Here is a 57,671-nt window from a genome sequence, read left to right on the forward strand (position 1 = left end):
GCGACGCGGTACGACAGGTGCCCCAGAGTATTCCTCTCAGCAATCGCTCTCGCCGCTTTGGTCATCTATTGGTTATGAGTCCTGAGCCTAGTTTAATCGCGCTGAAAAAAGGGTTCAGCTAAGCGCTTCTTGCGAAAGCTGTTTTGGTGTTGGGGCAGGCCACGCCCGGGCCGATGCTTTTCAATATTGAGCGAGAGTATGCGTCCGAAGTGACCGCATGGTTGTCGCTCAGGACACGCTTTTCGGTAAAAGGTGAACAACCTGACAAAGCCAATGGAACCTATTCGTGTAGCTTTCCAACACTGTTTCTCGTCACGATGGAGTGTTCCAGAAACACTGAGCCGATCGGATGTTCGTTATTCTCCAGAAGTTCCAATAACATCTCCATCGCGCGTTGCCCTATAAGGTTTCGCGCCTGGTGTACGGTCGTCAGTTCAGGTTGAAAAATTCGGGAAAACGGTATGTCGTCAAAGCCCATCACAGATATCTGGTCGGGCACGGTATATCCATGTTGCTGAAGGCCCCGGATCATCCCCATAGCGGATTCATCGTTGGCGCAGAAAACGGCGGTGGATCGCGGATATTGGATGATCAACTGATCTGCCGCTTGCTCACCATATTCATAGGTGAAGCCACCGGGGATGGTGTGGATGTGGTCTGTCAGGCCGGCGTCTTCCATCGCCTGAACATAACCCGCGCACCGGTCATTGGTCAGCGGATTGCCTTCGGGTCCGGTGACATGCGCAATTCTTCTGTGCCCCTGAGCTAGCAGATATTGCGTGGCATCGAACGCCGCTTTCCGGTTGTCAGTCCCAACATGAGCATAGCTTGCATCATCCAGTCGTTCTGAGATCGAGACGACTGGAGTACCCTCTGGAAGCATCCCATCCGGAGGCGCGGCTCCGTTCAGAATCAAAGCACCATCCGCGCGTCCATTGCGCAGATTTTCGAGGATATTCGCATACCGCGCGTCGTCCCCGTTGGTGTTGCCGATTAAGATCGTCAGATTGGCGCGGGTCGCAACTTCTTCGATGCCTGACAGGATCTTGGAAAAGAAGGGGTTGGAAATATCCGGCAGGATGACCAGCACCGTACCCGACCGATTTCGCCGCAGCATCTGCGCAGCAGTGTTGACACTGTACCCAGTTTCCGAGACAGCCGTGAACACAGCGTCGCGTGTTTTTTTGGAAACGATATCAGGCGATTGCAACGCCCGGCTTACTGTGGCGGTAGAGACACCGGCCACCCGCGCAACGTCCCGAACCGTGGGTCTCTTATTCGAGTTTCTTGTCATGCTGACGATTTATAGCAGCGAAAAACGAAGAATGTAATGGTTTACATAATAAATGAAATCGATTACATAGATTCGCACCGTGGCATCTTCTGAGCTCTGGGGAGGGGACATGAAGCTGGGTGTGAACCTGCTGTGCGTCGGTGGGCTGATCGACAAGGCGCGGCTGGAGTTTTGCCAGCTCGCTGCCGAAGCAGGGTATGACGGTGTTGAAATTCCAGTCCTTGAAGGTTCCGCCGATCACTATGCATGGCTGGGGGCTGAGCTGGATGCGCTGGGGCTGGAACGGACCTGCACAGCGATTGTCCCTGATCCCAACGCAGACCCGACCAGTGCCGACCCAGATATCCGGGCGGGCGGTGTTGCTCATCTGGACTGGATACTGGACTGCGCGACAGCACTGGGTGCCGAAACCATCGGCGGGCCCTTTCATGCGCCGATCGGGCATTTCACCGGCAGCGGGCCAACCGCTGACGAATGGCAGCGCGGTGCCGAAGCGCATCACCGAATGGCTGAAAAAGCGGCTGAGCGGGGGATGCGACTGGCGCTGGAGCCTCTCAACCGGTTTGAAACCCATTTTCTGAATACGGCCGAACAGGCAGCGCGGTATTGTGACTTGGTCGAGCATCCCGCGTTCGGGATCATGTACGACACGTTCCATGCACATATCGAAGAAAAGGATCAGGCGCAGGCGATTGCAGCGCTCTCTGGCCGGATCAACGTTCTGCATATCTCGGAAAATGACCGCGGCACGCCTGGGACTGGGCAGATCGACTTTGGCACGATCTTTACGGAGGTGAAGAAAACCGGGTTCGATGGCTGGGTGGTGATGGAGGCCTTTGGTGCAGGTGTCCCGGAACTCGCTGCGGCCACCCGCATCTGGCGCCCGATGTTCGAAGACCACCCGCAGCTGTTTCACGATAGTGCTGCGTTCATTCGTAAGGGCTGGGCGGAGGCATGAGCAGTGATGTCATCTTTGAGATGAAGGGGATCACCAAGGTATTTCCGGGGGTCAAAGCGCTGGACGCTGTCAGTTTTTCGGCGCGCCCTGGCGAGGTCCATGCCCTGGTCGGAGAAAATGGCGCAGGCAAATCCACGCTGATGAAGGTACTGTCCGGCGTGTATCAGGCAGAAGAAGGCGACATCTTTCTGCGCGGCCAGAAGGTGCGGTTTCAGCACCCGCTGGAATCCCTCGCTCAAGGTGTGAGCGTAATCTATCAGGAGTTCTCGTTACTGCCGGACCGGACCGTGGCCGAGAATATCTTTCTGGGCCGGGAGCCCACGCGCAGTTGGGGCCTGTTGGATATCGACAGGATGCGGAGCGAAACGCAGGAGGTGCTGGCGCTGTTTGGGGATCGCCATCGCTTTGGCCCGGACACCCTGGTCAGCGATCTGGACGTTGCGCAGCAGCAAATGGTCGAGATTGCCAAGGCGCTGTCGCTCAACGCACAGGTGATCGTCATGGACGAGCCGACGGCAGCGTTGAACGATACCGAATGTGATTTGTTGTTCCAACTGATTGACGATCTGCGCGGGCAGGGGCGGTCGATTGTCTATATCACCCACCGCATGCGCGAAATTCGCCGTCTGGCCGATCGCGTCACCGTCATCAAGGATGGCAAGGTCGCGGCCGCATTCGATCATGTGCCGGAAACCGGTCAGATAGTCGAAGCCATGGTCGGGCGTGACATTGGGCATTTCTACCCAGAACCCGCGACGCCGGATGAGGTTGGCGAGGCCGTGCTGAATGTGCGCGGGGGCGGCAATGACCGCCTGTTCGACATTGATCTGGACTTGCGCGCGGGTCAGATCACCGGGTTTGCGGGCGTTCAGGGTGCAGGCCGTACGGCGCTGGCCTTGGCCCTGTTTGGCGTGGAACCGTTCGAAACCGGCGCGGTGACGGTTGAGGGGAAACCGGTCCGGCTGACCAATCCGCGCAGCGCCGCCAAGGCCGGGATCGCCATGCTGCCCGGCGACCGCAAGGCTGAGGGGCTGATGCTGATGCAATCGGTCCGTGACAACGGCATGATCTCGGCGCGGGCGTTTTCCGAGGCTCTGGGCGCGCCGAACAAGTCGCCGATTGCGACTCTTGATCAGATGGATGCGCTGTTTGATGCGTTTGATTTACGTGCGGCGAATTACGAGGTCGAAATTCAGTCTCTGTCCGGCGGCAACCAGCAAAAGGCTATCGTTGCACGTTGGCTGTCGCTGGCCCCGAAGATTCTGATCTTTGTCGAACCCACCCGTGGCATCGACGTCAACACAAAGGCCGGGATCTACGCCCAGATGCGCAAGCTGGCGCAAGAGGGGGCGGCAGTCATGGCGATCTCGTCTGATTTGCCCGAAGTTCTTGGCATTTCGGACCGGGTTCTGGTGATGAGCGACGGCAAGATCGTGGCCGAGTTCGGATATGGCGCCAGCGAGGCCGAGGTCATGCATGCCGCGACCGAGGCGCATCTGGGACTGGAAGCCTCATGAAGATCGGCAAACCCCGGAACCTGGCAGCTCTTGCGCCGTTTCTGCTGCTGCTGGTGGCGGTGGCGATCTACGTCATTGTCGCGGTGGCGACAGGGCAGACGCAATATCTGACTGCCGAAAACCTTCTGGGCCTGCTGGGGCGCTCCATCGCGCTGGGGATTACCGCGATTGGGCAGACCTTTGCCATTCTGATCGCCTCGATCGATCTGAGCGTGGCGAACCTGATCTCGGTGTCTGCGGTGTTGGCCTCGTCCATCATGTCGGGCGATCCGTCGATGATGCTGCCGGCGATTGCCGCCGTCCTGGCGGTGGGCGTTGTGGTTGGCCTGATCAATGGGCTGGTTATCACTCAGTTCGAGGTCAACCCGCTGATCGCCACCCTCGGTATGGCGTTGATCCTGCAGGGGCTGTTGAGTGCTACGTTCAACAATTTTGCCGGGGAAGTTCCGGAAGAGTTTCAGGTCTTCGCCTATGGGCAGGTCGGGGGCGTCTCGATCAGCCTGATCTTTCTGATCGCCCTGGCGGTGGCCGCCTGGGTGTTCTTGCGCTTCACTCGCGTAGGATCAAACATCTATTCGGTTGGTGGCAATCCGGATGCGGCCAAATTGGCCGGTATGCGCACCGCGCGTGTGGTCATCATGGCTCATGTGATCTGCTCGGTGTGCGCCACCATAGCGGGGCTGTATCTAGCCAGCCGCCTACGCTCGGGCGCGCCGTGGATCGGGCGAGACGGGGTCTATGATCTGGAATCCATCGCTGTGGTTGTCATCGGCGGCACCGCCTTGTCCGGCGGGCGTGGGGGTGTCTGGGGTACTCTGATGGGGGTGATGATCTTCTCGCTGATCGACTCGATCTTCAACATCGCGGGCGTCGATGCCTTTGCCAAACAGATCCTGCGCGGGGTTATCATCGTAGCCGCCGTTGCCGTCTATGCCGTGCGCAGCCGGAGGATCGAGGCATGATGGCGCGGCTGAAGCAGATGAACCCTGTCTTTCTGGTGCTGGCGCTGTTGTTTGTGGCGATAGCGATCCTGTCGCCGTATTTCCTGCAGCCGACGGGGTACATGAATTTCCTCAAACGTGCGGCGCCGATTGCGATCCTGGCGGTGGGGCAGTTGTACGTCATCAACTCGGGCGGGTTTGATCTGTCGGCAGGGGCATTGGTGACGCTGACGGTGATCGGCAGTTCGATCCTGCTGGACGGGGATGCCAGCGCGACATGGTGGGTGATCCTTGTCATGCTGGGGTTGGGCGTGATCGTGGGCACGGTGAACGCACTGGTGGTGTCGTGGCTCAAGGTGCCGTCGATCATCGCCACGCTGGGGATGATGATCACGCTCAGCGGTGTGGCCCTGACATGGTCGGGAGGTGCTCCGCGTGGGTATCTGCCAGAGAACTTTCGGTTCTTCGGCCGCTACCTGATCAAGGATCTACCGCTGATCAAAATCCTGCCCGTCGCGGTGATCGTGATGGTCGTAGTCTGCGTTGCCATGTGGTGGCTGATGCACCGCACCAATTATGGCAAGCGCTTGATTGCGATGGGCGACAATCCGAAGGCCGCATTGCTGGCCGGAATCCCACTCACGGAAACGCGGATTGTCGCCTTTATTATGTCCTCGATTTCGGCCGTCATGGCCGGGATCTTGCTGGGCGGCTTCGCGGGCGTATCCACAGATGTGGGCGTCGGGTTGGAGCTTCAGGCGATCACCGCCGCCGTCATCGGCGGCGCACAATTGCTGGGCGGGCGCGGCACCGTAGGGGCCACTATTGCGGGGGCGCTGGTGTTGCAGGCGATGTTCACGCTGCTCAACATCCTGGGCTTTCCCAAACCCATTCGCGACGTGGTGCAGGGATTGATTTTGATCTCGGCGGTGGTGATCGCCGGATACCGACGACGCCGATCCGGGGGATAGGCGCCCGAAACTATTCAGAGGAGGAAACAAGAATGATCAACAAATTCACGGCAACAGCCCTGACTACGCTAGCGTTGGCCTTGCCCGCCCAAGCGCAGAACTTCGACGACCCGGCCGAGTTTGCAAAACAAAAAGACATGCTGGGCGCAACCGCCAATGGTGATGCCGCAACCCCATGGTTGCAACACTATGGCGATGTGATGGCCGATACCTCGGGCTTCAAGAAGGACGGCCCGCATACGATCTGTTTTTCGAACGCAGGCGTGAACAACCCATGGCGCGTGGTCGGCTGGAATACCATGCTGGCCGAGGTCGAACAGCATGACAGCATCGCCGAGTTCGTTGTGACCGATGCCGAAGGCTCGGACGACAAGCAGATCGCCGATATCGAGGATCTGCTGGCCGGTGGCACTTGTGACGCCCTGATCGTGTCCCCCAACACGACCGCAGCCCTGACCCCCGCTGTGGAAAAAGCCTGCGAACAGCTGCCCGTGATCGTGTTCGACCGAGGTGTGAACACCGATTGCCCGGTCACGTTCATCAAACCGGTTGGCGGATATGGCTTTGGCATCCAGTCTGGTGAATTCATCGCCGCCAACGCGCCCGAAGGCTCGGACGTGCTGATGCTGCGCATCCTGCCCGGTGTGGACGTTCTGGAAACCCGGTACTCCGCTGCGAAACGCATTCTGGAAGAGGCCGGTCTGAACATCGTCGGTGCGGAATTCACCGATGGCGACCGCGCCAAGACTAAGGCGATTGTCGAGGACTACATCCAGCGCGGCACCCAGTTGGGCGCGGTCTGGATGGACGCGGGCGCAACTTCGGTCGCGGCGATTGAAGCCTTCGAGGATATGGGTCTGGACGTGCCGATTGTGACCGGCGAAGACCAGCAGGATTTCCTGCAGAAATGGCAAGAGATCGGCTTGAACACCATCGCGCCGACCTACCCGACCTATCAGTGGCGCACGCCTATTCTGGCGGCTCTGAAAATTCTGGATGGCGAAGCGATCCCCGGACCTGAATGGAACCTGCCGCAGCCGGCAATCACCAACGACAATCTGGCCGATTTCGTGAACCCGTCGATGCCGCCGCTGCACTATGCAGCTTGTGGCTGTGAAGGCATGCCGGGCTACCCTGAACGCTGGGGCGGTAAGTAATTGCCAGAACCCGTCAGGCCCCGGTCGGGGCCTGACATACAGGATATTCATGGGAGGCTGATATGCCGGGTGCGATCAAAGGACCGGGGTTGTTTTTGGCACAGTTTGCGGATGACGCGGCTCCGTTCAATTCGTTGGGGTCGATTTCGGAATGGGCAGCGGGTCTGGGGTACAAGGCGGTACAGATCCCGAGTTTCGACCGGCGGCTGTTCGATCTGGACAAGGCCGCCGATAGCCAGACCTATTGCGATGAGATTGTCGGCACCTGCCGCGATGCGGGCGTTGAGGTCAGTGAGCTGTCGACCCATCTGCAGGGCCAGCTTGTTGCCGTCCATCCCGCCTATGACCAGTCTTTCGATGCCTTTGCCCCCGAGACCGTGCACGGCAACCCGCAGGCGCGACAGGATTGGGCCGTCGATCAGGTCAAAAAGGCCGCCATCGCCGCGCGGCGCATGGGGCTGGATACCACGGTCAGCTTCACCGGATCGCTGGCCTTTCCCTATCTCTATCCGTGGCCACAACGGCCTCAGGGCCTGATCGAAGAAGCTTTCGCCGAGCTTGCCCGACGTTGGCGTCCGATTTTCAACGCGTATGCGGAGCAGGGCGTGGCTATTGGCTTCGAAATCCACCCCGGCGAGGATGTGTTCGACGGAGCGACCTTTGAGATGTTTCTCGATGCCGTTGGCGGGCACGAGGCCTGCCGCATCAACTACGACCCTTCGCATTTCTTGCTACAGCAGATGGACTACCTAGAGTTCATCGACCTCTATCACGAGCGCATTTGCGCCTTTCACGTCAAGGATGCCGAGTTCAACTCGACCGGTCGCCAAGGCGTCTATTCTGGCTATCAAGGCTGGACCAACCGGGCAGGGCGGTTCCGCAGCCTTGGCGACGGGCAGGTGGATTTCGGTGCGATTTTCTCGAAGCTGACGCAGTATGGCTATGACAGCTGGGCGGTGTTGGAATGGGAATGCTGCCTGAAATCCCCCGAACAGGGTGCAGCCGAGGGCGCGCCCTTCATCGCGCGCCATATCATTGAAACCACAGATAAGGCCTTTGACGATTTCGCGGGCGGCGAAGTGGATCAGGCAATGATCCGATCCATGCTGGGGCTGGACCAGTGATGCCTTTGAAACTGGGCATGGTTGGTGGCGGGCAGGGCGCATTCATCGGAGGTGTGCATCGTATCGCCGCCCGGCTGGACGGGCAGTGGCAACTGGTTGCGGGGGCGTTGTCGTCGGACCCGAAGCGGGCCGAAGCCTCGGCCAAAGAACTGGGGATCGAACGGTCCTATTCCGACTTCCGCCAGATGGCACAGGCCGAGGCCGCACACGCGGACGGCATCGACGCGGTGGCCATCGTGACCCCGAACCACATGCATGCGGACCCGGCGATTGCGTTTCTTGAAGCTGGGATTCATGTAATCTGCGACAAGCCACTGGCGGCCACGGTCGGGGACGCCGCGCGGATCAAGGCCGCGGTGGAAGCTTCGCCTGCGCATTTCATCCTGACTCATAATTATACTGGCTATCCCATGATCCGGCAGGCGCGTGACATGGTGCGCTCAGGTGATCTGGGCAAGCTGCGGCTGGTACAGGTGGAATACGCGCAGGACTGGCTGACCGAACCCGCCGCGTCCGATAACAAACAGGCCGATTGGCGAACCGACCCGGAGCGGTCTGGGGCCGGAGCCATCGGTGATATCGGCACCCACGCGTTCAATTTGGCGCATTTTGTGACCGGCGAAGTCCCCTCGCACCTTGCCGCCGACCTGTCCAGCATGGTTCCGGGGCGACGAGTGGATGACAACGCCCACATCCTGTTGCGCTATGCCAGCGGCGCGCGCGGTATGCTATGGGCCAGCCAGGTGGCAGTGGGGAATGAAAACGGTCTGCGTTTACGTGTATATGGCGAATGCGGCGGCATTGAATGGACGCAAGAACATCCAAATCACATGACGTTCACGCGATTTGGGCACCCAAGTCAGACTATGACGCGTGGCTCTGCAGCTACGTCCCAAGCATCGAGGGCAGCCACACGCGTACCCCCAGGACACCCTGAAGGCTATCTGGAGGGGTTTGCGACTTTGTATGCGGATGCCGCGGCCCTGATCCGGGGGGATCAGGGGGCGCAAAATCTGTTGCCAGGTTTGAACGATGGACTGCTGGGTATGGCCTTCGTTGCCAGCGCCTTGAAATCTTCAAAACATGACGGGAGATGGATCGATATCCAATGAAAGAACCAATCTCCCACAGTTTCGGGGCTTGGCGTATCGAAGTGGTGCGATAGGAAAGATGCGCATGAATATTATGATGCCGCTGTCGTCAGTATTATTAGAGCCGCAATCGGGCTAAGCCGATGCAAGTGTATGCTGCAGGGGGAATAGGTTTTCTTGAATCTGAATTTCGCTTCGGATTCGTTCCTGTGACTGTTGAATGGCCTGATTGTCGCGATGCGCTCGGAGCAAACGAATCTAGCTTCTGACTGGGTGAGCAGGGTTTTGCGAAGCCACCACAAACGGTATCGCCAAATTTGGGCTTTGACAGGCTGCTAGCTGTGGGGTGTAGTTGTAGCGAAGCGTCATGCTGAATTTATCCGACCTGCACCGCATCGAGGGTTAAGTGACCGATGCTGTAGCATGAACAAATGCTTGGTTTCCATGTTCAGTGACCTGTTGGGTCACTTAGTCCAATGCGCATACTTCCTTTTCGATCAAAGTAATAACAGACGCGATGCGCGCAAATTTGTTCCTGCCACGCCTGAACGCCAGCCAAAGGTCATGGTGATGCTTGAAGGGTAAATCCACGATAGAGACATCACCCCGCCTTGCAAATGCATCGACACCCGATCTGGGTAGTATCGCGAATCCCAGCCCTTCCGCGACAGGGGTAAGGATCTGCCCTATCTGGTTGACGGACGTTCGCGTTTTTAGGTGATCTGAGCCCAGATAATCCTTGGCAAAATTTCGTCCGAGAAGCTCATCTGCATATTCGTGCCCGTCGGGGTGTGCAACAAATCCCAGTTTGTTCAAGTCGGCTAGGTCAATCGCTTGAGATTGCATAGAGCGCGGAACGAGCAAGCAAAGCTCCTCACGCATGATCATCTTCGCTTCAAGCTGCGGGTGATGGGGTTGGCCCGCTAGGATACCCAGATCCAGATCTCCGCGAATAAGACTGCGTATCATGTTGCCCTGCGGTGCAGCAGTCAGGTGGAGCGCAAGATCAGGGGACGATCGCAAACGTTCCAGAAGATGTGGATAGAGCCACATGGCAAAGCTGCCAGAGCATCCGATCCTGACCTCGCCAATGTCTGGGTCATCGCGCTGCATCATTTCCTTGAGATCACATTCCTGTTGGCGGCGGGCCAGCCCTACTTTGAAGAGGGCCTCTCCAGCAGGGGTTGGCGTGAATGATTTCCCATCTTGCACGATCAAGGGTTTGCCGACTTGCGCCTCCAATTTGCGAAGATGTTGCGACACGCCGGGTTGCGTCATCCCCAGCGCTTCAGCCGACTTTGTGAAATGGCCAATCTCACAAAGCGTCGTAAAGGTGTTCAGCCACGTTGCATTCAGCATGATAATAACGCCCCATTATATAAAGTATACATATTGATAATTTAACTAAATGTCACCATCGGCGTATCTACACGGTAACGCGAATGAAAGGGTACGCTACGACACCGACACCACGCACGTTCTCTGACATTGGCCTGTCTGTACCGAATCTGGACAAAGCCGTTGCATTCTACCGCGATGTTCTAGGGTTCTACGTGATCATGGAGCCGACCCAGATCACGTAAGACGCCAGTGACATCGGGCAAATGTGCAGTGATGTCTTTGGTGAAGGTTGGGGGAAAATCCGCATCGCGCACCTCGCGACGGCCGACCGTGTCGGGTTTGAGCTGTTTGAGTTTGAAGGCCATCATGCTCCGGGCAACAACTTGGATTACCGGCAACACGGAACGTTCCACTTCGCCATTCAGAATCCGAATCTCGAAGACCTGCTAGCCAAGATTGTTGCCGCGGGCGGCAAACAACGTATGCCAGTCAGAGAATATTTCCCCGATGAAAAGCCTTATCGCATGGTCTACGTCGAGGACCCATTCGGGATCGTATTCGAGCTATACAGTCACAGCTATGAACTGACCTACTCGGGAGGTGCCTACACTTAGTCCAATGTATTCCACCTGCGAAACCGGACCTTCGGCAAATAACTTGGAAGGTTCGGTTCGTTCCGCAGTGCGTGAGTTTGAAAACCTCTGTATATGGTTGTGTCACAAACCTTAGGTTCAGATTGACTAGGTGGCCTGTTCTGGCATTCTTTCCCGCAATATTGCTTGGACAGGTCTTAGTATTGCCTCCTTGAAAGGCTGACACTTCTCCAAGGATGTGGTTTTCTAGGCCGCTTGCTTTTACCGTCGGTACACGGTGTCCTATCGCGCCGTCGGCAAAGCAGGGAACACCCTTGATTTCATATTGTCTTAGCGCAGGAATGGTCCGGCAGCCACCAAGTTTTTCGCCAACGCCCTGTCCACAAATGGAATTCCAGACAAGATCGTGATCGATAAAAGTGGAGCCAACGCGCCAGGCATTCAGGAAGTAAACAAGAGTGTGTGGCGGTTTGGCTATCCGGCTAAAGTGCAGGTAGTTAGGTCGAAGTTCTTGAATAATACGATTGGACAGGATCATCGGTTCATAAAGCGGCGTGTCCGGCACATGTGTGGGCTCAAATCGTTCAGATACGCTTCGGCCACATTGGATGCCATTAAAGTCGCCAATATGATCCGGAAACAGCAATTCAGAAGCGCTACGACCTCGGGCTATCGGATGTTTCCGAGACCGAAGGATAATCGCGTCCAGCATGATGCTGGCTCTGGTTACCACAGTGTTTTGCGACATAATCGTATCGAGACAATCCGCACCATCAAACGCGACCACGTCTGTCGCAAGCAACGCGGCATCACTGGCGAGCTTAAGTCATTGCTCAGCTGTTCGAAAACGCTGCATGATCCAGTGTGAAATTCGGCGTAGAAGCAGCCCTTCAAAGTTAATGCGACAGTCCTTTCTACACCTATACTCTATGGAGTGTTGGTGCCATTCATCCATCTTGGTTGCCACTGGGAGAAGTCAAAATGAACCCGAGAAACTTTGTTCCAAAGGGTGCGGCCAGCTATCGCATAGACTTCGATGGGTCGGCCAAGGAAATATATTTCCTGCTGTTGCCTAAGCTGACCATGCTTGCCTTTAGCGCTGCAGTGGAACCTTTACGGATCGCCAATCAGGTCACGAACAAAGAACTGTATAAATGGTTTCTGATCACAGAAGACGGAAATCCGGTTTCTTGTTCGAATGGAATTGAGATTACGCCGGATTTTGCCTTGTGTAACCTACCGCGATCCTCGCGGCTGTTTGTCTGCTCGGGTATTGAACCGGCAGAAAGCACCAACCCCAATGTGCTGTCATGGATTCGCCGCCAGAAGGCCTATGGTTGTAACTTGGGTGGTATCTGTACTGGAGCTTTTGCCCTTGCGAAGGCCGGAGTTTTGTCAGGGAAAAGATTCACTTTGCATTGGGAAAACCGCCCTGCTTTTGTCGAACACTTTCATGATTTGGAACCGTCGGCAAACCTGTATGAGATCGATAACGAGCTTATGACATGCGGTGGTGGCAACGCTGCAATTGACATGATGTTGGACATAATCGAATCCGATTTTGGAAACGACCTCGCGGTCATCGTTTCAGACATGTGCATACACTTTCGGTCCAACAACAGCAAAACGCTTCAGAAATCAGCTTTCTCGGTGGCGTTGGGCAGCCGCAACCAATACCTGATCAATGCGATGCAGATCATGCATGAAAATCTGGAAGACCCGCTGGATATCTCTGAAATAGCAGAGGCCGTACAGATATCTCGTCGTCAGTTAGAGCGCCTTTTCCAAAAATACGTCGAAACTTCACCAGTGCAGTTTTACATCGAGTTACGCGTTGAACGGGCTTACGCATTGCTCAGCGAAACCGAGATGCCCGTATCTGAGATCGCAGCCGCTACGGGCTTTGGAAGCGCCACCCAGCTGACGGTGCGGTTCAAGAAGCGTTATGGTGAAGCGCCGACTTCGTTCAGAAGAGGCTGGTCTGAAAGGCGGAGATAATTTGCGATTGGCTTGTGTCAGAAATCGCAACCTCCATGCTGTTAAACATCACGATGAGACCCCGCGTGGCGCAAGCAGCAGAACATGGCGTATAAAACTACGCCTTTGAAGCGGCGCCTTTCAAAGAAGCCATACTGAGACCTGTCCAAGAATTATTTGCGCTAAACAAATGCCAGATCGGGCTGTTATGTCAATCTGAGCCTAGGCTACAAAGCCACGCGGAAGTTGGGGTGACCCGTTGGTATTATTTGCGTGGATTGAAGCCGCCTCTTGTATGAGACGGCCTCAGAAAATTTGGCGCTTTCTTACCCGATGATCCCAACACGCTTTCGTATCGCATCAAAGTTCTGAATAAGAACGATTTTTCCATTCAGGAAAACAGGGCGTAGCGCGTCGTGACCGGTTGGTATGTTGGCTAGCGGGCGACTCACAAACCGGCCGCTGTCGGTTTCCATGACGCCAAGGCGCCCCTTTTTTGAGGTCTTGGAGCCTGATGCAGTCACTGGGTCCTTAAAAATATCTCGCCACATTCCATTCACGCGGATCGCCGAAGTTTTCATGGAATACGAAAATGTATCGCGATCCAGTTTCTGCAACAGGCCCGCACCCATACCAAAAGCGATGTTCCCGATGGCGAGGCCGCGCTCGATCATCTTCTCCATGATCTGAACAATTGAGATCTTGTTGACGCCATCCCCTTGGATGACACGGACTTGCGTAGGCAGGATGCGGAAGCCATTGACGGTTTCTACATAGCCAAATTTCTCTATAAGCGCTTCAATCACCTCGGGCACGATCCATAAAGGATCGCCGCTGTCAGGGCGCACAACCAGCACGCCTTCACGCGCCATGACCGCATCGCGTAGTTCATTCCCCCAATAGTCGCGCACAGCACGCATCAGGTCATAGCTGTCAGATACACAAGCAACTATGCCTTGTGGATTATCCGCCAGAAACTGCCGCATGAAGTCCAATTCACCGTCCGCGCCAAAGGAGGTCACAGTGCTGTGCTCAGTCGCCGGGATTGAGAAGCCCGCCATTTCCGCGCCGTAGGCATTTCGGGCCAGGATCAGCCCGCCGACAGTGTCAGTTCCCATCGAATTGACCAGATGCGCTGCGCCTCCAAGGGCTGCGCTTTCGGCACTGGTCGCACCGCGGGCGCCGAAGTCGTGCAGTTTAAACGCAAGACCCTCGTCACAGCCATCAGTCTGGATCAACCGGTCACGAATTTGGCGCACCACATAGTTCGAGATGGTCGCGACAGTGCTCGGATACCAAACCGCCCGAAGCAGACGGGTTTCGAGAAAGCCGGGCAAGGCCCAGCATTTTGGATCGGTATTGACGATCCGAACCTGCGGGATGGAAACCGGAGCAATTGTCCCTTCGGGCAATGCGTCGATCTGCACTGGCAGACGTCCACCATGCACATCAATGATATGCTGAAACATCTCAACATAAAGCGAAAGCCCGTGCGCCTGGATGAACGGCGCGGCCTCATCCAACATGGCTTGGGTAACGACTTGCCCTTCGAGCTTCATAAGCTCAGCCTGAAGACCAAAGAACAAAACCTCGTCAATCTCACCATCCGCGCGGCGCGGCTCAATGTAGGCAAAGGCGTATTCGGTCCCTTCGGGGAATTGCTTAGGGTGGCTGTACTTGTAGCTGTCAGTGTCCAGCAGAAAATTGCTCGCATCGACGACGTTTGCAAAATGAGATGATTGCATCACCATGTTCCAGTCCTCCTTGGATTGGATATGTTGAGCCACGCCGGACCTCCCGGCGGACTGGGGATCATGGGCCGAATGGGCCCGTGAACTTAATGCATGCGGCTCATCAGAACCGATGAATAGGCAAAGGGCACATTGGGCACCAAGGCCTGAATGATGTCGAAATGGTCTTCGAACATCACATCCGGAGTCAGTTGATTGACCGGCATCCAGAACGCGCGTTTGGCATCATCAGCACCTTTTACCCGTTCCTGCGCCTTGCCGTCGATCAACTCGAACTTGAAAGCTTCGGTGCGCACCCAACCACGTTCTGAACGCTCGGGGTGATCAAACACCTGCCGTGCGGCGATGCGACCTTCCAGCAATTTGCGCGGGATGTTAAGGCGCGTTTCCTCGATCAACTCCCGGATGGCGGCTTCCTGAGCGGCTTCTTTTTGAAGGTGTCCCCCGGGCAGTGCAAAAAGTCCTTTGCCCGGCGCATTTCCCCGTTCGACCAACAAGATATGCCCGTTTTGAACCACAACGGCATCCGCGCAATCGGCGGGGATTTCGTAGCCCAAAGCGGCAACCGCTTTATTGTAATTTGTGCGATAGGCCTGGTTATATGAAGCTTCTGCACGGATTTGCTCTACGGCTTGCGGGTTCTTTTCTATCCATGAGACAACCTGATCGGTTTCGATGGCCCCGAAGGTCTCGCGTAATTTAGCAACAGGTGTTTCGTCGAGGAACAACCCGGTTCGCATATCTGTTGCGTTTAAAACAGTGCTGCCGCTGCGTTCGGCCTCAACCGAAACAGCTTCGAACTCCGGGAACCAACGCAGATAACGGCTGCTTTCGTCCTTGTCGTGCCCTACGAGCACGATTTTGGCGTCGGCCCGCGCAATCCCTTCGGTCCGCAGGTGCAGATCAATCGCTGTGCGCACATTCCCCGCCCAGGTCTTATCGTCGTAAAGCGTGTCGATCAGGGGCAGGCAGGTGATCTCTGAATGGCATCCCGCAGCTTTCATTGCATTCGAGATGAATCCTGCTCGTTCGGTCCACTTGAACGCATTCTTTTCCGTTCTTGGGCGGAAAGCAGACCCAATAAGGACCAGCGTTTTGTCTGAGATGTGAGAAGCATGGTCGAACAGTTTCCGATGCCCTTTGTGAAAAGGTTGAAACCGTCCAATGATCACTGAAAGCGTGACCTTAGTCATAGCGCGACCTCCGCGTTATCAATTTGAGAGCAAGACCTCCTTGCACACCGCTTTCGTACGCCTCCACTGTCCACTAGTCAATCTGCGGTAGACTCAGTTTTTGAAACAGTGTGTTTCTGTCGGCCCATTCCGGACATTCGGCGAAGTGCGGAATTGCTGCGGTTGGAGCCCGCATTGTTGCCATTCGTCGCATGCGCTAGCTCCATACGTCTGCGAAATCACACAGCGGGCAAACCGGACTTTCAGTTGCTGCGTTAAAAATGGGGGCTCCCGTCAAAGGCGCATCCGGAGTGTTTTGTCGGGTATTTTTTGGAGCAGACCTGAGTTTGTGATACGGTGATGGCCAATTGCTTGTTTGGTGCTGGTTTTGTTTAGATACGTCTCAAAATGGCTTACAATGGCCCTTTCCCTCTTCATTGCATCTGACGCGATTGCTAAGGAGAAACGCGTTGCCCTTGTTATTGGCAATTCGGATTACGAAAACGTCGCGAACCTATCCAATCCTGTCAACGACGCTCAGGATATCGCTGCAGCCTTAAAAAGACTTGATTTCGAGGTCACGGTTGGAACCAACTTGGACTACCGTGACATGCGCCTTGCGCTGCGTGACTTTGCCGACGCATCCCTCACGGCTGACAAGGTCATGATCTATTATGCCGGTCATGGCATCGAAATCGAGAATAACAACTATCTCATTCCGATTAACGCCGAATTGCGAAGCGACCTGGATGTTGATTTCGAGGCTATTCGCCTAGATACGGTGGTGAATTCGATTGCCCAGTCTCCCGGGTTGAAAATCGTGCTTGTTGATGCCTGCCGGAACAACCCCTTTGTGACGGACATGATTAGGACAAGCGCGACTCGGAGCGTTGGGCAGGGATTAGCCCGAATTGACCCCGGCGGTGTTCTTGTCGGTTATTCAGCACGAGGCGGGACCTTGGCTCTTGACGGCGATGGCCGCAATAGCCCATACGCATCGGCCTTGCTGACACATCTTGAAGAGCCCGGGCTTGAAATCGGAAAGATGTTCCGCAAAGTGCGGGACCGCGTGTTTGAGGCGACTGAGGGGTATCAGGAGCCTTTCACATATGGCTCATTACCTGGCTCTGACCTTTTTCTGAAGGCTCCGCTGCCTCCAGATCCGATACGGCAGGTGTCAGAAGCAGAAATTGCAATAGTCGCTTCTCAGATCAACCGAGAGCTCGCCTCGGATTACGCCGAGGCTGAGCAGCGCGACGCAATCTACAACTGGGAAAAATTTCTCAAGAAGTATCAGAGTCATCCCGACCACTATCTGATCGCATTGGCTACCCGCAAACTCGATGTGCTGCAGTCCGAAGCCGATGCGAAACGTAGGAAACGAACGCGCGAGCCCTGGCTGAAGGCGAGCTTTCCAGACGGTCAGCAGGAAGCCGAGTTGACCTTGGAACAGCGAAAGCTGGTGCAAGAGGCGCTGAACATGATGGGGCAGAATGTCGGTGGCGTGGACGGTGCATTTGGCCCCCGAACCCGCACGGCAATCTCGACAGTTCGGGTCACTAACGGTCTGTCCCCAGGAACCAGGGTCGACGTCGCGTTACTACGCATCCTGCCGGAGGTACCTGCGATCAAAGCGCTTCAGAGTGACACGGCGCGCATCTACAAGGAAGACGAATTGCCAGAGGCCATGGAAGAGAGGTTGCAGCGGGCCCTTTCAGTTCTTGGGTCGCGTGAAGTCGTCTTTGGATATTTCGAAGGGCATCTATACTTGGTTGCGCTGCGGCACATGCACTTTTTTGAAGCAAACCGCCTTGCCGAGAAAATGGGCGGGCATCTGGCAACCATCGGAAACGCGCGAGAAAATCAATTCATCTATAGCCTTTTCAAAAATGACAAACGCTACTTCCACACCGATAGCCACGGAAACATCCACGGCCCGGCATTTGGGCTATATCAACTACCCGGTAGCAGAGAACCGTCTGGGGGCTGGGTGTGGAGCACAGGTGAGCCGCTGTCGTATACGCGTTGGTCGAGAGGCAATCCTGACAATTATGCCGGTCGGCAGGGATATGGTCATTTTTTTGCCAACCCAAAGCATACACGCGAGCCGCATTTTTGGGATGATGGGAGTGACTACAGCAGGCCCTTCGTTATCGAGATTGAATAGAGTGAGTCATTAGATCCGGTTTGGGCTCTTTCCGGACTTCCGAAGAGTTGCAGCTTCGACGTACGAAAACTCGGGGGTCGAACCATTTGGAGATAGAAAACGCTTTTGCTTCCTCCTCAAGCCGATTGCTTGGCAGTATTGTGACCGTGACGTGCGAACTCAGCTTATGCCTTGAGACCAGTTGTACATTAGAGAACGACTTTGTAGCCCCGTCGCGGGGCAACTCAAACTGTGTTACGATAGCAATAGTTCCATTTGGACGAATCCGCTATGTTGTTAAAACTCGGTATTCATAGTTTTTTGAAACTCCTGAGCCTTCCTTTGATGTTCAGTCCTGTAGTTGTTTTGGCAGATTTATCTGAAACCAAGCGTATGGCACTTGTCGTCGGAAACGCCCAATATGAATATGTTTCGAATATTCCGAATTCGGCAAATGACGCTCGGGACATTGCAGCTGCGCTTGGTCGAATCAACTTTGATGTAACCGAGCTATACGATCTCGACTATCGTCAAATGCGGTTAGCCCTGCGAGACTTTTCTAACAAGGCGGCGGAAGCTGATGTGGTGTTGGTCTATTTTGCAGGTCACGGAATAGAAATCGACAACACCAATTATCTGATCCCTACCAACGCGGAGCTTGAAAGCGACAAGGATGTTGAATTCGAAGCGATCCGACTAGATTCAGTCCTAAATGCTGTATCGACAGCTAATGGTTTGAAGCTTGTCCTTGTAGACGCATGCCGAAATAATCCATTCCTTTCTGATATGCAGCGCACAACTGCGACGCGAGCAATCGGCCAGGGCTTGGGCAGTATTGACCCGGGAGGTGTACTGGTTGGCTATTCTGCCCGTGGTGGAACTCTGGCTTTGGACGGAGAAGGCCGCAACAGCCCTTATGCTAAAGCCCTACTGGAACATATCGAGGTTCCAGGGCTGGAACTTGGAAAACTGTTCCGAAAAGTGCGGGACACAGTCTTTGAGCTTACCGATGGATATCAGGAGCCTTTCACCTATGGTTCTTTGCCCGGACGTGACATATATCTCGTGCCGGCGGTGGCCAGCTTGCCAGTAGCGTCCCAGGCACCCTCGACGGCTGTAGCCGATCCTGTGGATGAACGTCAAAGTTCAGCCGAGCGGGTTTTGCGAGAAGCCCTGATATTGACAGATGAGGCCACAAAACTGAACGCATTGAATCTGATTGTAAAGCTCTACCCGGACACGCGCGCCGGTGAATATGCGCAAGGTGTTTTGGATGCTGAAAATCAGGCAAAGAATCATCAAACAATCCCAAATACCACACAGAGCGTAGCGCAGAAGAAATCACCAGATGAAGTTCACGAAGAAGACGCCGCAAAAAAACAAAACACGAATTCGAATACCGAAATCGGATTGGATCTGAGCCGTAATGATTATCGCAACATTCAGCATGGCCTGAATACGCTTGGATTCTCTGCCGGGCCTGCAGACGGTATTTTCGGCCCCAGATCTCGCGCCGCGCTTCGGAGTTTTCAAAGCAAGAATGGCCTGACCAGTACCGGCTACCTGACCGCCGAGAGCTTCGCGGTTCTCAAAAGTATTCCACGGCCGGAGCAACCAAAGACCGAAGGTAAGACGAGCCGCGGCCAAACGAATGTCATAGTGGATGCCGGGTCAGCCAACTCTGCTACGACCGGCTTCAACGGGGAGTACATTGTTGATATTCGACGGCGTCCGGATCCATTGGGCAGAGACGCCGGTTCGGGGATCGATACGGTACTTTGGCTGAAATACCGCAAAACTGAGGCTGGTTTCGAGCTTGTCAGTGCTGTAGATCGCTCCAGAGGGGGTGAGAGCAGACCAAAGAAGTATCCGGCATCGTTGTCTGAGAAAGGCCGCTTGAAGATCTCCGGACGAACAAATTTTCTGTTCAACAGCGTTTATGTCGTTCCTTTTTCGATTACGCTGGACCTGCCTTCAACTTTGGTACCCAAAGCGTCAATACGCAGCAATCAAGGGCGATTTGACAAGAACTGGTATGTCGATGTGGTGATCACACGAAAGTAGATCTGGCCGTCCAGTAAACGACTAAACTGTCTTTGATCGTCTCAAATCGTTGTGGGCGCTTTCACCACCTGAATTTCCGTTCTCCCATCATCATGGTAAAGCCCCGGGACGACCAGCCAGTTCCGGTCAGAGTCGATTAGGCGAGCGGTCTCTAGCGTCATACAGATTGGGTGGCATCCATCTTCTTCGGGCGGCAGGGTCTTAATCCAGCTTTCCAGACGTGCCGCGATGTTTACCGTGTCGCCGATGACGTTGTAATGCATGGACCCGCTGACGCCCAAAATGCCCCCAATCGCGTCGCCGCTGTTCAGCGCAATGCGGAGTTTGTAGGCGGGTTGATTTTGAAGTGTATTGTTCAATGTCGCCACAGCGCTGCGCATGGCATGGGCGCAGTGCAATCCGGCCAGCGCGTCCAATTGCCTTTGTTCATACGTTTCGCTTGGGAGCGGCGCGCCAAATACCACCAAGATGCCATCTCCGGTGTATTTCTCGACAAACCCATTATGCGCACGGGCGATCTCACCCAGCCGATCCAGAATGCGCGCAATCCAAGCCATGAACTCTTCGGCATTCATCGTATTCCCGGCAAGGGTCGAGCCTTCAATATCTGCGAGTAACGCCGTGACATAAAGCTGACGAGATCTGGGTTTCCCGCCCGATAGAAGATTTCTGCGTTGCTTCCAAAGCTCAGCTGACAGTTCGTCGGACAAATGAGATGCAAACACCTGTGCGATAGTGCGTCGTTGATTGCGTGAAAAGCCTGAGATGACCCCGAAACCAAATAGAAATCCAAAGGTCCAGCCCAGAAAGGAGGGTGTTACAGGCATTAACAACGCGATCTGTTGAAACAGTGACAACCCGATCGTGAGCAGAATGCCTCCGACCCCAGCCGTCAAAACGGCATTGCCGGTGACCCTGACGAACACCGATATACAGGCCCCGAAGAAGACAGAAGCAAAGATGATGTAGGCGGCAATCCGGCTGTTCAATCCGCGTAGCGGAATGGCCTGACCCTTCAAGTAGTCGATCAACTGTTGGGTGATGGCAGCATGAATTTCGGCGCCAAAAGTAAAATCGGCGCCGGTCGATCGGTTGAGTGGTGTTGAAAAATAATCTTTCACAGAATGGCTGGTGACACCGATAATCACGGCCTTTCCTTTAAAACGGTCGAGGTCAGTTTGGGCCAAAACCTCTGTAGCTGGTATACTGCGCGCGATCGGTAGTGAGTTTTTGTAGTCAATGATGATTTGATAGCCAGACGTATCCACGTTGCGAAACAAATTCGTGCTCTGCACCAAAGGTCTTGCAACCGTGTCGCCGAACATCAAAAAGCGCGGATTGTCGGGATCGCTTCTTAAGGCGGGTTGTCCAGTATGGGATGCCGCCAGTTGCATGGGCAGGGACAAGGAAATTCCGTCCTGCGTATTGACCAGTAATAAGGCTCGTCGCGCGACGCCATCAGGGTCAATTGGAATGTCAGCGAACCCTGTTTGAGTGCCCGGCGGTGCTGCAATGCCTGCGGACTCGCTATCCGGTAGCTTCGAAATTACATAAACTCTGGGATCGTCCAGAACCTCAAGAAGTGCCTTCCTACCTTCGCCTGCTGGAACGTCCCTGTATATGTCCACACCCACCGTCGTTGCGCCAGCAGTCAGCAAAGTGCCTACTATCTGCGCCAAATAGTGATCCGGAACGGGCCAACCCCACTCACCCAAGTCCCTGTCGGTAATAGCCACCAGATTAACGCTAGCTACCGGGTCATCTTGGGCAAAAGTGGAAGTCGTCCAGTCGTATTGGAAGAGCTCAAGACGTTCGAGCATCCCCTTTTGCCGGAGTTCAATTAACGGAACACCGACAATCAATGTAATCGCGCAAACCAAAACCCAGCGTTGCCAAACTGGCATAAGCGATGACGTTCTCTGCCATGCATGCCTGTGACGCTTCAATGTCGCTGACCTACGCCCGCTGAGTTCAGCAGTTGCTCCAGTGCGGTCGGGTTTTTCACCTGCACGCGGCCACTGAGGTCTATCTCTATTAGCTCAGAAAGCGCATCGAACCAAAGACCTGCCGCAGCCGCGCTGTCGGACTTCAGTTCTTCTGGTACGCGTTCAATCAACCTGGACGATCGTTCGATAGCCGCGCCCGTGGCGGGATCAAGTAGCTCAACCTGCCAAAGGTAAAACAGGTTGGCATCCAGCAGAAAATTTGATCGGCTAAGGTCCAGACCATAATCGCCCGGCGGGAATGGGCCTTTTACCAGCAACTCTGCCGCAGTCTTCCCGACCGGGCTCAACCGGACAACCACATCTCCTCTGTGGCCGCGAAACAGCCGCCAGATCAAAGGCGGAGAGGCTAGGGTCGTTAAACCGCCATCCGCCGGGACCAGCAGCAGCAACAGATCTGAATCCGCATGTGTTGGTATACTTCGGGTGCCCGCTCCCATTCGATCTTTCGGCGCGCCGATTTCAGGCGGAATAAATACAATTTCCGCAGGCGTGTCAGTGTTTTCTTCTTTACCGGCAGCCCATGCAAAGCCAGCGGGAAACGGGTTTGCAACCGTTGCGAATACAAGGACAGTTATTGATACCCAAATCCACGACACCTGACGCCTCGGGAAGAAAATTGATAAAAAACGGCGATTTGAAGGTTAAGCGTAGGCTTGAATCTATTTAGAGTCCAGTTCCAGCTCGAAGTTGCCTTACCTGACCTTGGCCTCGGCTGCCGCTTCGTTCCTTGCTAAGACGACACGCTGATCGACTAATAGATGAATCAGTTTTCATGACCTCTGAAAGCAAGTGGCAATGTCGCGTCCGGTGCCTGTTAGCGACTTGTTTGGTCTTGATTGTGCCGATAGCTGCAGAAGCCAAAGATGAGCGTGTCGCACAACTCTGCTTATCAGTACGTCTTCAGTCTGCTTAATCCAGCTAATGACGCCCAGAATATCTTAAAGGCGTTGAAGCGTATTGGATTTTCGTTCACGCAGCATCAAGATCTAGACTTCACCGATTTGCGCATTGCATCGCGTGACTCCGCCGCAGCCACTGCCGAAGTCGCGTTGGTATATTTTTGCAGATCAAGGCATCGAAATCGAAACCACAAGTTAATTGATACCAGTGAATGCGGCGCTGCGCAGTTACCTTGACGTGGAATTTGAAACTACTCGTATGGATGCTATCGTGAGTGCCATAGCTGGTTCATCCGCCCTGAAATCGCGATTTTTGTTGCCTGCCGCAACGACCCTTTTCAGCTCAGATGAAAAGGGCACGAGGCGCTTTTCGACGACGCACTGCCTCAGCGACCGAGGCTGATCTATCTGAACACCTTGTTCGCATATGATCTCTTCCAGATTGCGGAATGACGCGCCATATCGAACATAAAAAAGGACCGCGAACAGGATCACATCCTTTAGATATTGTGTGCTTTTGAATGAGATCACGAACCGACTTTCGACCTAACAATTGATTGAATCATGCGATCGCTACATCCATGCGCGAATATACTCAAAACGTTGCAACAGATCCCAATCTGAAGGCTCGATTTTGCGTCGCTTGATTTTCACACGGCAACCGATTGGGATGGGGGCAGCGCCACGCCGTCGATCACCAACGGCGCGCTCGGGTCAATCTAAGTCGATGAACTGCCCGTTGGTGGTTACGTGTATTAAGTTCTATCTGTTCCGTAGCCAGATCGAGCCCGCTCCCAGGCGTTTTATCGGGCGCTAAACCAATGGTTTGCTCAACAGACCAAGGTTTGACCAGAACACGTGGCGCGCGATGCTCACCGCGCGCCACGCAATTCATCCCGACATATTTTGCCGGTTTGAGGTCACGCCTCAGAAGTTGGTAGCAACTCCTCAGCCGGACCAGGACAATGGCAGGCGACCGCGTGATCCAGGGCCTTGTGGTCTAGAACCGGACCGTCGCGTCGGCACAACTCCTGAGCACGGTGGCAGCGGGTCTGAAAGCGGCATCCGGGCGGTGGGTCCATCGGGCTGGGCGGATCACCTTGCAGCACGATGCGCTGCCGTGTCGCTTCGATGCGCGGGTCGGGTGAGGGGACCGACGATAAAAGCGCCTGCGTATAGGGATGCTGCGCATCGCTGAACAGGGTCTCGGTCGCACCCATCTCCATTACGCGACCCAGATACATCACCGTGACGTCGCTGCACATTTCGCGCACCACCGCCAGATCGTGCGAGATCATGACAACCGTCAGACCAAGTTCCTGCTGCAAGGTGACAAACAGCTTCACGATCTGCGCCTGGATCGAAACGTCAAGCGCCGAGAGCGGCTCGTCACAGATCAGAATCTCGGGCTCGAGCATCAATGATCGGGCGATAGCCACGCGCTGCCGCTGGCCGCCGGACAGGGATCGCGGAAGGCGTTCGCCAGCGCTTTCCGGCAATCCGACCAGATCCATCAACCGGGCGATGCGCGCGCGTCTCTCTTTGCCGCCGACGCCGTGGATCGACAACGGCTCTTCTAACGACTGATAAACAGTCTGCCGCCGACTGAGCGCACCCAGCGGATTCTGAAATACGAACTGCATCTGTTTGGCCAGCGCCTTTCGATCACGCAGTCCTTCGGCTAGATCCTGCCCCAGTATGCGCACGGTGCCCGAGGTGGCCGGTTGCAGTCCCACCATCGCCCGCGCCAGAGTGGTCTTGCCACAGCCGGACTCACCCACAATGGCGTGAAAGGCGCCGCGTGCGACAGTCAGATCGACCCCATCGACCGCACGTACCATCCGGTCAGGGCCACTGCCGGGGAAGTGAACCTTCAGGTCTCGGACCTCGATTGCGTTTTGCTTGTCCATCTCAAGCCCCTTCCAGTTCTGCCTGTGCCGCATGGCAGGCTGTAATATGTGCACCATCGCCGGGCACCGGGATCAGCGCTGGGCGGCGGGTGGCGCAGATCGGCATCGTGCGCGAGCAACGCAGGTCGAACGGACAGCCAGTGCGCAGTTTCGATTGATCGGGGGGCGATCCGGGAATGCCCTCGGATACCATGTCGCTCTCGGCGCGCAGATCTGGGACCGAGGCCAGCAACCCTTGCGTATAAGGATGCACTGGCGCGGTCAGCACCTGCTCGACCGTGCCGCTTTCGACCACCCGGCCCGCATACAGCACCGCCACACGGTCGGCGACCGAGGCAACCACTCCGATATCGTGAGTGATCAGCACAACAGCGATATCTTCTTGCTGCTGGATATCCTTGATCAGTTCAAGGATCTGCGCTTGAACGGTGGCGTCCAGTGCGGTGGTCGGCTCATCCGCGATCAGCACGCGCGGATTGCCCGCCAGTGCCAGCGCGATCATCGCGCGTTGCAACATGCCACCCGACATCTCATGCGGATAGCGGTTGTAGCGGTTTTCTGGATCGGGGATGCCGGTGCGCCGCAGCAGGCCCAGGGCGATCTCGCGTCCTTTGGTCTTGTCCACACCCTGTAGCCGCATCGCCTGACGCATCAGTTGCGGACCGATCTTCTGCATCGGGTTCAGGGCCGAGATCGGATCCTGAAACACCACCCCGAAATTGCGCCCGCGTAGATCCGCCAACGCTCGGTCGGACTGACCCAGCACGGATTGCCCGCCGCAGACAGCGGTGCCGCGAATGTCCACGGACACACCTTCGGGCAGCAGCCCCAGAGGTCCGAGCGTCATCACCGTTTTGCCTGATCCGCTTTCGCCGACGATGGCAAGAATTTCACCCGGCATCACCGAGAGCGAGGCCGTGTCGACCGCCCGGACCGAGACCTGCTCGGTATAGAGATCGATCACCAGATCCTCGATTTCAAAGACGGGTTGGGTCATGCCTTGGCCTCCTGCGATTGAATATCGGCCTCTTCGTTGTGGCGTTGACGGCGCAGTTTGCGCAATTTGCGCGGCTTCAGGGCGCGCGGCACTTTCTGTAGCGCAAAATGTTCGCCCAGAAGGTTGAAGCTGACCACCACCAAGGTCAGGGCCAGACCGGGCGCGATGACAAGACGGGGATACTCCTCAAGGTAGCTCATGCCATCGACCAGCATTTGCCCCCATTCCGGTGTCGGCGGCTCGACCCCCAACCCCAGAAAGGACAGGGTGGCGATCGCCAGTACCAGCGCGCCTGCGTCGGCCGAAGCGTAGACGACGACCAGCGCGAGCACATGTGGCAGGATATGGCGTGAGAAGATACGCACATGCCCCGCGCCCATGATCCGTGCGGCCTCGATATACGGCTGGTGCAGTTCCGAGGCGACGACTGATCGGCTCATCCGTGCATAGTTGGCCCACCATGCCAGCGTCAGCGCGGCCACCATCGACCAATAACCGGGGCCGAAAATCCCGATCAGCGCCAAAGCCATGATCAGGCTGGGCAGAGACAGCACGATGTCGATGATACTGATCAGCACCAGCTCAACCTTGCCACCGACATAGCCGGCAAATGAACCGATCACCACGCCGATCACCAGGGCAAAGGATAGCACCATCGACATGGCAACCAGTGACACCCGCGCGCCATTGATCAGGCGGCTGAGCATGTCGCGGCCTAGATAGTCGGTGCCCAACCAGTGCTCCAAACTCGGGCCTTGCAGGATCGCACCGTAGTCCTGCGCAGTTGGGTCATAGGGGCTGAGGGCGGGTCTGAATATTGCGACGGCAACGAAGAACACAACCGGTGCAAGGACCAGCCATGGCCATTTTGCAGGTTTGCTTTTTCGAATCCAAAGCAACAGGTTACGCATTTTTTTGCCTCCGGATGCGGGGGTCGATCAACATGCAGATGAAGTCAGCCATCAGGTTGATGAAGACGAAAAAGACGATGAACAGCAGCAGGATGGACTGCATCGAGATGAAATCGCGAAACCGGATCGCCTCGATGAAAAACGCTCCGACGCCTTTCAATGCAAACACCGTTTCAACCAGGATCGCGCCGATCATCATCAGCGCCAGCTGCGCCCCGAATGTGGTCAGGTAAGGCACGGCGATATTGGGCAGTGCCTCGCGCAGCAGCACACCCGAACGATTGTACCCCTTGGCGAACCCGGTGGTGGCAAAGGGGCGGGACATGACCTCTTGCAGGCCAACCCGGACCACTCGGCTCAGCACAGCGCCGGGGAACATGGCGATGGTCAGACAGGGCATCAGCCACGAGCTGGCACCAACCCCGCCAAAAGCGGGCAGCCAGCCCAAAGTCACCGAAAACACGATGACCAGCATGGCGCCAACGAAGAAGTTCGGGCTGGATGCGGCCAGCAAGGCAAAGGCGCGCAATACCCGGTCGACGATACCACCGTTGCTGATGGCTCCGGCGATCCCGATGCTCAGCGACATGACCAGAGTGATGACGCCGCCCCAGATCATCAGCAGGCCGGTGACCGGAACACGTTCGGCAAACTCCTGCGCGATCGGCTTACCGGTCCGCAATGACTCTCCCAGATCGCCGGTGGCGGCTGAGGCCAGCCAACGCCCATAGCGAACGGGCAGGGGATCGTTCAGGCCAAGCTCATCTTCGATCTGCGCGACAAGTTCGGCGCTGGCTGCAGGTCCGGCAACACGTTCGGCAATCAGCGCCGCAACGTTGCCAGGTGCGGCCGAGATCATCGAAAAAGTCAGTGCCGAGGCCGCGATTATCATCAACACGGCCAGTCCCGCTCGGCGGGCAAACAACTTCAACATTTCGGTTTTCCTTCATCGCTGATCCGGGCCACGCGGCCCGGATCAAGACAGTGCCTGGATCAGTTCAGGTCGATCCCGGTATGCGGGATGTCATAATCCGCTGCCGGAAGCGCAAAGCCACTGACCCGCGCCGAATGCGCCCAGAGCCGCTGTGGAGCGACCAGGGGAGCGACAGCTGCGTTATCCAGCAGCCAGGCATGGATTTCTTGCATCGCGGCACCACGTTCCGCGCCGCCGGTTTCCAGCGCTCGGGTTACGATCGGGTCCAGATCGGGATGCGCGTAAAACTTGCCATCAGGTCCGCTGTCGACATTGCTGAGGAACAGGTTCGCCAACGTGCCATGTGGATCATAAGGCGCGCCATATGTTGCCATGAAGGTCAGATCGTATTCGAAACCCGGCCGGCGTTCGTGAATGGTAACATTGTCCACCGACGACACCGTCACTTTGATGCCGGTTTCCGAGATCATGCCCTGCACCATTTCAGCCAGACGACGAGAGCCGGGCAGCGCTTCGTCCGAGACCATCAGTTCCAGTTCGAGCGTTTCGCCATCCTTGGTCCATCCGCCGCCGGACTGTTCCCACCCGGCCTCGGTCAGCAGCGCTTTTGCTGCGTCGATGTCTCGGGTTGGAATGTCATTCCTGTCGCCGCTATCGGGAATCACGCCGGGGAAAACATTGTTGATCGGATCAGCAAAGCCTTCATATAGCACAGCGACGATGGCGTTACGGTCAATCGAGTCAGAGATGGCCTTGCGCACCCGTGCATCCTGCAGCTTGGAAGACTTCGGCGAAAAGGTTAGCGATACGCCAGTGGTGCCTTGCTCGGCCACGACCGTAGCTTCGCCCGCCTTTTCCATTGCCCGCGCCCGGCGCGGTGACAGCGGTGACACCCAATCGCCACCAATCACGTCCAGATCTCCGGAACGCAGACCGTTTGAACGCGACAGCTCATCCGGAACCACCTTCAGGTCAATGCCCTCGAATGCAGGCGCATCGCCCCAGTAATGCGGGTTGGGCACCAGCTTGGTTCCTGCGTTGTCATTCTCGACCACCATCCATGGGCCGGTGCCCACCGGTGCGGTCTGCTTGCCATCGGCATCAGCTGCAGTGGGTGACAGAAAGCGCACCGGGCGCACGATGCTCAACTCAAGCAGCGCCACCGGGACGGGACGTTTCAGACGGATGATCAGGCCGTGCGAACCATCGGTTTCGATCGATTCCATCGCATCGGACACGCCGATCCAGCTGAAATCGTCCTTACCCATCCAGCGTTCCAGGTTCCATTTCGCCGCTTCAGCATCAAAGTCGGTGCCATCGCTGAACTTGACCCCTTCGCGCAGCTTGAAGGTCAGGGTCTTACCATCGTCGGATTCGCTCCATTCGGTGGCCAGGCTGGGCTGCAACACGCCATTGGGGCCGTAATGCACCAGCGTATCGAAGACTAGGCTATATGTGCTGAGGGCCGAGACATTGGTTAGCAGATCAAGGTCACCGGCCTCTTGTACGATGGCGATTTTCAGCACTTTGTGGCCGTCTGCGAGAGTTATGTTTGGTAGCATTGCCAGAGTGGCTGCGCTTGCAGCGCTCAGCAACGCGGCGCGACGGGTGAGTGTAGGCATTTCGATTCTCCAACTGTTGGGTCACAAAGCTTGGCGTCATTGCGCCGAGCTTAGGTTGTGGTTGTTTGACTGCGCGTAGGGCATCCGTGATAGGAGGCGACGCGAAGACCAGAACGATGAAAGACACCGGTCTGGCACAACACACGGAATTCACCGTGCTGAGTTACCCAAGTTTTGGAGGATGAAATATGTCCGTAGACAGCTCGAACACCTGCGAACGCTGCGGGGACAATTTGCAGATGGTCTGATAGCCGCAGGCCGTCGCCACCACATTCGAAAGGGTGACAAAGGGCACGTCATGCACATGCGTCGTGCTGTGTTTGGCGGGAACTTTCAGGGGCGCTTCGCCACTGTCCTCAGAAGCGGTCTTGCGTTGTTCGTGCGGCTTGTGACGCGATGCGAACTGGGCACCCAATCCGGTAGGCGCAGGCGCCGGTTTTGCCGAAACTTCTGTTTTCTGGACAATAGAAGGGTCCAGATGAATATGGGAGCCCGCTACAAAAGAGGCTGTCAGACAAACAAGGAACAGACTAAGAAACACCGAACGGGCTTTGTCGGCGACAACCCGTAAACCGAAGCGGTATCGTGCTTCTAGGTGTTCTAATCGTGCAACCAATTTTGCTCCCATCTCTGGATGGCTCTGATATGAGGCGTGTGCCATCTGCACTGAAAGCCTAGTAAAGACCGGCAAACGCGTCCAATGCTATCTTTTAAAATTACTCAAAATATTAATATGTATACACATTTTTTCTGAATTTCTTCTGATCGAGAACGAATCCGGTTCGTTTTGCGATTCGTTCAGGCCAGCCGCATGGGCACCCGCTGCTTCGAAAATTGCCGATCGCAGGCAGGGCATCATCATCGCTGAACCCGTCCCGCCTAGCTCACGGGTGGCACCTTCGACACACAGATGATGTGCTGCGGCAGTCGCATCAGTGAACCCTCGATGACGGGTGCGCCAGATGTCATGGCGGTAAAATGCGTGCCGTCGGGGTCGAAGGTGAGCCGCATATCGGTAAACGCAAGAACTTTGCCCATCAACGGGTAGACCGCCTTATAGGCACTTTCTTTGGCGCAGAATATCTCTTTGCCGCGCAGGTTCTGTTCGACCGCTGGCTGAGCTGCCAGCCAAGAAAGTTCGGCGGGCGTACAGATGATATCGAGCATCTCACGATCCAGAGGGATGTTGGGTTCGACATCCACGCCGATACCCTGCGCAATCTGAGGTCGGGTGACGAGGGCGATGCAAAGATCGGCGCAATGGGTGATTGAACCGATAATGCCCGGCGGCCAGATCGGGCTGCGGTCGGGTGCGCTGGGGATGGCCACGGCAGGTTGGCCGATCTGATCCAGGGCTTGCCGGGCTGCCACGCGCCCGGCAGTGAACTCAACTCGACGGGCCTTTACGGCGCGCGCGATTGTGGGTTCTTCCTCTGGCAACAGCTGCCCGATTGAGACGGTTGGATCGGTGACAGCGATCCCCACGCCTACGCCGAGAATCCGGCGCAGGGGGGCGATGATCGCATCCGGGTCGATCATACCGATGTTTGGCGCCGGGATCGCATTTGTCGACGACGGGCCATCGCATCGCTGCGCTCAGCAGCGCGTTCGGCCTTGGCCGCGGCAACCTCTTCCGCATTTTCTGCCGGGGCGGTGCCTCCGGTTTTCTGATCCACGACGTCAGCAAGCGCGGATAGGGTGGGGCAGCGGAAGATGTCGGTAATGCTGAGCGATGGCACGTCCAGCTCGGTTCTGATCTCGCGATGCGCCTGAACCGCCAGCAACGAGTGCCCGCCCAGATCAAAGAAGCTGTCCCGTCCGGTCACACCGGTGACGCCCAGAATACGTTCCCAAATCGCAGCGATTTTTTGCTGATTGCTGCCACTTGCTGCGGGCTGAGCCGCGCCCACGGGGCTGCTGACTCGTCGCGGCGCCGGGGCGGGAAGGGCTTTGCGGTCGATCTTCTTGTTCGGCGTTAGCGGGAACTGCTCCAGCGTCACAAAATGCGCCGGGACCATGAAATCGGGCAGTTGCGCAGAAAGTGCTTCTTTCAACGCCGTTTCCACAATGGGTGCATCGGTGATCAGATAAGCGACCAGTTGAACCACCGAAGGCGTATCTTCGCGGGCGATGACGACCGTTTGGCGAATGCCCGGGCAGGCGTCCAGCAAGCTTTCGATTTCGCCCAGTTCGATGCGATAGCCGCGCAGCTTGACCTGATGGTCGGCACGGCCCAGGAAGTCCAATTTGCCATCGGCGCGCCAGCGAACCAGATCGCCCGTGCGATAGAGCCGCGCGCCGGGCAGGCCCGAGAATGGGTCCGGCACGAACCGTTCGGCCGTCAAATCTTCGCGTTGCCAATAACCACGCGCAACACCGGCACCACCGATGTAAAGCTCTCCGGCCGAGCCGATCGGAACCGGGTCCATGGCGTCGTTCAGAACGTAAACCTGAGTGTTCGCAATCGGGGTACCGACATTGACCACACCGGCAACAGGTTCTGCCATTTCGGTGGTGGACCATATGGTGGTTTCGGTCGGGCCATACATGTTCTGTATCTGCGCCTGCGTGATCTTGTTCAGCTCTGACACCAACGCGCCGGGCAAGGCTTCACCGCCGACCATCATATGTTTCAACTGACCCAGCGCATAGCGCGCCTCGTCATTCATTACCAGCATCTGCGCCATCGAGGGGGTGCATTGCATATGCGTGACCTTATGGCGGATGATTTGCGCAGCGATGGAATAGTCGTTATCGTCCAGCGCGGTTTCCAGATTTGCCAGCCGCAGGACCTCGGCCAGTGGGCGCAAACCGTCCAGCACTTGAGGGACTGGGATGCCATAGTCGATCAGGCATGTGATCTCATCGACGCCGATGCGCTTGAGTTCCTCGACCCGTTGCAAACAATCCTCAATCGTGCCGAACAGGCCGGAATCTTCGAAATAGCGCTGGAAGGCGAAGTCCAGAATGCCTTCCAGCTCATCCTCGGAGAGGCTGCCAAGGTCCAGTTGGAACGGGTTGGTTACCCCTTTGGGTTTCTTGAACGCAGGGAAAGCCCACGCGTATTGTTTGATCAGGCCAGCAGCTGCGCGCAGGTAATCCTTCATCGGCTCGCGCGCGACCTCTCGCACCGCTTCGCGGTCTTCGCCGACGAACGTGTGCAGCATCAGGGTGACTTTGAAGTCTTTCGGGTCGTACCCGGCCTCGCGCAGCGCCTCATGGTAGATGCCGATCTTCTCCGACACCTCTTCGATGCTTTGGCCCAGAAGGTGGGTCAGAACATTGGCGCCAATGGCGCCTGCCTCGCGCCACGTATCGGGGTTGCCCGCTGTGGTGACCCAGATCGGAAGGATCTTCGACACCGGGCGCGGTTGGGTGACGACGCCGTGCATGTCGCCGGACTTGGTAGGGAACTCGACCGTTTCCCCGGCCCAAAGCTGGCGCAGGGTGGCGATGGATTCCAACATCGCAGGCTTGTTGTTGGGCGGAGTGTTTTCGGGACGCAGGACGAAATCATCGGGCTGCCAGCCCGACGCAATGGCAAGCCCGGCGCGCCCGTTGGTCAGGTTATCGATCACGGCCCATTCTTCGGCAATCCGGGCGGTGTGGTGCAGGGGTGCCACGCAGCTGCCTGCGCGCACACTGATATTCTGCGTGACGGCAGCCACGGCGGCACCGGTCACGGACGGGTTGGGGTAGGGGCCACCGAAAGCGTGGAAATGGCGCTCGGGCGTCCAGACAGCGCAGAAACCGTTCTGATCGGCAAACTGCGCGCCTTCTAGCAGCAGTTTGTACTTGTCGCGCCCGACGCCGTCATCATTGCCCCAATAGAACAGGCTAAACTCCATCCCGCGGCCCGTGATGGCCTTGGAATAATCCGCGTCGCCTGCAACCAGTGTGCGGTTTTCGTCGTCGCTGAGAACGATCTTGAACCCACGCGCCAGCGTCCAGAACAGCTCCAGAACCGAGATATCAAAGGACAGGCTGGTGACGGCCAGCCACACGCCGGGGGGGTCATGACGGATGCGCCCGTCCATGCCGGCGAAAAAGTTCGCCACATTGCGATGTTCGATCATCACGCCTTTGGGCCGCCCTGTCGAACCGGACGTATAGATCAGATAGGCAAGATCATCGGCGCTGACTCCGCTGTCGATATTTTCTATTCCGGCAGCGGCAACGCGGGGATCGCTGTCCAGTTCCAGAACCTGTGCGCTATGCGGGGGCAGATCACCGGCAAGGCTTGAATCGGTGACGACAACGGCCGCTCCGCTGTCTTCCAGATAAAGTGCGACGCGATCTGCTGGATAGGTCGGGTCGACGGGAACGTAAGCCCCGCCCGCTTTCAGGACAGCCAGCGCGCCGATCAGCAGAGCGGGGGAGCGGCGTGTATGCACGCCAACCAGAACTCCGGGTTTGACACCCATATCTCGCAACACATGCGCCACGCGGTTCGCGGCGGCGTTCAGGTCGGCATAGCTGTAGACTGTGTTCTCAAAAACCAGTGCTTCGGCGTCAGGGGTGCGCGTGGCTTGCGCCTCGAACAAATGATGCACGCATGAGGTCTGGTCGTAGTCGGTTGCGGTCGCGTTCCAGTCCAGAACGATCTGCTGCCGCTCGGGATCGGGCAGAATGGGCAGGTCGGCGACGGGGCGCTCGGCCATGCCAGGTTCGGCCAGCGCGGCTAGTAAGCTTTCTAGTCGGGCCGAGAACAGGCGTTGCGAGGTCTCGTCCACTTGACCACCGTCGGCGATCAGGATCACCTGATCTCCGTTTTGTGCCAGAGTCAGACTGGTACCGGGAACCAGCCCCGAAGCGACGGAGTTGGTGATGCCGATCTGCGGCGTCTGAACCGGTGCCGGGACACGGGCGGGCAGATCACAGGCAAACGGCCCGCGCACCTGAGCGTTGGCGCGCTCGGCATCGAATTTGGCGCAGGAGGCGGCAAAGCTGCTGCCCGTGCTGAACCGCACCGGAACCCAAGGCGACAGATGGGCGCTGTCGCCCGGCATCTGTTGCGCCAGATCGAGCGTATCGCTGTAGGCCAGACGGCAGAACAACGCGGCCAGCGCGCCGTTGATCTGTGCTTCGGTCGCGCCCGCGGGGACGTGCAGCGTTTGCATTCGCGGCGCGCCCGACGCGGCGGAGGCGTCGATCATCGGAATGTCGGGATGGCTGAGCTGCTCCAGATCAGCCCGCCACGCGGGCTCCGAGGCGAGCGTCGAGGTCAGCTCTTTGCTCAACGCTTCAGCCTCATCAGCCGAGGGAGACTCCAGGACTTTGCTGCCATTCGTGACCGTATCAGCCGAAACGGTCGCACCGAAGCAATCGCGAAATCCACTCAGCGCCACCGCGCCGTCGGCGGTGGCGATGGTCAGGCTGTCTTCGGCGCGCGACAGGATGGTGCCGGGGGTTTCGATGGCATCGGTCTCAGCCACTTCGGCCTTGCCAACCAGCCAGATGCGACCACCGCGCTCCAGCTTGGCGCAGCTCAGCGGGTTCCAGTATTCGCCGTGATCCAACGCTCGAACCAGTGTCGTAATCTCTTGTGCAGATTTGGTGAAATCCAGCCGTCCTGCTGCCGCAGGGCGGGCGTCTTTGGCAAAATAGCTGCGCAGGCTCAGATCCTGTTTGGTCTGCGTGGGATGGTCACTTGCCAGTGTCGCAATCACTTCGGGAAAGCTGTCGATCGCAGCGGCATAGCATTTGGTGTTCAGCGTCAGCGCCGTCTCATTGGTGTCGTTATCGAACATGCGCTGGGCGATAATGTCGCCTTCGTCCACGCCACCTGAAATCATGTGCCATGTGATGCCGTGCCGGGTCTCGCCGTTCAAAATCGACCATACCGGAGCGTTCAGCCCTGCATAACGCGGCAGCGGGCCGTCGTGAAAGTTGACCGCGCCTTTGCCCGCTCGATTCAGCAGCGATTGCGGCAGGAGATCCAGATTGGCAATGCTGAGCAGCCAGTCGAATGAGGTCTCACCCAGCCGGTCCTGCAAATCTTTACCAGGGGCATGAACGGGTAGGCCCTCAGCCTCAGCCCATGCGCGGACGTCGTCGTTTCGAGTCACTACGCACTGAATGCCGTGACCCGCCTCGCGCAGCATGGTTCCACATTGAATCACAAGGGATTCGTGGCCGATCAAAAGCGTGGTAAACGACATCATTACTCTCCAACAACAGGTTCTGGGGCGCCGACCTTCCTGTTACGGCCCAGCGCCGCGCGAAATAGCGCACGGGTATCATGCCAGAGTAGGGTCAGCAGAAAATAGGGTGAAACGCCGCGTTCCTTGCGGGTGATCAGGCACCGTAGCCAATGCAGGAACCCACCTGCAAGATGGGTCAACGTGGCACCAGCCGCGTAAAGCGCGCCGTGGTTTTTGACAAAATAGTGCAGCCTTGAATCGTACCAGTATCCGGGCACGCGTTTCCACGTTTTCATACCCGTCGAGGCCGAGCCGATATGCATGACCTCGCTGTTGCGCACATAGTCGGTACGATATCCGGCAAGGGCGGCCCGACGGCAGAGGTCGGTTTCCTCAAAATAAAGAAAGAAGGTTTCGTCAAACAGTCCGATCTCGGCCAACACGCTGTCACGCATCATCAGGCTGGCCCCGGCCAGCCAGTCCACGGGTTGGGTTTCGGTCGGGATCGGGATGGGAACGGCTTTGTGGCCCAGCAGCTTGCTGACGGGCCCGAAATTGATCGAGCCCTCAAACTCGCTGGCGATCGAAGGAAAGCGGAAGCTGGTCAGATGCGGCTCTCCATCGTCGCCGTAGATATAGCTGCCCGCGAACCCGGCCTCGGGCGTGGTTTCAAGATGGCTCAGCAGGATGCGGATTGCATCCGGCGCAGGGAAGGCATCCGAGTTGACGATATAGCAATAATCGGGCCGCGATCCGTCGCTTAGCCCAGCGCGGATGCCCACATTGTTGCCAGCACCGAAGCCGCCATTATGGCCGGATTGGATCACCCGAACCTGCCCGTCCTTGTCCCAGCCTTGTTCAGTCACATGGGTCAGAATCGTCTCGTAAGACCCGTCCTGCGAGTCGTTGTCGACGATAATGATCTCACCCTTGATACCTTCCATCGCGGTACGCACGGCTTCGGCCGCGCGCAGGGTCATTTCCGCGGTTTTGTAATTCAGCAGAACGGTCAGGAGGCTGGGGTCAGACATTTTCTCTCCGCCTCATCCAGGCATCGTTTCATACGTGAGGCCAGAACGCGTACATTTGGTTCCAGCACCATCGAGTCATGGTCGCCGGGTACCTCGAACACCTCGATTTTCGGGGCCCACGGGGTCCAGTCATTGTCCGGGGTGATGTAGTCGCGTTCGTGGTTGATCAGACGATCCGGGGCCACTTTCCACTTCGCCACCAGCGGTGGACGGAATAAGGTTAGTGGGCCAGACCACGGTTTCAGCGGGTAAGAACCGACGCTTTCCAGAAACGCCTCTTCGATGGCAGCGTTGTGGAATTGCTGGCCTTCGGCTTCCGGTTCTTCGCTCGAGTTGCGCTTCTCCATCTGCCAGGCAATGCGGTTCTTAGCCCATTCAACCGGGTAGCTTGGGCCGCGCTCACGCAATTCCAGAAGCTGGATCATGATCCGATCGCGTTTGCTGATTGAGGGCCGCACCGGCAGCGGGGTGTCGAGCATAACCAGCGCGCTGACTTCTTCGCCCGCCGCGGACAGTTGCTGCGCGATCTCATAGGCTGTGATGCCACCGCCCGAGAAGCCGCCCAGCATATAAGGTCCTTGTGGCTGAACTTGCCGCATCTCGGCAATATAATCGCGCGCGGCCTCGCACAGGTCGCGATGGGGATCTTCATCCCCGAACAGTCCGCGCGCTTGCAGGCCATAGAAAGGCCGGTCGGTGCCGATCAGATGCGCCAGGTGACGCAGGTTCAGCACGTTGCCGAACATGCCTGCGACAAGGAAGAACGGCGTCTTTGGTCCGCCCTCGCCGGTGTGCATCGGCACCAGATGGGTGAACCTCCGTTCCGGAGTGGCCGGGGCAGCCGCTGGCGCTTCACCACCACCTCCTTCGGTCGGGACACCGCGTGCGGCGATCAGTTCCGCACATTTGCGGATTGTCGGAGCTTCGAAGAGGACCGAGATCGGGAAATCCACGTTATAGGTTTTGCGGATTTGCGCAAAGAGGCGCACGGCGATCAAAGAATGGCCGCCAAGATCGAAGAAACTGTCTTCGATCCCGATCTGATCGACGCCCAGCAGTTCCTGCCAGAATCCGGCCAGCCGGATTTCGATATCATTTTCAGGGGCCACGTAATCCGAGTCTAGCTCGGGCCGTTCAAACTTCTGTTCCGACCCGGCGGCATCGGCATTGCTTTCACCCGCCTGCGCCACAAGGCCATTCAGATCGAGCGATGACAGGATGACCTGCGATTGCTTTGCAGCCAGCGCCCGGAAGAACAGATCGGCCCCTTCGCTGGCCAGAATACCCTGCGACAGGTTGTGGCGCAGACGTTCCTCGGCTGGCGACAGCGGGGCCAGAGTGTCCAATTCGCTCGTCTGCGCGGCCGGAGCCTCGGACGCAGCAAAACCGGCGGCCTCTTCCATGCGGCGGATCGAAAAGCCCTCGACCTCAACGCAGACGGTGCCGTCTGGGGCAGTAATCGTGACGTCGAAACTGGCGGTTTCACCATCAGCCCGGTTGTCGCCCGCATTGCGCACCCAACTGACGATTTCCGCAGGCAAGGGTCGGTGAACACGGACTGATCGGTATGAAACGGGTACCCACAGGTGGGTCGGCTCATAGCCTTCGATCAGCGCCATGGCCCAACCGGTTGCAAGATCCATCAGGCCGGGATGCAGGCGATACCCTGTATCAAGGTCGCCGCGCAGATCATCCGTCAGGGCCAGATGTGCAATCCCCTCACTCTGTCCAAGCGCGGTCGAGGTCAAAACACGCCAACGCGGACCAAAGGCCAGATGCGCCTCTTGGCTGGACCGCAGGCGCCCACCTTCGGGCGCTTGCCGCGGATCGGAGCAGCGTGCGGCAATCGCGGAGATATCGATGGGATCGGGCGTGGGTAGCGGCAGCAGAGACAGGCTGGCCTGCGCGTTCATTTCAAAGCCGTCACCTTCGGCAGCGCTTTCGACGATCAGATCATAACCGACATCACTGCGCGGCAGGCGCAGCTTAATCTGCTGATCTTTGCTGTCAGAAACCGCGAGCGGGCGCAGGAAGTACAGATCCCTGATCTCAAACGGAGTGATCTCACCCTGCGCGTCCATCGCTTCGGCCGCCAGCTCAAGATAGCCGGTGCCGGGGATCAGCGCGTCACCTGCCTTGGTGCGGTGATCGTTCAGGAACCAGCGGTCTTTGGCAGAATAGGTCGCAGTGAAGAGCCGGTTGCCCGAGGGATCGAATGTGGCCTCATCCAGCATCGGAACAGAGGCAGGCTCGGTAGGGGGTGGGGTGCCGCCGGTGCGCGCCTCCATCGCATCGGCAGCCATGCCGACATCGGACCAGATGCCCCAGTTGATCGCCAGCACTTGCGTTTTGTCCCCGGAGCGTGCGCGTGCGTAAGCGTTGAGATATTCATTTGCTGCCACGTAATCGACCTGACCAATCGGGGCAGTCGCTGTCGAGGTCGAGGAGAACAGCACCAACCAGTCAAGTGCGCCATCAGGGAACAACTGGTCGATGACCTGCGTGCCGTGGAGCTTTGGGGTAAAGACGTCTTCGATCTCCATCATGGACTTGGTCATGATGGGGGCGTCGTCGATCAGACCGGCTGCGTGGATGACGCCATTGATCTGGCCCAACTCGGCTGTCACCTGATCGATTGCTGCACGCATATCTTCGACATTCGAGACATCGGCGCTGATCGACAGGACCTTACCACCAACAGCCTCCAACGCCTCAATCGCGCGGATACGGCGGGCTGTACCGTCTTGCGGCGCGCTGTTTTGCAGGATGCGGGGCCACTGGTCACGAGGCGGCAGCGCGCCGCGCGAAACCAGAACGATATTTGCCTTGCAGCGATTGATGAGCGACTCGGCCAGCGTCAGACCAATGCCGCCAAAACCGCCGGTGATCAGATAGGTGCCGCCATCGCGCAGTGGCAGATCCTGAGGCATCGGATCGGGCAGGGTTTGAGTACGGTATTGCTGCTCCATCCGCTTGCCGCCGCGCAGGGCAGCCGTCCAGTTGCCGGGAGTGGCCAGCAGGTCTTCGAGTACCTGATCGGCCAGTTCGGGCGACGGGGCAGGAGCTTTGCGTTTGCCGTTTTGCTGCGGCAGGTCGATGTCCAAAACCCCGCAGGTGATACCCGGATATTCGCGGGGGATCACGCGGGCAGGGCCAGTCAGCGTGGCCTTTTCGGGATGGGGCAGGCCTTCGTCCCGGACCTGAAACGCGCCAGAGCTTAGGATGCTGATATGCATCGGGCCCGAGAGGTCCTCTTCCCCGATGGCCTGCGCAAGGAAGAACAGGCTAAAAAAGCCCTGCTCAAGATTGCGATGGAAGAAGCTGCTGCCGGGACGGAAGCTCTCGTCCTGTGTCAGCAGCCAGCCGTGCACGATCCGGTCGGGAACGCGGTCATTGGCTGCCAGATCGGCAAGCAGCGCCTGATACCCTTCGCGCCCGCGTTCGGGGGCAAGTCGATAGGTATCAGCATCAATGCGTGCAAACGCATCGCCGGTGGTGACGAGGGTCACCGTATGTCCGGCTTTGCGCAGGCGTTCGGCCAACCCGTCGCACAGCCCGGCCTCATCCGCGAAGATCAGCCAGTTTTCCTGTGTGCTATCCGACAGATCGCCCGAGACATCCACATCACATTCGGCATATTTGGGCGACCATGCCACGCGATAGCCCCAGTCTTCGGGGTTTTCGGTCCGCATCAGCCATTTTTGCGCGCTGTCAGACTGCACCTTGCCCGGCTCGATGAAATAGGGAGAGCGCTGGAACCGATAGGTCGGCAGCGGCACCCGGTTGCGCCGTGCCTCGCCCCAGATTTGTGCCCAATCAAACGTTCCGCCAAGCGCCCAGACACGGCCCAGCATCGCCATGAAATAGGCGTCATCAGCGACGCTATCATCCGGGTGGCGCAGGCTGCCGATCACTTGATTGGCGTCAACCTTGTCATGCTGTCCTGTTAGAGAGGCCAGCGCTTTGCCAGGGCCAACCTCGATAAAGATACGCTCAGGGTTTTCAGCCAGAGTGCCGATGCAATCAGCAAAATGGACGGTGCCGCGCAAGTGACCGACCCAGTATTCGGGATCGGTAGCCTCGGTTTCGGTGATCCAGGTGCCGCTGCGGTTCGAAGGGAAGGGAATCTGTGGTGCGTTGAGCTTGATCGACCGCAGATAATCACCGAAATCCTTTAGGATCGGTTCCAGCATCCGCGAATGGGCGGCGATATCGATCGGGATGCGCTGACAGTCGACATCCTGTTTCGCCAGTCTCTGCTGCAGGTCATCCAGTGCGGCTTGTGGGCCGGTGGCGACTGTCAGGCCCGGCGCATTCACCGCACCCAGATCAAGGTCATCCCCTAGCAGCGGGCGCAGCTCATCCGCTGGCAGCGGCACGCTGAGCATCCCGCCCGCAGGCACCGTATCGAACAGCTTGCCGCGCAGATGGACCAGCCCGATGCAATCCTCAAACGACATCACGCCTGCGACACAGGCCGCCGTGTTCTCTCCCATCGAATGACCCACAAGGGCCGCCGGTTCCACGCCCCATGACATCCAAAGCTGCGCAAGCGCGTATTCGGTGATCATGATCAGTGGCAGTTGCACCGAAGGGGTCTTCAACCGCTCATCCGCCTCGGCCATTTGATCCGGCTCGGGCAGCCAGATGGCGCGGATGTCGTAGTCAAGCTTGGGCTGAAGGATATCCAGACCCTTGTCCATCCAGTCGGCAAAGACCGGTTCGGTCTCATAGATATCGCGCGCCATGCCCGCGTATTGCGCCCCGCCGCCGGGGAACATGAATACATGGTCGGGGTTGTCCGAGATCACCGTATGAGTGAACACGCGACGCGGGTCGTTTTCTTCCAGAATCGCTGCGGCTTGTTCGTGCGTTTCAGCCACCACAACCCGGCGTTTTTCAAACGCGCGCCGACCCTGTTTCAGGGTCCAAGCCACATCTGCGAGGTTTTGACCGGGGTTCGCGCGCAAATGCGCAGCCAGCGCTTCGGCCCCCTGATCCAGCGCCTTCTTGCTGCGGGCCGAGACGGTCAGCAACTGGAACGGCCAGTCCGAAGGATCAGACTCCTGCCGTACCGGTGCCTCCTGTAAGATCGCATGCGCGTTGGTGCCCCCAACACCCAACGAGTTCACACCGGCCCGGCGCGGGCCTTTCTGCGGCACCCAGTCAGTCAGCGTGTCGTTGACGCGGAAGGGGCTGGTTTCAAAATCAATTGCCGGGTTGGGCGTTTCATAACCAAGGCTGGGCGGCAACTGACGGTGATGCAACGACAGTGACGCCTTGATCAGGCTGGCCACACCGGCGGCTGTATCGAGGTGGCCGATATTGGTCTTCACCGACCCCAGACGGCAGAACCCGGTTTCCTGCGTGGTTTCCGAGAACGCTTTGGTCAGCGCCGCCACTTCGATCGGGTCGCCCAGATAGGTGCCCGTGCCATGGCACTCGACATAGTCGATCGTGTCGGCGGTCACGTCCGCCATCATATGGGCCTCGGAAATCGCGGCGGATTGGCCGTCGACCGAGGGTGCGAGATAACCAGCCTTGGCGGCCCCGTCATTGTTGATCGCCGTACCGCGGATGACGGCCCAGATATGGTCCCCGTCCTCCAGCGCATCCGCCAATCTGCGCAGCACGACGACACCAGCGCCCGAACCAAAGACGGTTCCCTGCGCACGGTGATCGAATGCATGGCATTGGCCGTCGGGCGACAGCACCTCGCCCTCTTTATAGATGTATCCTCGGTTCTGAGGCAGTTCTATGGTGACACCGCCCGCCAGCGCCATATCGCATTCGCCGGTCATCAGCGCCTGCACGGCATAATGCGCCGCAACCAACGAGGTTGAGCATGCGGTCTGCACATTGACGCTGGGCCCCTTCAGGTCCAGCACATGACTGACACGGGTGGACAGGAAATCCTTGTCATTGCCGGTATGGCGCAACAGGAACATACCCACATCATCGACCAGATCCGGGTTTGAGCAGACGTTGAAATAGAAATAGCTGCCCATTCCGCAGCCCGCGAACACACCGATGGGTCCGGGAAAGGTCTCGGGCGGGTGGCCTGCGTTCTCCAAAGCTTCCCATGCGCATTCCAGCAGCTGCCGGTGTTGCGGGTCCATGATGGCGGCTTCCTTGGGCGAGAGGCCAAAGAACTCGGCATCAAACCGATCGAACCCGTCGAGCGGTGCGGCAAAAGGCACATAGTCAGGCCGTTTCAGAAGATGAGGTGCCTCGCCCGAGGCCAAAAGGTCTTCCTCGCTCAGGCGCTGTATCGATTCAATGCCGCCCCGCAGATTAGACCAGAATGTTTCAATCGAGTCGGCACCAGGCAAATGCGCCGCCATGCCAACGATCGCGATATCACCATCTCTGGCTGAGTTATTCACTTTTGAACCGTCCATAATCTTAACCGAGTAACCTTTGAACGTATTAATTCCTGTACCGCATAATGCACTTGCTGTCTGGATATCTATGAACAGTATCACGGAACTTGCGGTGGTTTCCGATCAGTTAGCCCTTCCCAGATCTAAAGCTGAACCAATAATCCCAGCTTAGCGAACGAAATAGCCTGAAATATGACCAACCCGGTAGTTTCTTCAAGCTTTCCCAATCCGTCGACCAGCAGATACTTATATAGGAAACAGTTTTCCCTTTGGCCACGGATTGTCGAAGCGTTTTTGGTGAATGCCCCGCCTGAAAACTTGCTGATGGCAGTGTGTTTCGCGACCTGCAATTGCCAAGACGACATTACATGAAGTACTGCTGGAAGGGAATCTGGTCGACGGATTTCCGTTTGTTTTTGTTGTTTAGTTTTGGGTTCGGGTTTGTATTGAGATGATCTCTACCAACTATATTCCGTCATTGGACGGTATTCGCGCGGTTTCCGTTGCCCTTGTTTTTCTGAGCCATGGGGGTGTTTCGGACAAAATCCCTGGCGGGTTCGGCGTAACCGTGTTCTTCTTTCTCTCTGGCTATCTGATCACCACTTTGCTGACAAAGGAATGGGATAAGTTCGGCTCCATCGCAATGCGTGCATTTTATGTACGCCGGGTGCTTCGACTTGGGTCGCCGTTGATTATTACGCTTGTCTTCAGCCTTGGTCTGGTTGCCTTGGGATTGGCCAAAGGCGAATGGGACACGGGCACCATCCTGAGTCAGGTGTTTTTCTATTATAATTACTAATCGCTCTATGGCGACTCGCAGACAGTCGATGGGCTGGGAATCTTGTGGTCTCTGGCGGTTGAAGAGCATTTCTACCTGGTCTGGCCGACAGTTTTCGTGCTGTTGGCCCGTAATTATCTGAATTCCAGCCACCTGATTGCGATCCTGGTGGTGGTTCTTCTGTGGCGCTTTGTACGCTATTTTATCTTCGCGGACCCGGAATGGACGATCTATATCTCTACCGACACTCGCATCGATAGCATTTTGTACGGTTGTCTGCTTGCTCTGCTGAGCTGGAGGGGCAGAGCCCAATTCCTGTTCCCAAATCAAACCATCGCACGATACGCGCTGCTATTTGCTGCAATCGCGTTGATCCTGGCGACTTTCCTGATCCGTAATGACGTGGTTAGATCCACGTTTCGATACAGCTTGCAAGGGTTGGCCTTGATGCCGTTGTTCTATTACGCAGTTGCGCGACCAACAGATCCAATCTTCAGACCGTTGAATTGGACGGCAGTGCGCTGGATTGGAATTTGGTCATACAACTTATACCTCGTGCACCACGTGATCATCAAAGCGCTTGCCTATAACCAGATCGGTACATTTGGAAGCCCGCTGTTTCTGGCGCTGGCTGCCGCTCTGTCCATAGGACTTTCAGCGCTGATGTTTTCGACTGTTGAAAAACCCTTCAGGGCAATGCGTAAAAAAGAGCATCGCAAGCTTAACCCAACGGTCTAGGTTTTTATAGAAGCCTGGCTATCGCATCTGCGTTTAGCCAAATGGCACATAAGCCAAGACCAACCCCGATAACGCCAAAGACCACATCATGCAGCGGATCCCATGCGTTGAAACGCCGCGCCAGCAGGATCAGCATTGGTGCCATCGCCACATTTGCCATCAACTGACCTATCAAAGCGCCTACGAGCCCAAACTGGCTGACGCCAACCAGAAAGAAGATGATCTGAAGCATCGATCTCGTAACAACGTATAGGCAAAAACTGCGTGAATCCCCAGCCGCCAGCGCAACCCTGTCGTAGGTCATCAGGATCACTTGCGGGATCGTTGCGACGGCGATCAATGTGGCAATGCCTCCGGCGTTATAATATCGACCATCATAAAGAAATGAGATTATGACGGGTGCGAGCAAAGCGATCATTGCTGTCATCCCCAGCGATCCGCCAGTGACCAGGAAGCGCATCTTGCGTAGCTGACGAAAGTTCTCGGGCGATTCTGATGGCGGTTTTTCCCGGTAGAGCGGTATCAGAATGCGTCCCAGAATGGCATCAGCCAGATGAAACGGAAAGATAGCGATAAAGTAACCGATGCTATAGATGCCGAGCAGTTCAGTTGTTAGAAATTTGCCTAGGATGATACGGTCGCCTTGATTGGTGGCGAACCCGGCAACTGTGCTGAGGTATATCCATTTCCCGAAATGGAAAAGAGTGCTAACAGACTGTTTTTCCCACCGAAAATGGTTGCGTGGCCCGGTGAGAAAGAGGGTATAGAGTACAACCTTGGTCGCACTGGCGATAACCAGACCTGCAACAAGAACCCAAATCGATTTGAACATCAATGCCAGAATGACCATGACGATCACGCCTGTAGTCTGGCCGAGAAAATCCATCAGCATCACGCGACCAAGCATCAGATGTCGGCCTGCAGTCTCAACGCGTGTGGGTCTCCATCCGTCGATAAACAATGAGATGCCAGCGACGGGAAGCATCAAGGTGAGAGCCGGCTCATTGTAGAAATTCGCCAACGGGTAAGCGAGAGCACAACTGACAAGCCATAAGATAACGCCGCGCGCGACCTGAATTGTCCAGGCAGTGTTTAGGAAGTCTGGATCGTCACCTCGTTCGTTCTGCTGGATGGAAGGGCTAATGCCAGCGTCCGAAACCAGCGACAAACCAACCATCACGGCAATGATCAACGCCATGATTCCAAAAGCTTCGGGGAAAAGAAGACGTGTTAGGATCAGGTTGGATGCGAGCCGGACAACCTGGGTACCGCCGAATGAAAAGAAGGTCCACAGAGAACTTCGCAAAGAACGAGCCTTCAGCCCGTGATCAAAGAACGCTTGCATGTAACGTTTTAACATGTGGAATCGATACGACCTTAACAAGAAAACCTAGCTCTACGAATTTCTGTAGGCTGGCTTAGCAAATTTTGTTTTCTCGCCCACCCCTAAATTGGCAATTAGGCTTTTTTTAGGTGATCCACCATGCATGATAAATTCTTGGGTGTGTTGCGGATCACTCTTGCAGCCGCTATGTGAACATGGCGGTGAGTTTGGTTGCGCCGCTATTCTTTGGTTTTTTGTCGAGTGTTTATGGGTGCTAAGAAGATGATTGTGACAATTCCTAGGGCGTTGAACCCTTTGAAGCAAAATGGCGGCTCGAGACCGCGTCACAAGAACCGATTTTGCTCAGCTACGCGTTCTGTTCAGCTAGAATGCTCTCGAATTCAGCTTTGAGCGTTTGCTGCTGACATATGATGCCTAAAACTCGCCTCTTTTTAATGTAAGGTGGTATAATCTGTGGTGTAACTTGTGTCTGCACCATGCGTAAAAGAGTGATCACGTTGAACATACGTACTGGCCATACGTCCGGTAATCATACGACCGGCAGCTCATTGGACATTTACACGGACCACTTCGGGCTGACCGAGCGGCCGTTTTCGCTCGTGCCTGATCCCGAGTTCATGTTCTGGTCTGCGTCTCATCAGCGTGCGTTTACCATGCTGGAATACGGAATTCTGACTCGCGCGCCGATAACCCTGATTACGGGCGAGGTAGGCTCGGGCAAAACGACGCTTGTGCACCATCTGCTCAAGTCGGTGGGTGATGACGTCAAGATCGGATTGATTTCCAATGCCCATGGTGACCGGGGCGAGCTTTTGCGTTGGGTTCTTATGTCGCTGGACCAACCTGCGCCTGCCGGGGGTACTTATGTCGACCTCTTCGCTGCCTTTCAAGCCTATCTGATTGATCAGTACGCAAGCGGGCGCCGTGTGATTCTGATTTTCGACGAGGCTCAGAATTTAAGTGTCGAGTCGCTGGAAGAGCTTCGAATGTTCACCAATATCAACTCGAACAAAGATGAGTTGTTGCAATTGGTTCTGGTTGGGCAGCCGGAGCTTCTGGATATGATCCGACGCCCCGAGATGCGTCAGTTTGCCCAACGGGTGGCTTCGAGCTTTCATTTGACGGCGATGGATTCCAAAACGGTCCGTAAATATGTTGGGCATCGGCTGGCGATAGCGGGTGCCAAACGCAATCTGTTCAGCCGGGCGGCCACTGATCTGGTACATGAAGCCACCGGAGGCGTCCCGCGGCTGGTCAACCAATTGTGCGATCTATCGATGGTTTACGCGTTCACACGCGGCAACAAGAGTATCATTGGTCACACTGTGCAGAAGGTTCTGGATGACGGTGCCTTCTTCGCGGCGCGCCAACCAGAGCAAACAGGCGACTTTCAGCTATGATGAGTGAGTTTCGGTTTTATTTGTCGCTTTTCTTTCGGCGCTTTCACTATCTGGCTTTGATAGTGATTGGCTGCACGGTCGCTGGTCTCGTGCTGGCGTTCACCTTGCCGCCGGTTTATCGCGCACAGGCGCGCCTGGTTGTTGAATCGCCGCAAATCCCCGGTGAGCTCGCTTCCTCTACCGTTCAGGCGAGCGGAATTGAAATCCTTGAGGTGATCCAGCAGCGTCTCCTGACGCGTTCGAAATTGCTGGAATTGTCGGACAAATTCGGAGTCCACGCTGATCAACCCGACCTGCCAGATGATGTTATCGTCGCCGACATGGTCGAACGCATCACCATTGATCTTCCTCTGTTCGATTTCAACAATCGTGCTTCCTTTGTTCGGGTTTCCTTTGCCGCGCCAACCGGTGAGGTTTCTGCGGTTGTCACCAATGAGCTGGTCGATCAGATTCTTGAGCAGAACATCGAGATGCGTACCAGTGCAACCAGTCAGACGCTGGCGTTTTTTGTGAGCGAAGTCGCGCGTTTGGATAAGGAGTTGGGCGAGCAGGGCGCGCGCATTCTCGAGTATCAGGAAACCCACAAGGACGCCTTGCCGGAAAATCTGGAATATCGACGTAACCGTCAATCATCGCTTCAAGCGCGCGTGCTTCAGCTGGATCGGGAATTGTCGGGCCTCAGAGATCGCAGGGCGCGTTTGGTCGAGGTCTATGAGCGCACGGGCCGTCCGGATATTCTGGGTGAAAGTTTAACCCCCGAGCAGCGTCAGTTGCGGCAGCTTCAGGATCAGCGGGCTTCGGCACGGACCATTTATTCGGATGACCATCCCCGGATCAAATCCCTTGATGCGCAGATTGCCGCGTTAGAAGCAGCCAATATTCAGTTAGGACTTGGGACTGAGACGGCTCCGAATATTACGGCGTTCGAACTGCAGCTCTCGGATATCGACGGGCAAATTGCGTTTATCGAACAAGAACGCGCCATCAATGAACAAGATATCGAAAAACTGGCGGTTTCGATCGAAGCGACACCAAGAAACGCGATTACACTTGGAACGCTTGAACGTGACTATGACAACCTGCGGGATCAATACGCTCAGGCTACAGCCAGCCTTGCCGAGGCCAGAACAGGCGACCAGATTGAAGCCCAGTCGCAGGGGCAGCGCATAACTGTAACCGAATTGGCTACGATCCCATTGCATCCGGCTGACCCGAACCGCAAACTGATCGCCTTTCTGGGGTTGGTGGCCGGTATCGGCTCGGCTGCCGCATTGTTCCTTCTGCTGGAAGTTCTCAACAACACGATACGACGGCCAAAGGAGTTGGAGGCAAAACTCGGCGGACCCGTCTTTGGTTCAGTTCCATATATCAAGACAAACGAACAGGTCGCGATGCGTAAAGGGGTGATCGCGGTGACCGTTCTGGTGCCTGTTATCGGGGGTTGTCTGCTGATCTACCTGATGCAGATAGACTATGAGCCGCTGGATCAGATCATATCAATTGTAACTGACAAATTGGGCATCGGTGCAGCATCCGAACAGTCCGGCAACGGCTGAAAAGGTATTTTTTATGGAACGCATTCAATCCGCAATTCAGAAAGCTAGAGCCGCGCGCGAGAAGACGTTGTCTGATGTCGCAACCGCCGAGCCTGTGAATGTCGCGGTTCCCCAAAGCGAGATTGCAGAACCCAACCCGGTCAAGGATACCGACAAAGCTTGGGCCGATTTGCCCCGGCAGGAATTCAGTGCCAAAGCCTTGAGACGCGCCCGCGTCGTTACGGACCAGCCGGGCGATGATTCCAGCGTATTTGACGGCATGAGAACCAAACTGCTTCATGAAATGCGCAAAAACGGTTGGCGTCGCGTTGCGATCACCTCACCTGGCAGCGCTTGTGGTAAGTCGACATTGAGCCTTAATCTGGCGTTCGGGTTGGCCCGACAGCGCGATATGCGCACAATGTTGATAGATCTCGATCTGCGCAGACCGTCCATTGAAAAGATGCTTAATCTGCCTGAGAAACATGCCTTTGCTCTGGCCTTGGCAGGTACGTCAGATCCTGAGGAGCATATGTTCTGCTATAAGAACAAGCTGGCCTTCGCCACCAATCGCAACCCTGCGCAGGACCCATCTGAACTGCTGCAAGGCAAGGATGCGGCACGGGTGATTGACGGGCTTGAGGCGCGCTACAATCCGGATGTCATGATCTTTGACACGGCACCTCTGCTGACATGCGATGACACAAACGCCTTTCTGGACCAGATCGACTGTGTGCTGCTGGTCGCAGCAGCTGAGACTTCTACGGTCGAAGAGATGAAGAAATGCGAACATGAGATTCGCGAAAAAAGCAATCTTCTGGGTGTGGTACTGAACAAGTGCCGCTATCTGGAAAAGCCCTATACCTACGGCTACTGAGAGTGACGTCAGATCCAATCCGGAAACGCGGCGTGGTAAGCCAGGAGGTAGAAGCCTGATGATGTGGTCCGATGATCATTTGCACCGCATTCGGGCCCAGTTGTTGGGTAAGGACTCAGATAAGCTGATCCAGCTCATGCTGCAGAAAAGCCTGATGGCCGAACCGGATTCAGGGCTGTCTGATACAGTTCGCGTTGCCGAGGAACTTGAGTGGCTTGATGCATCGTCAGGCAGCTTGACGACTATGGGCCGTTTGGCATCGGATTCATGTCGCGAGTATGCGTTCTGGCTGGATCGGAACAAGGCCTTACCCTTTGAGGGGTTCGCGCCACATTTGACGGCAGAGTACTTTCGCGATCGCAACGTGATGGAGATTGGCTCTGGGATGGGGGCCAACCTGTTGTCTCTGTCGGCTGTTGGCGCTGGGGCATTCGGGATCGAACCGGTTGCGGCCTATCGCCAGATGGGTGCGATTTTCTCGGAACGCGAAGGACTGCCCATAGCCACAGTTCATGATGGTCAGGCAGAGCAAATACCGTTCGCCGACGACCACGCGGATTTGGTTCTGTGCGTTTCGACGCATCAGTATTTTGATGTTCACCCTGCTCTGAGTGAGATCAAGCGTGTCCTGCGGCCAGGAGGTGAATTGATCATCGTTGGGGGAACGCTTGGTGTATATTGCGGGGAAAACGTTTCTGACCTTCTGCGTGGTATGGGCCAAGCCAAAGCCTATATCATTACGATGATCAATACGCTTAGCTATATGTCGATGAGCAAACGTCTTCTGGCACCGCGTGGCGAATTCTCGACTTCACGGCCGATCTATCCAAGCCAACGGGCGATGCAACGCTGGTTGTCGTCTGCCGGTATGACCGAAGTTTCACCGCTGTGTCGCGTTGGGAGAGAAACTTGTTTCCACTATGCTCTTGAAGGAAGATCAGAGAATATTTATTAAAACCGTAACAAATGCTTAGTCTCGGGATTTGCGTTGGCTTCGGAGTGATCGCCCAATTTCCAACCGGGTGAAATACTGTATTGAGGCGAAGGCCGAAGGTAGGCGAAAGTAGTGGTTTTGAAGTTTGTCAGCGTCGTTGACCTGAAAACAGCAATCAAGAAATTTATCTGAATAGCCATCCTTGTGAAACAATGTTTGTATTTTTGCAGGTCAGGTGACTGGACAAGTAAGAATGGGTGGAAATTGGTTCATATTGCTTCCGCATTCAACTACTGTGAGATCGCTTGGATTTGAGCAGGACTAGATTTGTATATGAGTAAGAAGCTTCTTTCGATCGCGATCATTACTGCGTTTATTTTTGGCGTCCTTTACCGGCTGTTCCCGATTGTGTCCGGGGATGATGCCATCGCACAGTTCTTTATTACAGAAGATGGATATCTAATGCTGACGATAGCCCGAAACATGGCGATCGGGCTTGGTATGACTGTGTCTGAGGGGACCATTGTCACCAATGGGGTTCAACCGTTGGCGACGTTTATATTCACAGTGCCCTATCTGCTGACGGGCGGAGACAAGCTGCAAAGTCTTGTCGGAGTCATTCTGATATCAGCCGCGATTTCCGTGGCGGTCTACTTTACACTGCAACGTTTTGCCCAAATTATCCTGAGCCCATTTACCGAGGACCGGATCTGGAGCTGGTTTGTCGCGACGCTCTGGTTCGTTGGACCGCTACTGATGCTGCATTCGATGAATGCGCTTGAGACCGGTCTTTATACATGGATGGTTCTGCTGACGCTGCTGCAATTCGGCCGTGTGCTTGATAAGGGCGCCGACAGCACGTCGTTTGATCGTCTGTTTCTTGGCGCGATATGCGGAGTCACGTTTCTGGCGCGTATCGATGGGGCATTGCTTGTCGTCGCTGTGTTTCTGGTTTGGGGTCTTTATGAGCTATTCGCTCTACGGATCAGGTTCCTGTCCGTCATCAAGCGCCTGGTACCCCCGGGTCTGCTGTCGTTGGTCTTTGCAGCGCCGTGGTTGACGTATAACAAGCTTCTGTTCGGATCGATTACACCGATAAGCGGCCATTCCCAATCACACGGTGCTGAGTTCGCGAGCAACCTGCCACTTTTGCCGTCGCGTGTATTTGAATATCTATTCCCGATGCTGCCTGTACCCATCAGCCTAGAAGCCACACAGATTGCAATCATCATATTTACCCTCGTGGCTATCGCGATACTGTCGATCTTTTTGTCGTCTGTTTTGAGGGTGAAGGGCACGGTAAGCCTGTTGGTGGTTACATATCTGCTGTTTGCGCTTTTCCTAGCCGGCTACTACAGCCTCTTTTTCGGCGCACCGCATTTCCTGAGCCGCTATTTAGCACCCTTGGCACCGCTGTTCATATTGGCGACGGTGGTCTCCGGGTTGAAGCTGCTTGATTGGTCGAATGGTAGGATTACCCCGTCGACACTGCAGGTTATGGGGATGGTCGCGATTGTGTTGTCTGTGGCGCTGACGAGTCGGTTTCTCGTGCCAGGGGTCAAAGCGCAGGGGCATTTTCAGGTCGTAGACTGGGTGCAGGAAAATGTGCCCGGAGATATCTGGGTTGGGGCCGTGCAGACCGGAACACTTGGGTATTGGCGCGATAAGACCATCAATCTGGACGGGAAGGTAAACCCAAATGCCTTGCGTGCGCTTCAGGAAGAGGGTGATGTATTCAACTATGTCCTCGCCAGCGATATCCAGTATATCGCGGATTGGAGCGGGATAGCCGACTGGCCGGTGACTGAGGATAATCGCGACAAGCCATTTGCGAGCGTCTTCGAGGTTTTGGTGAAAGACGAAGCGGTTAATTTGGGTGTTTTGAAACGCAATTCAGCCCCGTCATCCTGATGGGGCCTCAATACCCGATAAATCGAAGGCGCAGACGGGCGAGGCTGTCATACCGTCCCACCAGCACGCGCGGGATCGCATAAGGGTTAACCTGCAGAGGATCGCATAGCTCTGATCCGAGCGCTGTTGCCGATGTGAAACCGGCCTGTTTCACCGCGTCTTGCAGCGCTGGGCTCTGGTTGCCGTTTGGATACGCAAAATGGTTGATGGGTTGTTCCGTCCATTTCTGCAACAGCTTCCGGGAGTCTTGTATACTTTGCGCGGCTTCATCCAGCGGAATTTGGTCCAACAGGTTGTGGCAGTGACTGTGCGCACCGATGGTCACGTATGGCGATTGCGCCAACTCTCGCAGCTGTTCGCGCGTAAGCGGCGCAAGGGGTGTGACATTTGCCTGAGATGGTCCGGCCTGTTGCAGAATTTCGAGGGTCAAAGCTTCGCGCAAGTCCGGGGCGACAGTTTTTAGCGTCTCTAGGATATCCGAGATGACCATCCATTTTGCCGCACCTGTTTCAGGGCCGATCTGCCAAGTTTTTGGCCCGCTGGCTTCGACGCGGATAGTCGTGACCCCTGGGTTTTGCAAGGCGTTCATGATCCGGTCAAACCAGTAGGGTTGCCCGCTTTCGATTTGCGCGGTCGCAATATACAGCGTGACCGGCAGCGCCTCGGCTTCGACAATTGGCAACAGATGGGTGAACAGACCCACATCTCCATCATCGAAGGTGATTACCACCCTGGGGCGCGATGCCGGGGCAGCTGGATCAAGCGCTTGATCGAGGCTGACAATATCGAAGTACTGACGCAGGAAAGCGATCTGCTGCTGAAAGTCCCGTGCGCGCGCAACGGTCCACGCATCCATCACCTCGGTATCTGATCCAAGCGTGTGATAGCACAAAACCAGTGTCGGATTGGTGCGCAGGGCATGTGAACGCATTAATGTATAGGCTGGTCCAGTGCTAAGGACTGACAGTGCCGTTTGTTTCAACACTCCCATCGATCAGACCTGACCCTGATACAAGGCGCGCAGTTTTTCGACCTCGTGGGTAATGCTGTGACGCGCCATGACCCGATCTAGCGCATCTTGGCCTATTCGCTTTCGGTCTTCCGCCGAAACGGACAGGGTGTTGCACATGGCTTCTACCAGAGAGCCAACATCTCCGGCCGGTACCAGCCATCCGGTCTTTTCTGGCTGAACCAGTTCGGGTATGCCGCCAACATAGGTTGATATGACGGGTCGGGCTTGTGCCATCGCTTCCATGATGACCACGGGAAGCCCTTCGATCAGGCTGGGCTGCACCAGAGTGTGGCAGTTTAGAATCTCGTCCCGAACCTGCTCTGAAGAGATCCAGCCCGTGATCCGCACCGCGTCTCCAAGACCCAGTGCTGCGATTTTATGTTCGATGGGCGCGCGAAGTTCACCATCCCCAGCCAATACCAGCCGCGCCTGAGGATGCAGTTTCAGAACTTTAGCGAAGGCATCAAGCAAAATCAGATGGGCTTTCTCGGGGCTGAGACGGCCAATGCACAACAGGACAGGATCGTCGACCACTTTGATCAAGGCAGGATCGGCAAAGGCGTCAGATTCCAATCCGCAATGAACAACTTTGAGTTTTGACCAGTCTTCGGACGCGACATGGCGCATCAACTGGCTGCGGCTGAAGGCGCTGATCGCAACGGTAAAACGTGCATTTGCGACCTTGCGGTCAAAGGCCAGTTTAGGTGCGTTGTCCGCTTCATCCATGCCGTGGATGGTAAAGCTGTACTCGGGGCCGCCTAATTGGCGGATCAGCAAGGCGACCTCTGCAGGGTTTGTGCCGAAATGTGCATGCAGGTGCGAGACCGGGTTTTCGTCCAGCCAGAGTTTGATCTGGCAGGCATGGGCGAGATAGATCAGGTGATAAGGCCAAGGGCGCATCGCGTTGCGCGACATGGACAGCGCAGAATTCAAAGCACGCCAGAACGGCCGGGGATTGCGTAGGGCATACTTGATTGCGGTCAGCAGCAACGTGCCTGCGCCATTTCCTAACGTGTAGCGCGTTTTATGGCGCTCGGTTTCGTCCTGAGGGTCGGCGACTTCGGCATCCCAGCCGCGAAAGGCAAAACGCTCGACTTCAACGCCTTGCTTTTCGAGTTCGTTAATTTCACGCCGAATGAAGGTGTGACTTACTTTTGGATATTGGTTTGTCAGATAGGCCACACGCATTTGAAACACCTTAACACTAACTCTTCAAAGCCGCTGCTTGGAGCCGGGGGAATAAGACCGAGTTCAGATCATCATTCTGTGGCGGCATAAGGGCAGAATGCTGAATTTTGAGATATGATCCAGATTCCACCGTACCGAAATAGGCTATTTGTATTCGATAATCCCCGCTGGTTTCCCGCGCCATTGTCTGAGTTGATATTCCAGAACGCCCATGGCCTCAGGGAAATTGCCCAGCACGAGAAAGAACGCATACTCCCACGCGGTTCTGTTTCCAGGGTTCTGGCGCAAAGCGATGCGCAACACCTGAAGGGGATAGAGCCCAAATCCCAGCAGTGCCCAGGGCGATATCAAAGCAGCCGCCAGCAATAACGCCAGGGGGAGCACTACCCCCCAGGCCAGAATGCGTTTGACCGCTCGGACGCTGTGGCGCTCCGGAGGGGCGCCATGCAGTGCGGCGCCTTCGGCAAACGCATGGCCGCTACGTCGGGCCCGTTTCCACCATTGGCTCAGCCGGGTCATATCTGCATCGTGCAGCGTCATCTCTTCATCCAATCGCCAGACTCGCCATCCTTCGGCCCGCAACCGCACGCAAAGCTCTGGCTCTTCTCCAGCGATCATGGTGTCGCGGTAGCCACCGACCTGGCTCAGGGCTTCTACACGCATCATCGCGTCCCCGCCGCAGGCATCGGATTGGCCCACTGGGGTGTCCCATTCCATATCGCAAAGCCGATTATACACCGTGCCATCAGGAAACCGCTCGCGCCGTCGACCGCAGACCACGGCGGTTCTGGGATTTTCTGTCAGAAATTGCGCGGCGGATTGGAACCACCCTGGCTGAACGACACAATCTCCATCGACGAACTGAACGAAATGGATGTTCTTATCAGCGATTAATGTGCGAAACCCGGTGTTACGCGCGCGCGCAGCTGTAAAGGGCTGATCCAGATCGAGCTCAACCACCTCAGCACCAGCTTTTTGTGCGTTTGCGAGGCTGTCATCGGTCGATCCCGAATCAACATAGACGATTTTTCCGATATTTACGGGAATCGAATCTAGGCAGGACACCAATCTGCTGCCTTCATTTCGCCCGATTACGACGGCACCAATGCCTGAAATCTCATCCATAGCGTCTCCGGACGTAGGGAAAATCAAATAAAATCGGCGTGTTTGTGCCCATATGGCAAAAAATTGCGCTGCAAATTGCTTGTCGTCAACGTTGTGCCGATCCTTAACTTGCACTGTCAAGCAAATTGAAACAGTTCAGGGTTAAGGATTGCGGTTGTACCGCAGTATGATGGGCGAGCAGTAACTATGTGGAATCATTGGGGCATTAGCGCCACGCAGCGACTTGAGTGCGCGCTTGGAATATTGTGCCTGAATGGTCGTCCAGAAGGCCTGAGAAAGGGCTTCAAACACAGTACGCATGTTGTTCCTAGTATGTGGGCGAAGACCGCGGCAGCTGTCGCCCGACATAGTTTTGCCGCACTTGAGCCTCGCTGAGGCCAGCAAGTGGAAACAATCATCCCGAAACATCGGGATTTGAGCAAACGGGCGTAGCTATGAGTCTGAACGCAGAATATTTCACCCTGAACTCGGGATATACCGGGCTGGCGGATGTCGATTTTGATGCAGAGCCATCGGCGACATCGACGGTCGATGCCTTGGACATCCAGCGGATGCGCGGAGCATTCTGGGAGGGTGGTGCGAAGAACTACTTCGCGGCGCGCTATTTCGGTGATCTCAACGTGATCGAAGCTGGCCGGTACACATTTTATCTGAAATCCGACAGCAACGCGATGCTCTATATCAACGGTGAGTTGGTTGCTGAAAACGCCGGTGGACGGGGTGGTCGCAACAGCGAGTTTACCTTGGATCTGGATGCTGGCGCTCATGACATCGAGATTCGGTATTTCGATGGCCGCGGACGGTCGACCCTACAGCTGGATTGGAAAGGCCCTGACAGTGATGGGAAGCGCGAGACCATCACTGGCGATGCGCTGTCGAAGGGCGAGAAACCCGTAGACGGGGATCAGACCGATGGCGATGCGGGCGACAATGGTGACACAGATAGTGGCGACCAAGGTACGGGTGACGACACGGGCGACCAGGATACCGGCACTGATACCGGCGACCAAGACGCAGGCGATGATACGGATACCGATACCGGTGACCAAGGCGCAGGCGACGACACGGGTACCGACACCGGTGACCAAGATGCGGGCGACGACACGGACACTGATGTCGGCGACCAAGACGCAGGTGACGATACAGGCACTGACACCGGCGACCAAGGCGCGGGCGACGACGCAGACACCGATAACGGCGACCACGATACTGGCGATGATGGCCACACTGGCGACGGTGATCAAGATACAGATACCGGAACCCAGACGGGGCGTCAGGGGCTGCGGGGCGAATACTTTGTTTTGCCCGACTTCATCAGCAACCTGAACGAAGTTGATTTTGATGCAACGCCCGACGGAGAAGGATCCGTCGAAAGCCTGAGTTTCATGGGAGGGCAGGACCCATTCTGGGAAGGCGGCCCAAACGATTTGTTTGCGGCGCGATATGCAGGCCAACTCAACGTGCAAGAGGCCGGGACGTATACGATCTATCTGACATCGGATGACGGTTCGGTTCTGTATATCGATGGCGAGCCTGTAATCGACAATGATGGATTGCATGGGACGCTTGAGCAGCGCGTGTCGCTGGACCTGTCGGCCGGTGTGCACGACATCGAAATCCGCTATTTCGAAGCCTATGGTGAAGCGACACTCCAACTGGAATGGGTCGGTCCGGACAGCGATGGCCAGCGCGAAGTGATTGGTGGCGAAGCGCTGGGTTACCCTGAAAGCACCAGCGATGACGGAGATTCCGACAGCGTTGACCACGGCGCAGGTGATGATGACGACGCTGACAGTGGTGACCAAGATGCGGGCGATGATGACCACACTGGTGATGGTGACCACAGCACGGGCGATGACGATTCCGATTCTAGCGATGGCACGGGCGCAGGTCGC

Annotated in this window: 37 protein-coding genes and 4 pseudogenes (1 of these 41 running past the window's edge); 20 read left to right on the top strand and 21 right to left on the bottom strand. The window is 56.4% G+C overall.

What is annotated here, in order from left to right:
* Positions 1–280: 280 nt before the first annotated feature.
* Complete coding sequence (locus tag ACR0IV_RS12380; RefSeq protein WP_480659000.1) at positions 281–1,294, bottom strand: LacI family DNA-binding transcriptional regulator; 1,014 nt, start codon at positions 1,292–1,294, stop codon at positions 281–283.
* A 109-nt stretch (positions 1,295–1,403) separates the two neighbouring features.
* Between ACR0IV_RS12380 and ACR0IV_RS12385 the strand changes: the two genes are divergently transcribed.
* From ACR0IV_RS12385 to ACR0IV_RS12415, 7 genes are all read left to right on the top strand, one after another.
* Positions 1,404–2,252, top strand: coding sequence for a sugar phosphate isomerase/epimerase family protein (locus ACR0IV_RS12385; RefSeq protein ID WP_480658998.1), 849 nt, complete (start codon positions 1,404–1,406; stop codon positions 2,250–2,252).
* Complete coding sequence (locus ACR0IV_RS12390) at positions 2,249–3,769, top strand: sugar ABC transporter ATP-binding protein (RefSeq protein WP_480658997.1); 1,521 nt, start codon at positions 2,249–2,251, stop codon at positions 3,767–3,769. The genes ACR0IV_RS12385 and ACR0IV_RS12390 overlap by 4 nt, the downstream gene beginning before the upstream one ends.
* Entirely contained in the window at positions 3,766–4,731 is a 966-nt protein-coding gene (locus ACR0IV_RS12395) for an ABC transporter permease (RefSeq protein ID WP_480658995.1), read from the top strand. Before ACR0IV_RS12390 ends, ACR0IV_RS12395 begins: the two co-directional genes overlap by 4 nt.
* Positions 4,728–5,681, top strand: coding sequence for an ABC transporter permease (locus ACR0IV_RS12400; RefSeq protein WP_480658994.1), 954 nt, complete (start codon positions 4,728–4,730; stop codon positions 5,679–5,681). Before ACR0IV_RS12395 ends, ACR0IV_RS12400 begins: the two co-directional genes overlap by 4 nt.
* A 32-nt stretch (positions 5,682–5,713) precedes the next feature.
* Positions 5,714–6,838, top strand: coding sequence for a substrate-binding domain-containing protein (locus ACR0IV_RS12405; protein ID WP_480658993.1), 1,125 nt, complete (start codon positions 5,714–5,716; stop codon positions 6,836–6,838).
* Positions 6,839–6,900: 62 nt separating this feature from the next.
* Complete coding sequence (locus ACR0IV_RS12410; protein ID WP_480658992.1) at positions 6,901–7,962, top strand: sugar phosphate isomerase/epimerase family protein; 1,062 nt, start codon at positions 6,901–6,903, stop codon at positions 7,960–7,962.
* Positions 7,962–9,074, top strand: coding sequence for a Gfo/Idh/MocA family protein (locus tag ACR0IV_RS12415; RefSeq protein WP_480658990.1), 1,113 nt, complete (start codon positions 7,962–7,964; stop codon positions 9,072–9,074). Before ACR0IV_RS12410 ends, ACR0IV_RS12415 begins: the two co-directional genes overlap by 1 nt.
* Before the next feature lie 447 nt (positions 9,075–9,521).
* Here the strand turns inward: ACR0IV_RS12415 and ACR0IV_RS12420 are convergent, their stop codons facing one another.
* Positions 9,522–10,412, bottom strand: a complete 891-nt coding sequence (locus tag ACR0IV_RS12420; RefSeq protein ID WP_480658989.1) for a LysR family transcriptional regulator — start codon at positions 10,410–10,412, stop codon at positions 9,522–9,524.
* Between the two features lie 83 nt (positions 10,413–10,495).
* On the opposite strand from ACR0IV_RS12420, the pseudogene ACR0IV_RS12425 reads away from it, so the two are divergent.
* The 3 genes and pseudogenes from ACR0IV_RS12425 to ACR0IV_RS12435 all read left to right on the top strand — a co-directional run bounded on the left by ACR0IV_RS12425 (position 10,496) and on the right by ACR0IV_RS12435 (position 12,985).
* Positions 10,496–11,008, top strand: a pseudogene (locus ACR0IV_RS12425) (lactoylglutathione lyase family protein).
* A 262-nt stretch (positions 11,009–11,270) separates the two neighbouring features.
* Positions 11,271–11,639, top strand: a pseudogene (locus tag ACR0IV_RS12430) (DDE-type integrase/transposase/recombinase); the annotation flags it as partial.
* Positions 11,640–11,968: 329 nt separating this feature from the next.
* On the top strand, positions 11,969–12,985 hold the full coding sequence (locus tag ACR0IV_RS12435) for a GlxA family transcriptional regulator (RefSeq protein WP_480658987.1): 1,017 nt from the start codon (positions 11,969–11,971) through the stop codon (positions 12,983–12,985).
* Between the two features lie 305 nt (positions 12,986–13,290).
* On the opposite strand, the gene ACR0IV_RS12440 is transcribed toward ACR0IV_RS12435, so the two are convergent.
* Positions 13,291–14,751, bottom strand: coding sequence for a nicotinate phosphoribosyltransferase (locus ACR0IV_RS12440; RefSeq protein WP_480658986.1), 1,461 nt, complete (start codon positions 14,749–14,751; stop codon positions 13,291–13,293).
* A gap of 50 nt (positions 14,752–14,801) precedes the next feature.
* On the bottom strand, positions 14,802–15,908 hold the full coding sequence (locus tag ACR0IV_RS12445; protein WP_480658985.1) for an NUDIX domain-containing protein: 1,107 nt from the start codon (positions 15,906–15,908) through the stop codon (positions 14,802–14,804).
* Between the two features lie 397 nt (positions 15,909–16,305).
* Between ACR0IV_RS12445 and ACR0IV_RS12450 the strand changes: the two genes are divergently transcribed.
* Both ACR0IV_RS12450 and ACR0IV_RS12455 read left to right on the top strand, forming a co-directional pair.
* Entirely contained in the window at positions 16,306–18,054 is a 1,749-nt protein-coding gene (locus ACR0IV_RS12450; RefSeq protein WP_480658984.1) for a caspase family protein, read from the top strand.
* A 270-nt stretch (positions 18,055–18,324) separates the two neighbouring features.
* Positions 18,325–20,097 (top strand): caspase family protein, encoded by a 1,773-nt coding sequence (locus tag ACR0IV_RS12455; RefSeq protein WP_480658983.1) that lies wholly within the window; start codon positions 18,325–18,327, stop codon positions 20,095–20,097.
* Positions 20,098–20,138: 41 nt separating this feature from the next.
* Here the strand turns inward: ACR0IV_RS12455 and ACR0IV_RS12460 are convergent, their stop codons facing one another.
* Complete coding sequence (locus ACR0IV_RS12460; RefSeq protein ID WP_480658981.1) at positions 20,139–22,001, bottom strand: CHASE2 domain-containing protein; 1,863 nt, start codon at positions 21,999–22,001, stop codon at positions 20,139–20,141.
* Between the two features lie 38 nt (positions 22,002–22,039).
* On the bottom strand, positions 22,040–22,699 hold the full coding sequence (locus tag ACR0IV_RS12465; RefSeq protein ID WP_480658980.1) for a hypothetical protein: 660 nt from the start codon (positions 22,697–22,699) through the stop codon (positions 22,040–22,042).
* 267 nt (positions 22,700–22,966) lie between these two features.
* Here ACR0IV_RS12465 and ACR0IV_RS12470 point away from each other — a divergent pair, with 267 nt between their 5' ends.
* Positions 22,967–23,239: a caspase family protein gene (locus tag ACR0IV_RS12470; RefSeq protein ID WP_480658978.1), complete on the top strand. Its 273-nt coding sequence runs from the start codon at positions 22,967–22,969 to the stop codon at positions 23,237–23,239.
* A 165-nt stretch (positions 23,240–23,404) separates the two neighbouring features.
* Here ACR0IV_RS12470 and ACR0IV_RS12475 read toward each other — a convergent pair.
* From ACR0IV_RS12475 to ACR0IV_RS12525, 11 genes and pseudogenes are all read right to left on the bottom strand, one after another.
* Positions 23,405–23,533, bottom strand: a pseudogene (locus tag ACR0IV_RS12475) (IS6 family transposase); the annotation flags it as partial.
* A gap of 389 nt (positions 23,534–23,922) precedes the next feature.
* Positions 23,923–24,912, bottom strand: coding sequence for an ABC transporter ATP-binding protein (locus ACR0IV_RS12480; RefSeq protein ID WP_480658976.1), 990 nt, complete (start codon positions 24,910–24,912; stop codon positions 23,923–23,925).
* 1 nt (position 24,913) lies between these two features.
* Entirely contained in the window at positions 24,914–25,909 is a 996-nt protein-coding gene (locus tag ACR0IV_RS12485) for an ABC transporter ATP-binding protein (RefSeq protein ID WP_480658975.1), read from the bottom strand.
* Complete coding sequence (locus tag ACR0IV_RS12490) at positions 25,906–26,820, bottom strand: ABC transporter permease (protein ID WP_480658973.1); 915 nt, start codon at positions 26,818–26,820, stop codon at positions 25,906–25,908. The genes ACR0IV_RS12485 and ACR0IV_RS12490 overlap by 4 nt, the downstream gene beginning before the upstream one ends.
* A complete protein-coding gene (locus ACR0IV_RS12495; RefSeq protein ID WP_480658972.1) occupies positions 26,813–27,754 on the bottom strand; it encodes an ABC transporter permease in 942 nt (313 codons plus the stop codon). The genes ACR0IV_RS12490 and ACR0IV_RS12495 overlap by 8 nt, the downstream gene beginning before the upstream one ends.
* A gap of 59 nt (positions 27,755–27,813) precedes the next feature.
* Positions 27,814–29,376 (bottom strand): ABC transporter substrate-binding protein, encoded by a 1,563-nt coding sequence (locus ACR0IV_RS12500; protein WP_480658971.1) that lies wholly within the window; start codon positions 29,374–29,376, stop codon positions 27,814–27,816.
* A gap of 163 nt (positions 29,377–29,539) precedes the next feature.
* The gene (locus ACR0IV_RS12505) at positions 29,540–30,037 is read right to left on the bottom strand and encodes a hypothetical protein (RefSeq protein WP_480692724.1); all 498 of its coding nucleotides are present in this window, start codon (positions 30,035–30,037) and stop codon (positions 29,540–29,542) included.
* Positions 30,038–30,255: 218 nt separating this feature from the next.
* Complete coding sequence (locus ACR0IV_RS12510) at positions 30,256–30,915, bottom strand: 4'-phosphopantetheinyl transferase family protein (RefSeq protein WP_480658967.1); 660 nt, start codon at positions 30,913–30,915, stop codon at positions 30,256–30,258.
* On the bottom strand, positions 30,912–35,537 hold the full coding sequence (locus ACR0IV_RS12515) for a MupA/Atu3671 family FMN-dependent luciferase-like monooxygenase (protein ID WP_480658966.1): 4,626 nt from the start codon (positions 35,535–35,537) through the stop codon (positions 30,912–30,914). Before ACR0IV_RS12515 ends, ACR0IV_RS12510 begins: the two co-directional genes overlap by 4 nt.
* 2 nt (positions 35,538–35,539) lie before the next feature.
* Complete coding sequence (locus ACR0IV_RS12520) at positions 35,540–36,550, bottom strand: glycosyltransferase family 2 protein (RefSeq protein WP_480658965.1); 1,011 nt, start codon at positions 36,548–36,550, stop codon at positions 35,540–35,542.
* Complete coding sequence (locus ACR0IV_RS12525; RefSeq protein WP_480658964.1) at positions 36,529–42,951, bottom strand: type I polyketide synthase; 6,423 nt, start codon at positions 42,949–42,951, stop codon at positions 36,529–36,531. Before ACR0IV_RS12525 ends, ACR0IV_RS12520 begins: the two co-directional genes overlap by 22 nt.
* 433 nt (positions 42,952–43,384) lie before the next feature.
* On the opposite strand from ACR0IV_RS12525, the pseudogene ACR0IV_RS12530 reads away from it, so the two are divergent.
* A pseudogene (locus tag ACR0IV_RS12530) lies at positions 43,385–44,449 on the top strand (acyltransferase family protein).
* 4 nt (positions 44,450–44,453) lie between these two features.
* On the opposite strand, the gene ACR0IV_RS12535 reads toward ACR0IV_RS12530, so the two are convergent.
* The gene (locus ACR0IV_RS12535; RefSeq protein ID WP_480734177.1) at positions 44,454–45,809 is read right to left on the bottom strand and encodes an oligosaccharide flippase family protein; all 1,356 of its coding nucleotides are present in this window, start codon (positions 45,807–45,809) and stop codon (positions 44,454–44,456) included.
* Positions 45,810–46,291: 482 nt separating this feature from the next.
* Between ACR0IV_RS12535 and ACR0IV_RS12540 the strand changes: the two genes are divergently transcribed.
* From ACR0IV_RS12540 to ACR0IV_RS12560, 5 genes are all read left to right on the top strand, one after another.
* The gene (locus ACR0IV_RS12540; protein WP_480472322.1) at positions 46,292–47,194 is read left to right on the top strand and encodes an ExeA family protein; all 903 of its coding nucleotides are present in this window, start codon (positions 46,292–46,294) and stop codon (positions 47,192–47,194) included.
* Positions 47,191–48,750: a GumC family protein gene (locus tag ACR0IV_RS12545; RefSeq protein ID WP_480658962.1), complete on the top strand. Its 1,560-nt coding sequence runs from the start codon at positions 47,191–47,193 to the stop codon at positions 48,748–48,750. Before ACR0IV_RS12540 ends, ACR0IV_RS12545 begins: the two co-directional genes overlap by 4 nt.
* A gap of 13 nt (positions 48,751–48,763) precedes the next feature.
* On the top strand, positions 48,764–49,606 hold the full coding sequence (locus tag ACR0IV_RS12550) for a CpsD/CapB family tyrosine-protein kinase (RefSeq protein WP_480658960.1): 843 nt from the start codon (positions 48,764–48,766) through the stop codon (positions 49,604–49,606).
* Positions 49,607–49,664: 58 nt separating this feature from the next.
* Positions 49,665–50,561: a class I SAM-dependent methyltransferase gene (locus ACR0IV_RS12555; protein ID WP_480658959.1), complete on the top strand. Its 897-nt coding sequence runs from the start codon at positions 49,665–49,667 to the stop codon at positions 50,559–50,561.
* Positions 50,562–50,873: 312 nt separating this feature from the next.
* A complete protein-coding gene (locus tag ACR0IV_RS12560; protein WP_480658957.1) occupies positions 50,874–52,451 on the top strand; it encodes a hypothetical protein in 1,578 nt (525 codons plus the stop codon).
* Positions 52,452–52,458: 7 nt separating this feature from the next.
* Here the strand turns inward: ACR0IV_RS12560 and ACR0IV_RS12565 are convergent, their stop codons facing one another.
* The 3 genes from ACR0IV_RS12565 to ACR0IV_RS12575 form a co-directional block, all read right to left on the bottom strand.
* The gene (locus tag ACR0IV_RS12565; protein ID WP_480658955.1) at positions 52,459–53,382 is read right to left on the bottom strand and encodes a polysaccharide deacetylase family protein; all 924 of its coding nucleotides are present in this window, start codon (positions 53,380–53,382) and stop codon (positions 52,459–52,461) included.
* 63 nt (positions 53,383–53,445) lie between these two features.
* Positions 53,446–54,651 (bottom strand): glycosyltransferase family 4 protein, encoded by a 1,206-nt coding sequence (locus tag ACR0IV_RS12570; protein ID WP_480658954.1) that lies wholly within the window; start codon positions 54,649–54,651, stop codon positions 53,446–53,448.
* Between the two features lie 144 nt (positions 54,652–54,795).
* The gene (locus tag ACR0IV_RS12575) at positions 54,796–55,776 is read right to left on the bottom strand and encodes a glycosyltransferase family 2 protein (protein ID WP_480658953.1); all 981 of its coding nucleotides are present in this window, start codon (positions 55,774–55,776) and stop codon (positions 54,796–54,798) included.
* Between the two features lie 434 nt (positions 55,777–56,210).
* On the opposite strand from ACR0IV_RS12575, the gene ACR0IV_RS12580 reads away from it, so the two are divergent.
* A protein-coding gene (locus ACR0IV_RS12580) for a PA14 domain-containing protein (protein WP_480658951.1) crosses the window boundary here: on the top strand, positions 56,211–57,671 show its start. The gene runs 3,465 nt beyond the window's last position; only the first 1,461 of its 4,926 coding nucleotides appear in the window; its start codon is at positions 56,211–56,213; its stop codon lies off the right edge, out of view.

The sequence above is a fragment of the Ruegeria sp. C2 genome, assembly GCF_056537765.1.

Coding starts and splice junctions, on each gene's coding strand:
- ACR0IV_RS12380 (WP_480659000.1), bottom strand. CDS start 1,294: ATGACAAGAAACTCGAATAAGAGACCCACGGTTCGGGACGTTGCGCGG.
- ACR0IV_RS12385 (WP_480658998.1), top strand. CDS start 1,404: ATGAAGCTGGGTGTGAACCTGCTGTGCGTCGGTGGGCTGATCGACAAG.
- ACR0IV_RS12390 (WP_480658997.1), top strand. CDS start 2,249: ATGAGCAGTGATGTCATCTTTGAGATGAAGGGGATCACCAAGGTATTT.
- ACR0IV_RS12395 (WP_480658995.1), top strand. CDS start 3,766: ATGAAGATCGGCAAACCCCGGAACCTGGCAGCTCTTGCGCCGTTTCTG.
- ACR0IV_RS12400 (WP_480658994.1), top strand. CDS start 4,728: ATGATGGCGCGGCTGAAGCAGATGAACCCTGTCTTTCTGGTGCTGGCG.
- ACR0IV_RS12405 (WP_480658993.1), top strand. CDS start 5,714: ATGATCAACAAATTCACGGCAACAGCCCTGACTACGCTAGCGTTGGCC.
- ACR0IV_RS12410 (WP_480658992.1), top strand. CDS start 6,901: ATGCCGGGTGCGATCAAAGGACCGGGGTTGTTTTTGGCACAGTTTGCG.
- ACR0IV_RS12415 (WP_480658990.1), top strand. CDS start 7,962: ATGCCTTTGAAACTGGGCATGGTTGGTGGCGGGCAGGGCGCATTCATC.
- ACR0IV_RS12420 (WP_480658989.1), bottom strand. CDS start 10,412: ATGCTGAATGCAACGTGGCTGAACACCTTTACGACGCTTTGTGAGATT.
- ACR0IV_RS12435 (WP_480658987.1), top strand. CDS start 11,969: ATGAACCCGAGAAACTTTGTTCCAAAGGGTGCGGCCAGCTATCGCATA.
- ACR0IV_RS12445 (WP_480658985.1), bottom strand. CDS start 15,908: ATGACTAAGGTCACGCTTTCAGTGATCATTGGACGGTTTCAACCTTTT.
- ACR0IV_RS12450 (WP_480658984.1), top strand. CDS start 16,306: ATGGCCCTTTCCCTCTTCATTGCATCTGACGCGATTGCTAAGGAGAAA.
- ACR0IV_RS12455 (WP_480658983.1), top strand. CDS start 18,325: ATGTTGTTAAAACTCGGTATTCATAGTTTTTTGAAACTCCTGAGCCTT.
- ACR0IV_RS12460 (WP_480658981.1), bottom strand. CDS start 22,001: ATGCCAGTTTGGCAACGCTGGGTTTTGGTTTGCGCGATTACATTGATT.
- ACR0IV_RS12470 (WP_480658978.1), top strand. CDS start 22,967: ATGAGCGTGTCGCACAACTCTGCTTATCAGTACGTCTTCAGTCTGCTT.
- ACR0IV_RS12480 (WP_480658976.1), bottom strand. CDS start 24,912: ATGGACAAGCAAAACGCAATCGAGGTCCGAGACCTGAAGGTTCACTTC.
- ACR0IV_RS12485 (WP_480658975.1), bottom strand. CDS start 25,909: ATGACCCAACCCGTCTTTGAAATCGAGGATCTGGTGATCGATCTCTAT.
- ACR0IV_RS12490 (WP_480658973.1), bottom strand. CDS start 26,820: ATGCGTAACCTGTTGCTTTGGATTCGAAAAAGCAAACCTGCAAAATGG.
- ACR0IV_RS12495 (WP_480658972.1), bottom strand. CDS start 27,754: ATGTTGAAGTTGTTTGCCCGCCGAGCGGGACTGGCCGTGTTGATGATA.
- ACR0IV_RS12500 (WP_480658971.1), bottom strand. CDS start 29,376: ATGCCTACACTCACCCGTCGCGCCGCGTTGCTGAGCGCTGCAAGCGCA.
- ACR0IV_RS12505 (WP_480692724.1), bottom strand. CDS start 30,037: ATGGCACACGCCTCATATCAGAGCCATCCAGAGATGGGAGCAAAATTG.
- ACR0IV_RS12510 (WP_480658967.1), bottom strand. CDS start 30,915: ATGATCGACCCGGATGCGATCATCGCCCCCCTGCGCCGGATTCTCGGC.
- ACR0IV_RS12515 (WP_480658966.1), bottom strand. CDS start 35,537: ATGTCGTTTACCACGCTTTTGATCGGCCACGAATCCCTTGTGATTCAA.
- ACR0IV_RS12520 (WP_480658965.1), bottom strand. CDS start 36,550: ATGTCTGACCCCAGCCTCCTGACCGTTCTGCTGAATTACAAAACCGCG.
- ACR0IV_RS12525 (WP_480658964.1), bottom strand. CDS start 42,951: ATGGACGGTTCAAAAGTGAATAACTCAGCCAGAGATGGTGATATCGCG.
- ACR0IV_RS12535 (WP_480734177.1), bottom strand. CDS start 45,809: ATGTTAAAACGTTACATGCAAGCGTTCTTTGATCACGGGCTGAAGGCT.
- ACR0IV_RS12545 (WP_480658962.1), top strand. CDS start 47,191: ATGATGAGTGAGTTTCGGTTTTATTTGTCGCTTTTCTTTCGGCGCTTT.
- ACR0IV_RS12550 (WP_480658960.1), top strand. CDS start 48,764: ATGGAACGCATTCAATCCGCAATTCAGAAAGCTAGAGCCGCGCGCGAG.
- ACR0IV_RS12555 (WP_480658959.1), top strand. CDS start 49,665: ATGATGTGGTCCGATGATCATTTGCACCGCATTCGGGCCCAGTTGTTG.
- ACR0IV_RS12560 (WP_480658957.1), top strand. CDS start 50,874: ATGAGTAAGAAGCTTCTTTCGATCGCGATCATTACTGCGTTTATTTTT.
- ACR0IV_RS12565 (WP_480658955.1), bottom strand. CDS start 53,382: ATGCGTTCACATGCCCTGCGCACCAATCCGACACTGGTTTTGTGCTAT.
- ACR0IV_RS12570 (WP_480658954.1), bottom strand. CDS start 54,651: ATGCGTGTGGCCTATCTGACAAACCAATATCCAAAAGTAAGTCACACC.
- ACR0IV_RS12575 (WP_480658953.1), bottom strand. CDS start 55,776: ATGGATGAGATTTCAGGCATTGGTGCCGTCGTAATCGGGCGAAATGAA.